Source organism: Bradyrhizobium sp. BR13661 (assembly GCF_029892425.1).
GTDB lineage: Bacteria > Pseudomonadota > Alphaproteobacteria > Rhizobiales > Xanthobacteraceae > Bradyrhizobium.
In genome coordinates this window covers 1-57,038 of the sequence record NZ_JARXWB010000012.1, presented here as the reverse complement: position 1 = coordinate 57,038, position 57,038 = coordinate 1, and the positions used below count along the sequence as shown (strand labels likewise).

Annotated in this window: 48 protein-coding genes, 1 tRNA gene and 2 pseudogenes (1 of these 51 running past the window's edge); 25 read left to right on the top strand and 26 right to left on the bottom strand. The window is 64.1% G+C overall.

The features are described from left to right. Positions 1-1,524, top strand: the 3' portion of a protein-coding gene (locus M2427_RS20330) for a hypothetical protein (protein ID WP_280708366.1). 360 nt of this gene lie to the left of the window's left edge; 1,524 of the gene's 1,884 nt are visible here — the last part of the coding sequence; its start codon lies off the left edge, out of view; it ends in the stop codon at positions 1,522-1,524. On the opposite strand, the gene M2427_RS20325 is transcribed toward M2427_RS20330, so the two are convergent. Beyond that, complete coding sequence (locus tag M2427_RS20325) at positions 1,521-4,190, bottom strand: patatin-like phospholipase family protein (protein WP_280708365.1); 2,670 nt, start codon at positions 4,188-4,190, stop codon at positions 1,521-1,523. The genes M2427_RS20330 and M2427_RS20325 overlap by 4 nt on opposite strands. A gap of 38 nt (positions 4,191-4,228) precedes the next feature. Beyond that, complete coding sequence (locus tag M2427_RS20320; protein WP_280708364.1) at positions 4,229-5,638, bottom strand: hypothetical protein; 1,410 nt, start codon at positions 5,636-5,638, stop codon at positions 4,229-4,231. 493 nt (positions 5,639-6,131) lie between these two features. Between M2427_RS20320 and M2427_RS20315 the strand changes: the two genes are divergently transcribed. Next, the gene (locus M2427_RS20315) at positions 6,132-7,076 is read left to right on the top strand and encodes an alpha/beta hydrolase (RefSeq protein WP_280708363.1); all 945 of its coding nucleotides are present in this window, start codon (positions 6,132-6,134) and stop codon (positions 7,074-7,076) included. Positions 7,077-7,187: 111 nt separating this feature from the next. Here the strand turns inward: M2427_RS20315 and M2427_RS20310 are convergent, their stop codons facing one another. Both M2427_RS20310 and M2427_RS20305 read right to left on the bottom strand, forming a co-directional pair. Then, on the bottom strand, positions 7,188-7,439 hold the full coding sequence (locus tag M2427_RS20310) for a hypothetical protein (protein WP_280708361.1): 252 nt from the start codon (positions 7,437-7,439) through the stop codon (positions 7,188-7,190). Positions 7,440-7,459: 20 nt separating this feature from the next. Further along, positions 7,460-7,702 (bottom strand): hypothetical protein, encoded by a 243-nt coding sequence (locus M2427_RS20305; RefSeq protein ID WP_280708360.1) that lies wholly within the window; start codon positions 7,700-7,702, stop codon positions 7,460-7,462. A 302-nt stretch (positions 7,703-8,004) separates the two neighbouring features. Here M2427_RS20305 and M2427_RS20300 point away from each other — a divergent pair, with 302 nt between their 5' ends. After that, on the top strand, positions 8,005-8,964 hold the full coding sequence (locus M2427_RS20300; protein WP_280708359.1) for an AraC family transcriptional regulator: 960 nt from the start codon (positions 8,005-8,007) through the stop codon (positions 8,962-8,964). Positions 8,965-8,972: 8 nt separating this feature from the next. Here the strand turns inward: M2427_RS20300 and M2427_RS20295 are convergent, their stop codons facing one another. Next, positions 8,973-9,206 carry a hypothetical protein gene (locus tag M2427_RS20295; RefSeq protein ID WP_280708357.1) on the bottom strand — a complete coding sequence of 78 codons (234 nt, stop codon included), beginning with the start codon at positions 9,204-9,206 and terminating at the stop codon, positions 8,973-8,975. A 102-nt stretch (positions 9,207-9,308) separates the two neighbouring features. Between M2427_RS20295 and M2427_RS20290 the strand changes: the two genes are divergently transcribed. Beyond that, entirely contained in the window at positions 9,309-9,770 is a 462-nt protein-coding gene (locus M2427_RS20290; RefSeq protein WP_280708356.1) for a DUF6314 family protein, read from the top strand. A 10-nt stretch (positions 9,771-9,780) separates the two neighbouring features. Here the strand turns inward: M2427_RS20290 and M2427_RS20285 are convergent, their stop codons facing one another. Together M2427_RS20285 and M2427_RS20280 are read right to left on the bottom strand one after the other, a co-directional pair. Then, entirely contained in the window at positions 9,781-11,265 is a 1,485-nt protein-coding gene (locus M2427_RS20285) for an HlyD family type I secretion periplasmic adaptor subunit (RefSeq protein ID WP_280708355.1), read from the bottom strand. Next, complete coding sequence (locus tag M2427_RS20280) at positions 11,262-13,424, bottom strand: type I secretion system permease/ATPase (protein ID WP_280708353.1); 2,163 nt, start codon at positions 13,422-13,424, stop codon at positions 11,262-11,264. The genes M2427_RS20285 and M2427_RS20280 overlap by 4 nt, the downstream gene beginning before the upstream one ends. Positions 13,425-13,811: 387 nt before the next feature. Here M2427_RS20280 and M2427_RS20275 point away from each other — a divergent pair, with 387 nt between their 5' ends. Further along, a complete protein-coding gene (locus tag M2427_RS20275; protein ID WP_280708351.1) occupies positions 13,812-15,560 on the top strand; it encodes a C2 family cysteine protease in 1,749 nt (582 codons plus the stop codon). Between the two features lie 214 nt (positions 15,561-15,774). Here M2427_RS20275 and M2427_RS20270 read toward each other — a convergent pair. After that, positions 15,775-15,859 (bottom strand) — tRNA-Leu (locus M2427_RS20270). A 217-nt stretch (positions 15,860-16,076) separates the two neighbouring features. On the opposite strand from M2427_RS20270, the gene M2427_RS20265 reads away from it, so the two are divergent. Then, on the top strand, positions 16,077-16,619 hold the full coding sequence (locus M2427_RS20265) for a disulfide bond formation protein B (protein WP_280708349.1): 543 nt from the start codon (positions 16,077-16,079) through the stop codon (positions 16,617-16,619). Here M2427_RS20265 and M2427_RS20260 read toward each other — a convergent pair whose 3' ends face one another. From M2427_RS20260 to M2427_RS20250, 3 genes are read right to left on the bottom strand one after another with little or no spacing between them, the layout of a single operon-like run. Beyond that, positions 16,620-17,351 (bottom strand): ABC transporter ATP-binding protein, encoded by a 732-nt coding sequence (locus tag M2427_RS20260; RefSeq protein ID WP_280708348.1) that lies wholly within the window; start codon positions 17,349-17,351, stop codon positions 16,620-16,622. Beyond that, entirely contained in the window at positions 17,348-19,117 is a 1,770-nt protein-coding gene (locus M2427_RS20255) for a branched-chain amino acid ABC transporter ATP-binding protein/permease (protein ID WP_280708347.1), read from the bottom strand. Before M2427_RS20255 ends, M2427_RS20260 begins: the two co-directional genes overlap by 4 nt. Before the next feature lie 5 nt (positions 19,118-19,122). Beyond that, complete coding sequence (locus M2427_RS20250; RefSeq protein ID WP_280708346.1) at positions 19,123-20,163, bottom strand: branched-chain amino acid ABC transporter permease; 1,041 nt, start codon at positions 20,161-20,163, stop codon at positions 19,123-19,125. 178 nt (positions 20,164-20,341) lie between these two features. Here M2427_RS20250 and M2427_RS20245 point away from each other — a divergent pair, with 178 nt between their 5' ends. From M2427_RS20245 to nuoB, 8 genes are all read left to right on the top strand, one after another. Then, the gene (locus M2427_RS20245; protein WP_280708345.1) at positions 20,342-20,863 is read left to right on the top strand and encodes a MarR family transcriptional regulator; all 522 of its coding nucleotides are present in this window, start codon (positions 20,342-20,344) and stop codon (positions 20,861-20,863) included. 242 nt (positions 20,864-21,105) lie between these two features. After that, positions 21,106-21,375 carry a helix-turn-helix domain-containing protein gene (locus tag M2427_RS20240; protein ID WP_280708343.1) on the top strand — a complete coding sequence of 90 codons (270 nt, stop codon included), beginning with the start codon at positions 21,106-21,108 and terminating at the stop codon, positions 21,373-21,375. Positions 21,376-21,415: 40 nt separating this feature from the next. Next, a complete protein-coding gene (gene hyfB, locus M2427_RS20235) occupies positions 21,416-23,416 on the top strand; it encodes a hydrogenase 4 subunit B (protein WP_280708342.1) in 2,001 nt (666 codons plus the stop codon). Next, positions 23,413-24,369 carry an NADH-quinone oxidoreductase subunit H gene (locus tag M2427_RS20230; RefSeq protein ID WP_280708341.1) on the top strand — a complete coding sequence of 319 codons (957 nt, stop codon included), beginning with the start codon at positions 23,413-23,415 and terminating at the stop codon, positions 24,367-24,369. The genes hyfB and M2427_RS20230 overlap by 4 nt, the downstream gene beginning before the upstream one ends. 3 nt (positions 24,370-24,372) lie before the next feature. Then, positions 24,373-25,035: a hydrogenase-4 component E gene (locus tag M2427_RS20225; RefSeq protein WP_280708339.1), complete on the top strand. Its 663-nt coding sequence runs from the start codon at positions 24,373-24,375 to the stop codon at positions 25,033-25,035. Further along, complete coding sequence (locus M2427_RS20220; protein WP_280708338.1) at positions 25,032-26,471, top strand: hydrogenase 4 subunit F; 1,440 nt, start codon at positions 25,032-25,034, stop codon at positions 26,469-26,471. Before M2427_RS20225 ends, M2427_RS20220 begins: the two co-directional genes overlap by 4 nt. A gap of 2 nt (positions 26,472-26,473) precedes the next feature. Next, entirely contained in the window at positions 26,474-27,994 is a 1,521-nt protein-coding gene (locus M2427_RS20215) for a nickel-dependent hydrogenase large subunit (RefSeq protein WP_280708337.1), read from the top strand. Positions 27,995-27,997: 3 nt separating this feature from the next. Then, positions 27,998-28,522, top strand: coding sequence for an NADH-quinone oxidoreductase subunit NuoB (gene nuoB / locus M2427_RS20210; RefSeq protein ID WP_280708335.1), 525 nt, complete (start codon positions 27,998-28,000; stop codon positions 28,520-28,522). 74 nt (positions 28,523-28,596) lie between these two features. On the opposite strand, the gene M2427_RS20205 is transcribed toward nuoB, so the two are convergent. The 9 genes from M2427_RS20205 to M2427_RS20165 form a co-directional block, all read right to left on the bottom strand. Further along, positions 28,597-29,880, bottom strand: a complete 1,284-nt coding sequence (locus M2427_RS20205; RefSeq protein ID WP_280708334.1) for a glycerate kinase — start codon at positions 29,878-29,880, stop codon at positions 28,597-28,599. A 197-nt stretch (positions 29,881-30,077) separates the two neighbouring features. Next, a complete protein-coding gene (locus tag M2427_RS20200; RefSeq protein ID WP_280708333.1) occupies positions 30,078-31,307 on the bottom strand; it encodes an ABC transporter substrate-binding protein in 1,230 nt (409 codons plus the stop codon). Between the two features lie 227 nt (positions 31,308-31,534). Further along, entirely contained in the window at positions 31,535-32,761 is a 1,227-nt protein-coding gene (locus M2427_RS20195; RefSeq protein ID WP_280708332.1) for an ABC transporter substrate-binding protein, read from the bottom strand. A gap of 118 nt (positions 32,762-32,879) precedes the next feature. Beyond that, on the bottom strand, positions 32,880-34,106 hold the full coding sequence (locus tag M2427_RS20190) for an ABC transporter substrate-binding protein (RefSeq protein ID WP_280708331.1): 1,227 nt from the start codon (positions 34,104-34,106) through the stop codon (positions 32,880-32,882). Between the two features lie 28 nt (positions 34,107-34,134). Continuing rightward, positions 34,135-35,154 (bottom strand): branched-chain amino acid ABC transporter permease, encoded by a 1,020-nt coding sequence (locus M2427_RS20185; protein WP_280708330.1) that lies wholly within the window; start codon positions 35,152-35,154, stop codon positions 34,135-34,137. Positions 35,155-35,156: 2 nt separating this feature from the next. After that, entirely contained in the window at positions 35,157-36,035 is an 879-nt protein-coding gene (locus M2427_RS20180) for a branched-chain amino acid ABC transporter permease (RefSeq protein WP_280708329.1), read from the bottom strand. Positions 36,036-36,047: 12 nt separating this feature from the next. Continuing rightward, positions 36,048-36,761, bottom strand: a complete 714-nt coding sequence (locus M2427_RS20175; protein ID WP_280708328.1) for an ABC transporter ATP-binding protein — start codon at positions 36,759-36,761, stop codon at positions 36,048-36,050. After that, positions 36,758-37,555, bottom strand: a complete 798-nt coding sequence (locus M2427_RS20170) for an ABC transporter ATP-binding protein (RefSeq protein ID WP_280708326.1) — start codon at positions 37,553-37,555, stop codon at positions 36,758-36,760. Before M2427_RS20170 ends, M2427_RS20175 begins: the two co-directional genes overlap by 4 nt. 66 nt (positions 37,556-37,621) lie before the next feature. Next, a complete protein-coding gene (locus tag M2427_RS20165; protein ID WP_280708325.1) occupies positions 37,622-38,488 on the bottom strand; it encodes an IclR family transcriptional regulator in 867 nt (288 codons plus the stop codon). Between the two features lie 129 nt (positions 38,489-38,617). Between M2427_RS20165 and M2427_RS20160 the strand changes: the two genes are divergently transcribed. The 9 genes and pseudogenes from M2427_RS20160 (at position 38,618) to M2427_RS20125 (ending at position 48,983) form a co-directional block, all read left to right on the top strand. Beyond that, a complete protein-coding gene (locus M2427_RS20160; RefSeq protein WP_280708324.1) occupies positions 38,618-40,714 on the top strand; it encodes a 3-hydroxyacyl-CoA dehydrogenase NAD-binding domain-containing protein in 2,097 nt (698 codons plus the stop codon). 145 nt (positions 40,715-40,859) lie between these two features. Further along, positions 40,860-42,536: a dicarboxylate--CoA ligase PimA gene (gene pimA / locus M2427_RS20155; protein ID WP_280708322.1), complete on the top strand. Its 1,677-nt coding sequence runs from the start codon at positions 40,860-40,862 to the stop codon at positions 42,534-42,536. Then, positions 42,533-43,720, top strand: a complete 1,188-nt coding sequence (locus M2427_RS20150; RefSeq protein ID WP_280708321.1) for an acetyl-CoA C-acyltransferase — start codon at positions 42,533-42,535, stop codon at positions 43,718-43,720. Before pimA ends, M2427_RS20150 begins: the two co-directional genes overlap by 4 nt. A gap of 133 nt (positions 43,721-43,853) precedes the next feature. Continuing rightward, positions 43,854-45,044, top strand: a complete 1,191-nt coding sequence (gene pimC, locus M2427_RS20145; protein WP_280708320.1) for a pimeloyl-CoA dehydrogenase large subunit — start codon at positions 43,854-43,856, stop codon at positions 45,042-45,044. Positions 45,045-45,137: 93 nt separating this feature from the next. Further along, entirely contained in the window at positions 45,138-46,280 is a 1,143-nt protein-coding gene (gene pimD / locus M2427_RS20140) for a pimeloyl-CoA dehydrogenase small subunit (protein ID WP_280708319.1), read from the top strand. 132 nt (positions 46,281-46,412) lie between these two features. Further along, positions 46,413-46,493, top strand: a pseudogene (locus M2427_RS42120) (short-chain dehydrogenase); the annotation flags it as partial. Then, positions 46,481-46,594 (top strand): annotated as a pseudogene (locus tag M2427_RS20135) (SDR family oxidoreductase); the annotation flags it as partial. The pseudogenes M2427_RS42120 and M2427_RS20135, both read left to right, overlap by 13 nt. An 86-nt stretch (positions 46,595-46,680) precedes the next feature. Further along, positions 46,681-48,180, top strand: coding sequence for a glycerol kinase GlpK (gene glpK, locus M2427_RS20130; RefSeq protein ID WP_280708318.1), 1,500 nt, complete (start codon positions 46,681-46,683; stop codon positions 48,178-48,180). A gap of 209 nt (positions 48,181-48,389) precedes the next feature. Further along, positions 48,390-48,983 carry a GNAT family N-acetyltransferase gene (locus M2427_RS20125; RefSeq protein WP_280708316.1) on the top strand — a complete coding sequence of 198 codons (594 nt, stop codon included), beginning with the start codon at positions 48,390-48,392 and terminating at the stop codon, positions 48,981-48,983. Between the two features lie 59 nt (positions 48,984-49,042). Here M2427_RS20125 and M2427_RS20120 read toward each other — a convergent pair whose 3' ends face one another. The 5 genes from M2427_RS20120 to M2427_RS20100 all read right to left on the bottom strand — a co-directional run bounded on the left by M2427_RS20120 (position 49,043) and on the right by M2427_RS20100 (position 55,317). Next, complete coding sequence (locus M2427_RS20120) at positions 49,043-50,869, bottom strand: di-heme-cytochrome C peroxidase (RefSeq protein WP_280708315.1); 1,827 nt, start codon at positions 50,867-50,869, stop codon at positions 49,043-49,045. 44 nt (positions 50,870-50,913) lie between these two features. Beyond that, entirely contained in the window at positions 50,914-52,305 is a 1,392-nt protein-coding gene (locus tag M2427_RS20115; protein WP_280708314.1) for a Dyp-type peroxidase, read from the bottom strand. A gap of 5 nt (positions 52,306-52,310) precedes the next feature. After that, a complete protein-coding gene (locus tag M2427_RS20110; RefSeq protein ID WP_280708313.1) occupies positions 52,311-52,763 on the bottom strand; it encodes a hypothetical protein in 453 nt (150 codons plus the stop codon). A 287-nt stretch (positions 52,764-53,050) separates the two neighbouring features. Then, complete coding sequence (locus M2427_RS20105) at positions 53,051-54,211, bottom strand: BBP7 family outer membrane beta-barrel protein (RefSeq protein WP_280708312.1); 1,161 nt, start codon at positions 54,209-54,211, stop codon at positions 53,051-53,053. A 158-nt stretch (positions 54,212-54,369) separates the two neighbouring features. Next, on the bottom strand, positions 54,370-55,317 hold the full coding sequence (locus tag M2427_RS20100) for a threonine/serine dehydratase (RefSeq protein ID WP_280708311.1): 948 nt from the start codon (positions 55,315-55,317) through the stop codon (positions 54,370-54,372). Between the two features lie 61 nt (positions 55,318-55,378). Here M2427_RS20100 and M2427_RS20095 point away from each other — a divergent pair, with 61 nt between their 5' ends. Beyond that, entirely contained in the window at positions 55,379-55,681 is a 303-nt protein-coding gene (locus M2427_RS20095; protein ID WP_280708310.1) for a helix-turn-helix domain-containing protein, read from the top strand. 15 nt (positions 55,682-55,696) lie between these two features. Here M2427_RS20095 and M2427_RS20090 read toward each other — a convergent pair whose 3' ends face one another. Beyond that, complete coding sequence (locus M2427_RS20090) at positions 55,697-56,122, bottom strand: DUF6636 domain-containing protein (RefSeq protein ID WP_280708309.1); 426 nt, start codon at positions 56,120-56,122, stop codon at positions 55,697-55,699. A 151-nt stretch (positions 56,123-56,273) separates the two neighbouring features. On the opposite strand from M2427_RS20090, the gene M2427_RS20085 reads away from it, so the two are divergent. Then, the gene (locus M2427_RS20085) at positions 56,274-56,903 is read left to right on the top strand and encodes a glutathione S-transferase family protein (protein WP_280708308.1); all 630 of its coding nucleotides are present in this window, start codon (positions 56,274-56,276) and stop codon (positions 56,901-56,903) included. Positions 56,904-57,038 lie beyond the last annotated feature (135 nt).

Here is a 57,038-nt window from a genome sequence, read left to right as displayed (position 1 = left end):
ATCGACGAGGCCTCCGGTATTCTTTATGCCTGCGCCTGGATCAGTGACGACGGCAGTGTCGCCAGGGGGCAGCATTTTCTCGCAGGCTTGCGGATCAGCGATGGTTCGCTTGTGCACGGGCTGTTGAACCTCGAGGGTGCGGTCTACGCGCCGCCGGGCGGTCTGCCTGCGCAGAGATTCGTCTCGGCCGAGCGCAAGCAGCGCAGCGCGCTGACGCTGACGCGAGGCCATGTGCTGATTCCCTTTGGCACGATTGCCGAGACGTCGAAGACCGCGCGAGGTTGGCTCATTGCGGTCGATGTTCGCGCCTGGCGTCTTGCCGCCGCGTGGTGCTCGACCGTGACAGGTATTGGCGGCGGACTGTGGCAGAGCGGTGCGGGGCCGGCGGTCGGTCCAGACGGCGCGATCTATGTCATCACCGGCAACGGCGCATTCTCGCCGCAACATGGCGATTTCGGCGAGAGCATCGTGCGGCTCGCCCTGCACACGGGGCCACATGCGCATTTCGAGGTCGTGTCGTGGTGGTCGCCATGGACCGATGCTGTCAGGGTCGGCGCGACAGCTACAGCGCTTGTCGAGGACGATGACGAGCATGCGTTGCCGTCCAACGTCTCGCTGACCACCGTGATCGGCCATGCCAAGCGGATGGGAATGGCTTTGAAGCCGGTCCATGCCCGCGAGATGGCGCATGTTGCCGTCACGTCCGGACCGCATGCCCTCGACGCCCAGCTCGCGCCTGTCGTCGCGCAGCAGATGGACGCGATGAACGAGTCGATGTGGGGCGATCAGGATTTTGGATCGGGCGGCCCGGTCTATGTCGCCTCGGCTCACGTCGTGCTGGCGGCCGGCAAGGACGGCATTCTCTACACCGGCAATGCCGATGCGCTCGGCTCCACGCAACCGGGTGATCTCGCCGCTGGCCATTTTGCCGCGAACTACGCCAAGCTGCGCATGCCGCCGATTCTCTATACGTATTTCGACCCCGCCGTGCCGCCGGCACCGCCTTCGCCGACGCAATTGAACTTGTTTCCCGGCGGCGCAACGCGGCATCTCCACGGCTCGCCGCTGCTGTTCCCGTCCGCCATTCACGGCACGATGCATTTTGTCGGCGGCGAGAACAGTGCCTTGCGCGCCTGGTCGATCGCGGCCGACGGGACCACGGTCTATCTCGCGGGATCCAACGAGATCGCCTCGCCGCAATCGCCGCGGCCGCCGGGCGGCATGCCCGGTTGGAGCATCACACTCGCCGCCAACAACGGCGCTGACGGTATCATCGTGGCGATGGTGCCTTACCAGGACAGCAACATGCTGCTCAGCCCGGGCCGTTTCCTGGTCTATGACGCGCAGAATTTCGCGGCCAATCCGGATGGATCGCAGCGGCTGCAGGTGATCTGGGACAGCGAGAATTGGGGCCCCGAACACGCCTTCATGCATCCGAAGTTCAACCGCCCGATCGTCTGGAAAGGCCGGATCTATCGTCCGACCTATAACGGCCGGCTCGACGTCTATGGGCTGACCGATTAGCCGGTCTGAGCTTGCCCCGGCGTCGCCGGCGGGGGTGGCTGCGTCGGCGGCTGCGGTTGCTGTCTGCTTCTGAAGGCTGCGAGCACCGCGTCTGTATTGATGTGGCCGCGCCCGAGACTAAGGTCGTCGATGGCCTTGTCCATGTTTGCGAAGCCGACGATGCGGTAGGCCTCGACCTGTTCAGGCACGAAGAACTGATCCATGGTCGGCTGGTGCGGGAAATCTGCGTGCTGCGCGCGGTAGCCGAGGGCGTCGAATCCCAGGCCTTGGACCAGCGAAAGCTTCACGTAGATCAGGACGCCGCGGCTGCCGCCGTCATATTTGATTTCAGCGACGAAATACGGGCGGATGACAAAACTCACCCCCTTCGGATAGCCAATGCCCTCCTCCGGAATGAGACCATCCAAGACCTTGTCGAGGTTGATCTCGGCCTTGAAGTCTTCGCGGACGCGCTGCGCCACCGAGTAAAGCGCCGGCAGCGCCATCTTGGAATCCTCCTCGCCGTCGATCGCGAGGATGACCGAACATTTCCGGCGCGCGAGCTCATAGATCCCGGAATTGTCGAAGTGGCCGCCATCGGTGAGCTCGACGAAGTCGCTGTCGGATTTGTAGCCGGTGCGGGTCAGGCCGTAGCGGAAACCGGGCGACCAATGGTTGGGCTCATGCTTCAGCCGGCCGGGGGCATGATCATCAGGACACGTTGCCCACATGCCGAGCCGAAGATTGAGCAGCACCAGAACGATCGAGACCAGCCGATCGCGTGTGACGCCGGCACCGACATAGGCCGCGTTGGCATTGATTGCCGCGCCGGAGGCCGCCATCGCCGAGGGGACCGACACTGGACCGTTCTTGCTGATATAGGAGCGCGTCGGCTCCCATCCCGTCGCAGACGAGCCGACAAACAGCGGACTCACGATGAAATTGTCGCCGCCCCGCCATGACAGCAGGCGATCGGGATCGTTCATCAGGATCACATTGGTATTGACGATGGGGTAGGGAATGTCGCGCAGTTGCGCAAGCCTGTCTGGGTTTGGCGGCGGCGGCCACAGATCGGCCATCGACAGCCGATCGGCCGAAGGTGAGAGGTCGACGACGTTGCCAGCCACAGCTTCAGGCGTAGGCATGAAGGCTTCCATCAGACGGTCGCGATAGAAGCGATGCAGCCCGACATAGTTGATGTTCGTGAAGAATGCCATCGCCAGCGCGATGAAGATCGAAGCGGTGATGACGCCACGGATCAGATTGGATCCAAGCAGATTGTCGTCCGAGCTCAGCAGGAATTCCGGAGCGAACCAGAACTGCGCGATGCTGTAGGCGACGACCGCGATGGAGTAGATGAAGATCGCCGAGGCGACCATCAGGATCCATCTGCTGAGGTCGGTCGGTGCGCTCTGGGAGGCCTGGGCCTGGTGGCCGAAGACACCTGCATAGAGCCCGCTCGCCAGCGAGCCGACAGCGGCTGCTGCCTTCACGGCGAAGCCCGCTTTGTTGATCAGCAAGTAGGGAATGACGGGGACCGTGCCGAGCGCGATCAGGATTGTGATCCACGGCAGCCACAATCCGGCCGTAACCTCGAACTTTCGTCGCCAATCATAATTCGGAGAGGCCTGCTGGTTCGGTTTCTGAAGCCGATAGAGAACCGCCGCCAGATAAGAGAAGGTGAGAAACAGAACGGCGATCGCGAAGGAGACGGGATCCAGAACCGGCAACCCCATTATCTTGAATCCGACGGTCAGCCCAAGAAAGACCAGGCCGCAGAGCAGGGAAAACATGCCGCAAAGCTTGCGCAGCCGAGGGTCCGGGGTCACGTCCTGCTTCGGAGATATGCGTGTATCCAGCGAGAATCCGATCGCCCAAAGTGCAAAACGGAGGATGCACAGGAGACCGGCGACCAGGCAGATCTCGAAAAAGAGATCGAGCTTCCAGAAGCAATCGGGTTGCATTGCCTTGGCAGCAAGGCTGGTCGCTGCCGTGCAGATCTGGGCGCCACCTGGGATATGCGCTGCCGAAGCCGCAGCGGAAGCTGTCTCGGCCGCGCCCTTGCAAATTGCCAGCGCATCGCCCTCGCAGTCATTCCGCCAGCGCGAGGCCATCACGAATGCCAGCAGATTGGGAAGCTTGTCGATGTACGGAATCTTTTCAAGCAGCCGGAACAGCAGCATCATGATGATATAGGCCAGCGCGCCGATCGGCAGCCAGACGGACAGGTTCAAAAACAGGGTGCGGATGACCACGGCGGTCAGCGACCAGATCGACATCTGCTCGTCAGGGATGAGGTATTGTCCGTGCGAGCGCAGATAGGCGAGCCGACTGTCCTTGGTATCGTCGCCGCTGCGATAGCTCCGGGTCGCCCCGAATGGAAAGCCTTCTTCCGATGTTCCAGTCCCGGGATCGGTTCGCCACAGCCATTGCAGTGCGGCCGAGACATAGCCGCCGCCGGACACGCTCGACATGTAGTCGAAGCTCGGCATCACGTTCTTGGCCGCGAGCGCCTGAAGCGCGCCGAGACAAAAGATCGCCGATCGGATGCCGCCGCCGGAGAGCGCGAGCCCATACCAATCGTTTCGCCCATCCTTCGCACGGTGATCCGCGATGAAGGCTTTCTCCTCGTCGATCAGCGTTTGGGCATCGGTCTTGGTGTAGTAGTTCTGCGTGGTGTCGGTCATGCCTCCACCTCCGTGATGTCGTCTCGCCTCCGCGCCGGCTATTTCGGTTGCGATAAAGGGACGTTGCCCTGGTTCCACTTCTCCATCTTGCCGAGGATGCCCCAGAGCGTCATGGCAATGAAGATCGGCACGCCGATCTGCGGAACGAGCGCCAGTCCGCCTGCGCCGGCCGCAGCGCCGGCCCCCAGACCGGCTGCCACGCCGGAGCCACCGAAGAGAGAGCCGATGACCGGCGTAAGCCATGAGGCCAGCGTGCCGAAGATTCCGAGCGCGGTCTTCTTGCCGTTGAGGAGATCACCGATCGTCTGTCCCAGCGCGCCATTCACTTGGCCGAGCTGCGGAATCTGCTTGCTGATCGCCGGAACGATCAGCTTTGCGATCAGGTCAATGATCGCTGCGGTGGGATCGGCAGCAGGGTCCGGCGCCGGTGCAGGTGCCGGGGCCACCGGCCCGGGCGCTGGATTTTGACCGCCGAGAGTCTTGATCAGCTGCTGGAGAAGGGTACTGACGTCGTCGGCTGAAAGCGGCATCTTGATGGCTCCGTCCTTCGCGATTTTTTGCAGCAGTGTGACAATTGCCAGCACAGCGTCCGGGTTCGCTTGCGGGCCTTGCCCGGCGCCGACGAATTCCCAATCGACAACGCCCTTGCCTGGGACGCCGATCGCGCGCGCGGCGCCCGGCGTCAGGTCGATGCCGGCGCCGTTGGTCTTGCGTCCCGTCAGGTCGGTCCCGGACTCGGCCTGCGGCCTTGCGCCCTTCTCCCAATAGGGATCGCGGATGTTCCACGGTCCGACATCGACGATGTTGCAGACCACGGATTTGCCGTTCGCCCTGTTCGTGACCCGAACCTGAGGACGCGGCCCGGAGAAGCGAGCCGGCAGGGCGACGCCAAGCTCGACATCATCGATGCGATGGCCGTCATAGGCGCCCTTCTGGTCCTTGTCGGCGCTGCCGCCGAACACCGTCGCCGTGATGTTGGTGCAACGGCTGGTGCTGCCAGCTACGGCTTCGGGCACGATCTTCGCGCGCCGCATGAGGTTGGGATCGATCTGCCAGGCTGTCGTATCGTCATAGAGGCTCGGCGTGTCCATGACGGAGACATGAACATGATGCTCGTGAGCATTTGCGCCGTCGTAGGTACGCCATTGCCAGGGCGAGACGAGGCTCGAGGCGATCCGGCGGTTGGAGATGATGTACTTGATGCGCTTGTCCTGCGACTGGCGGAGCGTTTCCGCGAGATCGCCCGCATCGACGCCATGAGCCGGATCGTGGCTGATGTCGATCGCGGTCACCACGCCGTTGGCATCGGGGTTGTGATCGGATTTGCGCATTTGGTGGGACTGGTCGCCGAGCATTCCGTCGCTCGATTTGTCGCGACCGGGCGCCATCTCGTTGACCTGCCTCAGCAGGACTTCAAGGCTCCTGGCGGGCCTCCAATCGATGCTCATACGCGCGCTCCAAATATCTCAAGTGAGCACAGCTAGCCGTCGGCCAGGGTCGGCATGTCCGAGCGTGACCGGGTCGATCAAAAAATTCTGCGATTGCCACGAATAAAATGTCGGGTGGCAATGCCTATGCGTATCGCGTGATCAGACTGCCTCGCAATCTTTCGTTGTGCAAGATGGAATGTCACAAAATCTCGAATTTGCGCGCACGATTGCGACAACGGAGTGCACAGTCAATCGTGTCGTTGTTCCAAAAGCGGACAAGCGCCGGCTTGTGACCGGCGCGCCGCGGTGTAGCGAGCGCGGCAATGATGGGGGGCTTGCGAGGGGCGAGAGAGGGGCTCAATACACCTTTGGATTGACGGTGCCGGTGGTTGCATCTACGGTCCGAAAACAGATGTGGCGATCGTTTCGATCGCGCGATTTGCTCTCGCAGCGTCGGCATCCATTCTTTGAGCCGTAACGATTTCAGGCATAATCATTTTGGGGTATCGCGATGAAATACTGGATTAGTTTGCGGAAGATTGCGAGTGGCGCCTTTACCGACAACCTCGGCCCCGTTCGCTACCTCGCCGTTCCCGACGGCCAACCACCTGCGCCCGGGCATGAGATTCCGCAAATGCAATGGCTGCGGCAAATCATGGCGCTGTTTCAGCCCGACCCGAAATTTCCGAATGACGGGCCGAGTGGCGACATTCTCTTCTTCGTCCACGGCTACAACAGCACCGTCGACAACGTCGACGATCGTCACAGAAAAATCCAGGCTGGTCTTACGGCAAACGGATTTGCCTGCCCGGTGATCAGCTTCGACTGGCCTTCGGGGGATCTGCCGCTTGCCTACCTTCCGGATCGTGACAAAGCGCGCGCGGCATCCGTTCTCCTCGTCAGCTCCGGCATCAAGCTGTTCGTGCGAGCGCAGGCGGAGAAGTGCGACATCAACGTCCATGTCCTCGGTCATTCAACCGGGGCGTTTCTCATCCGCGAGGCGTTCGATCATGCCGACGACGGCCAGGCGACTGCCACGGCCTGGACGGCCGGCCAACTCGTGCTCATCGCAGGTGACGTATCCGCGGCATCATTCTCGGCCGACGATCCCGAGACGGAAAGCACCTATCGGCATTGCTATCGCCTGACCAATTTCTTCAACGGCTATGACGAGGTCTTGCAGATCTCCAACGTCAAGCGCGTCGGGCTTTCGCCGCGCGTCGGCCGTGTAGGGCTGCCCTCTGACGCGCCGTCAAAAGCCGTCAACGTCAATTGCTCCGACCATTTCCATGCGACCTATCCGGCGGCGGACATGGCCACCTCGCACTCCTGGTATTTCGGCGACGCGAAGTTTCTGCGCGATCTCACGATCACGCTCAAGGGCTCGGTCGACTGGACGTTGATTCCGACGCGCACGACGCCGTCACTGACGGGCACGCAGTCCTTGGTAATCTAGCAGAGGCGCGGGAGCTGCGGCGACGCCGCGTCCGACATCCGCGGCGCGGCTGGCAAGCGAAATGCCCGGGCGAGCCCGGGCATCCCCGTGTTGCGCAGCAGCAGTGAACTCTTATTTGCCGTTGCCGCGGCAGGCGCCGCCGGGCCCGATATGGTAGCCGCGCGGGCAGGCATGCGCGGCGGGGTTGGCGTAGTTTCTCAGGCAGCCGCCGTAGGGACCGCGGTGCCAGCCGGCGCCGCAGCCGCCGGCGACAGCGATGACATCGCCACGGCCCTGCGCGCCGTACGGCGCCAGCGGCATGGCCTGGGCAGAGCTGACGATCGCGCCGAGCGCAAGCGCTGCGGCAAAGAGGGGTCGCATCATGATGTGTGGTCCGTGCCGTGTCAGTGGGTGGCTGCGAACGCGATGCCGGCGCGGACCTCGGCGATGGCCTGGTCGATCAGCCCGAGCGCCCGTTCGCGATGACCGCCCTTGTTGGGCTCGGCCTTGGCGAGCTCGGCGCGGGCCGATTGCAGGATCGCCACCGCCTCGTCCATGTGCGGTTGCGCGCCGAGCGAGTAGCCGATGCAAAGGCTGGTTGCGATGGCGCCACCGAGCACGAGGCTGCGGGTGAGAGAGGTTCGCATGTCGTTGTCTCCTCCAGCGGGCGTCAGGCCGGGGCCGCCCGGTTGCCCGGACGCGATTCGCATTTGGCGGGATCTCGCATCCACCGATTGAATAGGATGAGGGCGTCCGGCCCGTCTTGGACTGTCCGGCGCCGGTTGGCCTGCCGCTTGGACTGACCGGCGCGACTTGATTCATGTCAGCGTGCTGATAGCTTGGCGCGCCGGTTTCGGTGGGCGTTCATTTCCGGCCCGCAAGGCTTGGCGTGTGCTCAGTTTCTTTTTTGAAGAAACTTGGAAAAGTCATTCTCGAAAAGCCGTTCGCGATGTCTGTCATCAGGAAGTCGCTGTCGACCGAGATGCTGCCGTCGGACCTGTCGGACCGGCAGCGCTTCATCCGCTTCGCCGAGCTGTTCGAGCATTTTTCCAACACCGGCGAGCTCGATCCGGCCTCCGACGTGCCGTTTCGCGCGACGATGAACTCGATCCATATCGGCACCACCATGCTCGGCCGCTGCAACGGCAGCTTCGTCACGGTGCGGCGCGAAAAGCGCCAGGTGATCGAGACCGGCGACGACCGCTATTGCCTCGCGCGCAATACCGGCGATCGTCCCTCACAGGTGATCCATCGTGGCCGCGAATTCACCATGCGGCCGGGATCGATCGTGCTGCTCAAGCTCGACGAGCCGTTTTTCGCCGCCGACGGCGCGAGCCAGAAGCGCTTCACCAACGTGCATCTGCCGGTCGACTCGCTGCGTGCGATGGTTGCTGATCTGGACGACCTCGTCGGACGCGAGCTCGAGCCCGGCGGCGCGCTGTCGCTGGCGATGGATTACAGCGATCTCTTGCTGCGCCATCCCGCCGCCGCTGACGAGGCCGGCATGGCGATCGCATCTCATTTGATCGATCTCGCCGCGATCGGCTTGGGGGCCCGCAGCGACGTGGCCGTTGCGGCGCGGCGCCGGGGCCTGCGCGCGGTGCGGCTGAAAGCCGTGCTGTCGGTGCTGGAGGCGCGCTTCCACGAGCCGGACTTTTCTGCGCAGAAGCTCGCCATCGCGGCCGGTCTTTCCGAACGTTACGTCAACGAGCTGTTGTTCGAGGCCGGCGCCGGCTTCACCACGCGCCTGACCGAATTGCGGCTGCGCAAGGCCGCCGATTTGCTCGTCCATCGCGATGGACGCATCAGCGACATTGCCTTTGCCTGCGGCTTCAATGATCTCTCTTATTTCAACCGCTGCTTTCGCCGCAGGTTCGGCCTGACGCCGACGGCGGCGCGGGGCAGGTGAGGCCGCGCCTACAACGACTCCACCCGCGGCGGCGGATAGCGCCGCGCCAGCATCGACAGCGGCAGGCGCCGCTCGTCCGCGGGCAGTTCCAGCCAGGCGAGCACGAGCGGACGCTTCCAGTCGCCGATACCGAACTCCATGTCGACCCATTTCTGCGGCTCGGGCCCCTCGAGGCCCCGGACCCAGACGAAATAGCGGGGCAGGTCGTTGGCGTCCGTCTCGGTCGCGGGTCTCCTGGCCATCACTTGCTCGCTGCATCGACACGCATTCGTCCACGATATAGGTACTGGCCCGGCAAAGTCGAACGCGCAGTCCCGGCGCAGCGCTGTTGGGTTGAGAAGGACATGAACGAAGCGGCGATCGATGGTTGGGGCGAGGCCTCCGAGGTGATGGCGCGGCTGGCCGGCTCGTGGTCGTTCGCGCGGGGCATCGAAGGCCAGGGGTGCATGCAGGGCCTTGCGACCTTCACGCCGTTGGACGCCAAGAGCCTGGCCTATCGCGAACAGGGACTCCTCAGGCTCCAGAACGGCACAGAGCTGGAGGCGTCTCGCGAGTACGTCTTCCGCAGAACCGACCGGGGATTCGAGGTTCTCTTCAAGGAGACCCCGTTGCGGCAGTTCCACGCCATCTCGCTGTCGGCATCCGAAGCCGGCGCGTTGAGCGGCAGCGCGAGCCATCTGTGCAATCTCGACCATTATCGGTCGACCTACACGTTCCGCTCAAACGGCAGCTTTGTCATTCGCCACGTCGTGTCGGGCCCGCGCAAGGACTACACGATGGTCACAGCCTACACGCGGATCATGTGAAGGCACGGAGCTATCTTTCCCTGAAGGATTCCGAGGCCGTCTCGACGAGAGGCGAGAACAGGTATTCGAGAATGCGCCTGCTTCCCGTCGCGATTTCGATGTTGATCGTCATGCCCGGTATCAGCGGCACGGTCTGGCCATCGATCGCCATCGTCGTCTTGTCCGGCGTGAGCTTCACCGGAAAAACCAGGTTTTGAACACGCTGGGCGCCGGCGAAAGTCTTCACCGAGCGGTTGGCCTTGGTTGAATCGCTTTCCGCCGCCTGGGCGTCGGGTTCGGGAATGGCATTGAGCGCCACGTGGTCGACCGTCGCCGAAATCGTGCCGTAGCGGAGGAAGGGGAACGATTCGAGCTTGATGACGGCCTTCTGCCCCTGCTTGACGAAGCCGACATCCTTGTTGGCGAGATAGGCTTCGATTTCGAGCTTGGCGTCTCGCGGCACGATGCGCATGACGTTCTCGCCGCCGCCGACGACCTGTCCGATCGTGGTGACCGAAAGCTCCATGACGACACCGTCGATCGGGCTGATCAACGCCAGGCGCCCCGATTTCAGGCGTGTCTTGACGAGACGCTGCTCGTAATCGTCGACCTGGCGCTTGGCGTCGGCCAATTTCTGGCTGTTCTCGGCGATGAAGGCGGAAATCGCTTTCTGCTTCTCCTGGTCCAGCACCGAGAGGTTGGCATCTGCCTGGTCGCGCTGGCCGATCTGGGTGCTCAGCGTCGTCTTCTCGGTCTGAACCCGCTCGAGCGCGTCGATCAGCGCCACCTTCGATCCTGCGCCCTTTTCAACCAAGGTCCCACGAATTTCGACCCGCAGCTGCAGCGTATCGATCAATTCGCGTTGCGCCGCGATCGTCGAATCGAGCCGGTCACGTTCAATCTTCTTCTGGCTGGTTTGCGCGTCGATGCCGGCGAGTGTCGCCAGCAAATGGCTGACATCGTCGAACAGGACCTGTTCTTCACGAACGCGGTTGCTCGCGGGAACATCGTCCGGCCAGGTGATCCTTGGGAGTGTCAGAGGTGCTGGCGTTCGCGCAACGTCGATGGCCGTTCGCCGCCGGACCGTCTCCGCCTTCCAGGCCGCGAGTGTACCGGCCATGTCGAGTTCGTCCGCCCTGGCATCGCCGGTGTCCATCTCGATCAGGACATCGCCCGCTTTGACCTTCTGCCCGTTCTCGACATGAATGGCTGCGACCTTGCCGGTCTCGAGCGGCTGGATGACTTTGACATCCCCCTTCGGCTTGATCTTGCCTTGGGCGACGGCGACGATGTCGACGCGTCCGACCCAGGACCAGACGAGCGCGGTGCTGACGAAGGCGCAGATCGTCAGGATCAATCGTCTGCGAATCGGGGATGGCGGCGTCTCGATGATTTCGAGGTCAGCCGCCAGAAACTCCATGTCGTCAGGATGGGTCGGATATTGCCGAACCGACGATGTCGCGACCGGCTTGGACGAAGAACCAAGAGACTTTGCGAGAGACACGAACGCGTTCATGCCGGCGTCCTTTCGCCCTGCATGGCCCAAAGATGCGCATAAAGGCCCTTTGGTCTTGCCAGCAATTCGTCGTGCGTCCCGGCTTCGACGATCTGTCCCTCATACATGCCGATGATCGTGTCGCAATCGCGAACGGCGGCCAGCCGATGAGCGATGATGAAGACGGTGCGGCCCTTGACGATGTGGCGCATGTTGCGCTGGATCACCCGCTCGCTGTCGTAATCGAGCGCCGAGGTCGCCTCGTCGAAGATCAGGATCGGCGGATTGGTCGCGAGCGCCCGGGCGATGGCAATCCGCTGGCGCTGGCCGCCTGACAAATTGGCCCCGCGCTCCTCCAGCATGGTGTCATAACCCTGCGGCAGCTTGCCGATGAACTCTTCTGCTCCCGCAAGACGGGCGACGTCGATCACCTGCGCCCGCGTCATGGCGGGATTGGCGAAGGCGATGTTGTCGTGAACCGAGCGGTTGAACAACAGATTGTCCTGCAGGACGACGCCGATGTGGCGGCGCAGCCAGGCAGGATCGAGATGACTGAGATCCGCGCCATCGAGCAGGATCTGTCCCTGTTCGGGAACATAGAAGCGTTGGATCAGTTTGGTCAGCGTGGATTTTCCGGATCCGGATGGACCGACGATTCCCACGACCTTTCCCGGTGATATTCCAAACGAGATGTCCTTGAGAATGCTGGGCGCACCGGGCTTGTAGCGGAACGTGACGTTCTTGAACTCGATCTGTCCGCGAGGCGGCGCCAGCGACGTATTGCCGGTCGGCGTGTGCTCGGGCGGCGTGTTCAGGATGTCGCCGATCCGTTCGACCGAGATCTGCACCTGCTGAAAGTCCTGCCAGAGCTGGGACAGGCGCAGGATCGGCTGGGCGACCTGCCCGGCGATCATGTTGAAGGCGACCAGTTCGCCGACGGTCAGTTCGCCGTCGATGACCGCCTTGGCGCCGAACAGCAGCAATGCGGCGCTCGATATCTTGCTGACGAATTGAACGGCGTTCTGCGCCTTGGCGCCAAGCATCGTCGCCGAGAAGGCCGAGCGGACATAGGCCGCGAGCCGCTCTTCCCATTGGGTCGCGACAACAGGCTCGACGGCCGCCGCCTTGATCGTCTGCATGCCGACGACGGCTTCGACGAGAAGCTGCTGGCTCTCGGCGCCGCGATTGAATTTCTCGTTGAGGCGGTCGCTCAGGAACGGCCGCGCCAGCGCCGCGATGACGAGATAGAGCGGGATCGTCGCGAGAACGATCAGCGTCAGCTTCCAGGAATAGGCGAACAGGACTGCGATGAAGACGAAGACGAAGAGGAAATCCAGTGCGGAGAAAAGCCCCTGGCCGGTCAGGAAGGAGCGAATGCTCTCGAGCTCACGCACGCGCGCTACGGTCTGTCCGGTCGCACGCGTCTCGAAATAGGAAACCGGCAAACGCGTCAGGTGACGGAACAGGCGCTTTCCGAGCTCGACATCGATACGGTTCGTCGTGTGAGCCAGCGCGTAGGTGCGCAAATATTGCAGGGTGATGTCGAACAGTCCGATCAGCACCAGGCCCGCGACCAGCACGAACAGGGTGGAATAGCCGCGATGGCTGAGAACCTTGTCGACCACGACCTGGAAGAACAGCGGCGAGACCAGCGCGAAGATCTGGACGAAGAACGTCGCCAGCAGCACATGGCCGATCGGCTTGCGATAGCGCCAGATCGAGGGGAGAAACCAGCGGAAGCCGAACGTCTTGGGATCAATGCCGTTGCCGAGCCGGCGCGTGACCAGAAGCACTTCAGGCTCGATGGCCGCGACCAGCTCGTCCAGGCCCCATTCGCGCGCCACATGAGAGATGGGGTCGACCGTCCGCCAGGTTTCGGCACCGGCGCGGCCGGCCAGAATGGCGAAGCCGGCGCCTTTCAGGCGCACGATCGCGGGCACTGGCATTCCGGCGAGCCGTTCCGGCTTGCCGAAGGCAACAAGACGGGCCTTCAGGCCGACGAGCTTGGCGGCCAGCACCAGATCCCTGGCTGTGGCCGGGCGGTCGTGCAGCGCGAGCTCCCGCAGCAGCTGTGCAGGGTCGGCGGCGATGCGGTAGTACCCGGCCAGTGCTGCAATGGCATAAAGGCCCGAGGCTTCCGGTGCGTCGACCAATTGTTCAGGGGAAATACGCGAGGTCATACAAACGCAACATCTCGGGAGCGGAGCCGCCGCAGAATTTAGGTCAATTGGGTATGCCCGTGGTTAATAGACACGAGGAAGGATGGTGACAGACATCAGGCTCGCGGCCGTGCCTACGGCGCACTTGGCCAGCGCTCGACACCTTCCAACTGCACGGTAGTACCGCTGCGCTGAGTGCGTCTGCGACGCCTTGGACGCGAATGATGCGAGTCTCGCAGCGACCCGGTCAGGCTCGAGCAAGAGCCGGTTCTTCGATGCCGCTTCCGGACGAACTCGTTAAGAAAGTCTTGCCGACCTCGTTCGACTCGTCATCTGGGTTTTCACGTGACGCGAAACGGCGTCTGCCATCGTAAGCGGGCAGAATTCACTTTGATAGGTTCATTTGAGATGTCGACGAACTACACGCCTGCCCAGCTCTCTGCCATGACGGTCGCGCAATTGAACGCGTTGGCAGCCTCTCAATTTGCCTCTTTCACGTCAGCCCAGATTCAGGCGCTGTCGCCTTTGCAATTGAACGGTCTGTCCAAGGCCAATTTCGCTGCCGTGAATGTCTCCTATTTCACGAAGGCCCAGGTGAACGGCCTGTCGACGACCGCCGTCAGCTATCTCACAACGACCCAGGTCGCGGAATTGACCGCGACGGAAATCTCGTACTTCACCTCGGCGCAGTTGAACGCCTTCACCACAGCCGAGCTGACGGCGCTGTCCAAGACCCAGGTCCAGGCCCTGTCGACGACCCAGCTCTCGGGCATGACGGCTGGCGCTTTCAGCGCGCTCGCGCTCGGCAGCCTGACGGCCGCCCAGCTCGGTGGCCTCAACGCCGCCGAGATGGCTTCGATCTCGACGGCCAATTTCGACAAGTATATCGCGCCGAGCCTCGCATCGCTTGGGACGCAAGGACTGTCCGGCATTTCGTTCGCCCAGGCTCAAAGCCTGACGGTGGCGCAGATCAACGGCATGTCGGCGGGATCGGTCGCATCGCTGTCCGGGACGGCCGCCTCCTACGTCAAGGATTTTCGCGGCGTCTTCGCGCAATTGTCGACGGTGACGGGCGGCGGCGCGCTGACCTTTGCCGGCGCCCAGGCGCTGCTTCAGGCGGAGGCCGTCGGCGGCATGACGGCAGGCAAGTTCGCGGCGCTGCAAGCCGTCGCAAACGAGCTGAACGTATCGGGCGGCGTCTCGACTTCGGCGGAAGTCCAGCAGCTGTTCGATGACGTCGTGCTCGGCAATTCGGCCAACAAGGGCTGGACCGGCGGCGGCACGTCGACGGTCGCGCTCGGCAATCTCTCGGTCACCTCGACCGCCACTCAAACGAATGAGCTGATCGGCAAGTGGTTCCTGGGCACTGACAATCCGACCATTGTCGGCTCCGGCATGGTTTCGGGCTCGACCTACAAGGCTACGAGCGGAAGCCTGTTCGGCGCGACCGGTGTGTTGTCCTACACGCAGGTCAGCCAGGGCGACGTCGGCGACTGCTATTTCGAGGCCGCGCTTGCCGGACTCGCGCAGCAGGACCCGTCGCTGATCAAGAACATGATCACGGTCAACTCCAACGGGACCTATACGGTCGATTTCGCGGGCGCCAACGGCACGCGCGATTATGTCACCGTGAATTCTGATCTCGCCTACATGAACGGCTACCGGTACGCCTCCGGCTCGACGCTCATGTTCGACAATGGCGGTTCGTCCGGCACGATGTGGTCGTCGATCGTCGAGAAGGCCTATGTCGAATTCCGCTCCCAGCAGAGCGGCGTGAATTCATATGCCTCGATTGCCGGCGGATGGGACAATGGTCTGGTCGATCTCACCGGGCAGACCGTGCAGGACTACGCTCCCCATGGCCAGACGACGACGCAGCTCAATTCGCTGCTGTCGACCATGCAGACGGCTCTCAACAATCACGAGGTCGTTCTGATGAACGATGCGAGTGCGAACTCCGCGCTCCACCTCGTCGGCGGCCACATGTACGACGTGCTTTCGGTCAACGTCTCGGCCGGAACGGTTACGCTCGACAACCCCTGGAATTCCAACGGCGGCGCGAACGGTGCCGGAATGGTGTTCACGGACTCGATCGCCTCGCTCGCCAGCGCCGGCGTCGACTTCCATGTCGCACAGGGCACCGCGCGCGCCGCCTGATTGATCGTCCGGCAGCACGGTTCATCGCCAAATGCAGGGCGAGTGGGTAACCCCACTCGCCCTGCAGGCGTTTTGGGGGGACGCCGTTTCCGCAGACTTGAAATCGGGGATGCGTTAGGGGCGACAGTCCGTCTTCGCCAGAGGCTTCGCCGGACACGCTTCGCCGTTTCGGCCTTTCACGGCCGCGCCACGCGAAGCCCGAACGGGCGAAGCGTGGTGCCCCTGGCCGGAATCGAACCAGCACTCCTTGCGGAACTCGATTTTGAGTCGAGCGCGTCTACCAGTTCCGCCACAGGGGCCCTCGGTCGGCCCCATCTAAGGCGTCGCGAAGCCGGCGGACTATAGCCATGGGAAGGGCGGGGTCAACCCGCGCCAAAGTGATCCCCGGCGTTCTCGACAGGGGCCTGGGGCGGGGTTAGAGGCTAATAGCGTTTTCGAGCGAAGTGGGTACCGGTTCGCGTAAAGAAAACGCGTCAAAAATAAGAATCCAACGAAGCCCTAGCCGGAGAGGCCGCCGTGACGACCCAGAGTGCCGCAATACTCGCGTTTCGCCCCGCCGCCGGCGGCTCTGCGCTGACCGCCTCGCTGGCCGTGACCCTGATCGCAGCGGCGACGATCGCGGGGGCCTGGTTCTTCCAGCTGGTCCTGGAAATCCTGCCCTGTCCGCTCTGTCTCGAGCAGCGCTATGCCTATTATCTTGCGATCCCGCTCGGTCTGCTCACCGTGCTCGCCGCGCGGAGCGGCGCGCCGAGGCCGCTGCTGCTGGCGGGGCTTGCGATCCTCGCGCTGGCCACACTCGCCAATGCGGGCCTCGGCACCTATCATTCCGGCGTCGAATGGGGTTTTTGGAAAGGGCCGACCGATTGCTCCGGTCCGGTCGTCAATCTCGGCAGCGCCGGTGATCTCCTGTCGCGGCTCGACACCGTCAAGGTGGTGCGCTGCGACGAGGTGCAGTGGCGCTTCCTCGGCCTCTCGCTCGCCGGCTACAACGTGCTGATCTCGCTGCTCATGTCCGCGATCGCGGCCTGGGGTTTTGTGCGGACGGCGCAGCGCGCCTGATTAGACCGCGCTCTCGCCTTCGTGCTGGAAGCCGAGATAGCTGGCCGCCACGCGTTCGTTGGCCGCGATATCGCTGGCCTTGCCGCTGAGCACGAACTCGCCGAGCTCCATCACGTAGGCCTGGTCGGCGATCTTCAGCGCGGCCTGCGCGTTCTGCTCGACCAGCAGGACCGAGACGCCGCTGGCTTTCAGCTCGGCGACGATGCGGAAAATGTCGGCGACGATGATCGGTGCGAGACCGAGGCTCGGCTCGTCCAGCATCAGCAGCTTCGGCTCGCCCATCAGCGCGCGCCCCATCGCCAGCATCTGCTGCTCACCGCCGGAGAGCGTACCGGCAAGCTGCTTGCGTCGCTCCTTGAGGCGCGGAAACAGCGTGTAGATCCGCTCGATCGAGGCTTTCGCCCTGCTCCGCTCGATGCGGAAGGCGCCCAGCTCGAGATTGTCCTCGACATTCATGGTCACGAACAACTCGCGATGTTCCGGCACGAGGCCGAGCCCCATCGCGACGCGATCCTCGATGTCGAGCCGGGCAAGGTCCTGCCCTGCAAAGACAACACGGCCCTTCAGCGGCAGGATGCCCATGATGGCCGAGAGCAGCGTGGTCTTGCCGGCACCGTTGGCGCCGACGATGGTGACGATCTCGTTCTCGCCGACCTCGAGCCCAACCGAGCGCACCGCCTCGACCTTGCCATAGGCGACATGCGCGTCGGTCACTGACAACAGCGCGCTCATGCCGCCACTCCGAGATAGGCCTTGATCACTTCGGGATTGGTCTTGATCGTGGCGGGCGTGCCCTCCGCAATCTTGGTGCCGAAATCCAGCACCACGATGCGGTCGGCAAGGTTCATCACGAAGCCCATGTCATGCTCGACCAACAGGACGGACATGCCGCCGTCGCGTAAGTCCCGGAGCAGTTTTGCAAGCTGCTGCTTCTCCATGTGACGCAAGCCTGCGGCCGGCTCGTCGAGCAGCAGCAGCATCGGATCGACACACAGCGCGCGGGCGATCTCGACGATGCGCTGCTGGCCGAGCGACAGCGATCCTGCGAGCTGGTGCATCTGGTCGGCAAGGCCGACGCGCTCGATCTGGCGGGCGGCCTCGGCCAGCAGCCTGGCCTCGTCGGCGCGGTCGAGCCGCAGCATCGAGGCGAGCGGCCCGGAATGGCCGCGCAGATGCGCGCCGATCGCGACGTTCTCCAACACGGTCATATCGGGCACCAGCTTGACGTGCTGAAAAGTCCTGCTGATGCCGAGCTTGACGATCTCCTGCGGCGGGGCGCGATCGACCTTCTTGCCGAGCACCGAGATCGAGCCTGAAGTGGCCGACAGCACGCCGGTGATCAGGTTGAACGTGGTGCTCTTGCCGGCGCCGTTCGGTCCGATCAACGCGACGATCTCGCGGGCCTGGACGTCGAAGGAGACGTTGTTGACCGCGATCACGCCGCCGAATTGCTTTCGCGCCTTCTCGACGCGGAGAAGGATGCTGGACTCGCCGGGCGAACGTGGTCGCTGGTCGAGTTTCAGCGAGGTATCGGGCTTCTTGCCGCCTGACCGTTCGGGCAGGAACGACATCAACCAGGGCCAGACGCCGCCGGGTGCGAGCTGGAGCAGCGCCACCAGCATGATGCCGAACACGATGGTCTCGACCTGGCCGGCTCCGGGCAGGATCAACGGCAGATAGCTCTGCAGCACCTCTTTCAGGATCACCACGATCGCCGCGCCGAGCACGCCGCCCCAGACATAGCCGGCGCCGCCGACCACGGCGATGAAGAGATATTCGATGCCGGCCTGTGCCCCGAACGGCGTCGGGTTCACCGCGCGCTGGAGATGGGCGTAGAGCCAGCCGGCGAGGCCGGCGAGCACGGCGGCGTGGATGAACACCAGCAGCTTGGCGCGCGGCGTGTGCACGCCGAACGCCTCGGCCGCGACGTGTCCGCGCCGCAGCGCGCGGATGGCGCGCCCGGTGCGGGAGTCCAGCAGGTTCATCGTCAGCAGCGCCGAGAGGATCACCGCGACCCAGATCGCGAAATAGATCGAGCCGGGTGAGAGCATCCTGAACGTGCCGATCGACAGCGGCGGGATCGCCGAGATGCCGTCGTTACGCCCGAGGAATTCCAGCTTGCTGAAGAGGTAGAACAGGCCGAGCCCCCAGGCGAGCGTGCCGAGCGGCAGATAGTGGCCGGAGAGGCGCACCGTGACCAGGCCGAGCAGCACCGCCAGCAGGCCGCTCACCAGCAGCGACAGCGGCAAGGTCAGCCACGGTGACAGGCCGTAGGCCGTCGTCAGCAGCGCCGTGGTGTAGGCACCGAAGCCGACGAATGCTGCTTGACCAAAAGAGGTCAGGCCGCCCACACCGGTGAGCAGCACGAGGCCCATCGCAACCAGCGCGGCGAGGCCGATATTGTCGAGCAGCACGATCCAGAACGGCGGCATGCCCGGGATGAAAGGGATTGCCGCCATGACAAGGGCGAAGACGAGGATGGGAAGCCGGCTCTGCATCGCGCTCAGTCCTTCTCTTCCTCGACGGCGGGGGCCGCGAGCGAGCGCAGCAGCAGCACGGGGATCAGGAGCATGAACACGATCACCTCCTTGTAGTTGGAGGCATAGAATGACGAGAACGCCTCGACGATGCCGACGAACAGGGCCGCGACCGCGGTGAGGGGATAGCTGACGAGACCGCCGATGATCGCGGCGACGAAGCCCTTCAGGCCGATCAGGAAGCCACTGTCATAGTAGAGCGTCGTGATCGGCACGATCATGATGCCCGACAGCGCGCCGATGACGGAGGCCAGCAGGAAGGCAATCTGTCCCGACAGCGTGGTGCGGATGCCGGCGAGCCGGGCGCCGAGCCGGTTGACGGCGGTGGCGCGCAGCGCCTTGCCGTAAAGTGTCAGGCCGAAGAACAGCCAGAGACCGACAATGAAGGCGATGGTGATGCCGTAGACCGTGAGGCTCTGGCCGGTGAAGCGCAGCGAGCCCGCGGTGAAGGCGCCGGAGAGCACGGCAGGTCCGCGCTGACCCTCGGCGCCGAAGAACAGCAGACCCAGCCCCTGCAGCGCGAGATGGCAGCCGACTGAGGCGATCAGCAGCACCAGCACCGAGGTGTGCGCCAGCGGTTGGAACGCGACGCGGTAGAGATAGAGCCCGATCATCGCCACGATCATCAGCGACAGCGCGATGCAGACCGCGACGGGCGGCTTCTGGCCGGCGAAGGTAATGGTCAGCGCCAGCACGATGGCCGGCAGCACGACGTTGGCGAGGACGCTGCGCAGGACCAGCCTGCCATGCAGCGCCTTGCGGGCCACGACCAGGTCGAACGCGAAGGCGACGATGCCCATCGCCAGTGCCAGCTTGGCCGTGCCCGGCATCTGGCCCGAGGCCAGCGAGGCATAGGTCAGCGCGCCATAGGTGACGAATTCGCCCTGGGGGATGAGGATGACGCGGGTGACGGCGAACACCAGCACGAGCGCCAGGCCGAGCAGCGCATAGATGGCGCCATTGGTGATGCCGTCCTGCAGCAGGAACAGCATGATGGTGGTGTTCAAGACCGGACGCTCCCCCTTGAAGATTAGAGACCGGTCTCCGCAATTGCGGTGGACGGTCCCCTCACAGCCATTGAAATACGCTGACGATATTTGATATGGTCCATAACAATTATCAAATATAATCTCAAGGGCAGTAGACGACCCGTCCCGAATTTAGCGGGATTGAGAGCACGAGGCGATGACCGTTTCAAAAACCGCTGAAAAGTCTGCCGAAAAGGCCGGTGACGCGACCAGGGGCCGCAAGGATACGCCCGAAGGCCTGCCCGAGGCGCTCCAGCTCGGCGAGCTCTCCGAGCAGCTCGGTTACGTGCTGAAGCGGGCGCAGCTCAAGGTGTTCGAGAATTTCCTGCGCTGCATGGCCTCGCTCCAGCTGACGCCGGCGCAGTTCTCGGTACTGCTGCTGGTCGAGAAGAACCCCGGCCGTAACCAGACCGAGATCGCTTCTACCCTCGGCATCCTCCGGCCGAATTTCGTCGCCATGCTCGACAATCTCGAGAGCCGCGACCTCTGCGCCCGGATCCGTTCCACCAACGACCGCCGCTCGCACATTTTGGTGCTGACCGACAAGGGCAAGGCGGTGCTGGCGCGGGCGAAGAAGCTGGTCGCGTCCAAGCACGAGTCGCGGCTCAACGAGCTTTTGGGACAGGCGAATCGCGAAGCATTGCTGGAAATGCTGTCGAAGATCGCGAACGAGTTTTGAGGCGGACCGCTCACTCCTTTATTCCGAAATGACCGCAGGACCAGGCGTCAGATGCACAATTGTGCATTGGGGGCACGAACAACGACGGGCCTGACGAGCCTGATGGCGGAATGCGAGGGTGTGAGCTCCGGGGTGTCGATCGCAATGATGCATTGCAAATAGAAAATGATGCTTGAAACATCATTTTGTACACCTTAAGCTTGGTAAATCAATCACCGTAACTGTCACGGAGGTCCTGCCCTGTGATCACAGCCGCGCAGCTTCGAGCCGCTCGAGCATTGCTCGGGATCGACCAGCGCGAACTTGCGCAGCGCAGTTCGCTGTCGCTGCCGACGATCCAGCGCATGGAGGCCTCCGAAGGGGTGATCCGCGGCAACGTCGACTCCCTGATGAAGCTGGTTGAGGCGCTCTCGCTTGCGGGCATCGAGCTGATCGCCGAGGGTGCGGCGTCGGGCGCCGGGGGCCGTGGCGTCCGGCTGAAGTCCGCACCCCCGAGCGCTGGCAGCCAATAGCGATGACGACGCGCGCGCAGATCAAGATCCGGGAGCGGCCATGATCGCTGTGGCGCTATGGTCAGTGGCGGCTCTGCTGGCGCTGGCGCCGGCTGGAATCGCGCTGTCGATGCGTCCGCGCGGCTCGGTCGTGCTCTATGGCGCCTGCCTCGTCATCACTGCGGCGCTCTGCGCCACCGCGCTGCTTCACTTGCTCGATCCCGCGCATCCCGTGCTGAGCGCGACACTGCCGATCGGCCTGCCCTGGCTCGGTGCCCATGTCCGGCTCGATGCGTTGTCCGCCTTCTTCCTCGTCGTCGTCAATCTCGGCGGCGCCGCCGCGAGCCTGTTCGCGCTCGGTTACGGCCAGCACGAGGACTCCCCTGGCCGCGTGCTGCCGTTCTATCCCGCCTATCTTGCAGCGATGAACGTCGTCGTACTGGCGAACGACGCCTTCAGCTTCCTGGTCGCCTGGGAATTCATGTCGCTGACCTCCTGGGCGCTGGTGGTGTCGCATCACCGGGAGGCCGAGAATGTTCGCGCCGGCTACGTCTATCTTCTGATGGCGAGTTTCGGCACGCTGGCGCTGCTGCTCGCCTTTGGCCTGCTCGCGAGCGGCGCCGGTTACGATTTCGATGCGATCCGAGCCTCGCATCCTTCCGCTGCGCTGACCGGCGTGGTGGTGATCCTCGTGCTGCTGGGCGCCGGCTCCAAGGCCGGCCTGGTGCCGCTGCACGCGTGGCTGCCGCTCGCCCATCCAGCCGCACCCAGCCATGTCTCCGGTCTCATGAGCGGCGTCATGACCAAGGTCGCCGTCTACGGCTTCGTGCGCATCGTGTTCGATCTTCTGCCCGAACCGGTGTGGTGGTGGAGCATGGTGGTGCTGCTGGTCGGCGGTCCGACGGCGACCCTGGGCGTGCTCTATGCGCTGATGCAGCGCGACATCAAGCGCGTGCTCGCCTATTCGACGATCGAGAACATCGGCATCATCTTCACCGGCCTCGGGCTGGCACTGGCTTTCAAGGCGGAAGGGCTCGACTGGGTGGCGGCGCTCGCTTTCACAGCGGCGATGCTGCACGTCTTCAATCATGCGCTGTTCAAGAGCCTGTTGTTCTTTGGCGCCGGTGCGGTGCTGGGGGCAACCGGCGAGCGCGACATGGAGAAGCTCGGCGGGCTGATCCATCGCATGCCGAAGACGGCGTTCGCGGTGCTTGTCGGCTGCGTCGCGATCTCGGCACTGCCGCCGTTCAACGGCTTCGTTTCGGAATGGCTGACCTTCCAGGCGATCTTGCTCTCACCGCAACTGCCCTCCTGGGGCCTCAAGCTGGTGATCCCGGCGGTGGGCGGTCTGCTGGCGCTCGCGGCCGCTTTTGCCGCGGCCTGCTTCGTCAAGCTCTATGGCATCAGCTTCCTCGGCCGGCCGCGTTCGGATGTCGCGGCGTCAGCGCATGAGACCGACCGCTTCTCGCTGACTGCGATGCTGCTGCTCGCCGCCCTCTGCCTCATTGCCGGCATCCTGCCCGGGCTGCTCATCGATGCGCTGGCGCCGGTGAGCAAGGACATGGTCGGCAACGTCATGCCGCATCAGGTCGGATTGCAGTGGCTCACCATCGTGCCGATCGCGCAAAGCCGCAGCTCCTATAACGGCCTTCTGGTGTTCGTGTTCGCAGCACTTTGCGGCACGGCGGCGGCGACGGCCATTCACCGTCTCGCCTCCGACCGCTTGCGCCGCGCACCGGCCTGGGATTGCGGCTATCCCGATCCGAACCCGGCGATCCAGTACTCGGCCTCGAGCTTCTCGCAGCCGATCCGCCGCGTGTTCGGCAGCGTCATCTTTGCCGCGCGCGAGATCGGCGAGATGCCGCCGCCGTCCTCGCCGCGCCCTGCGCGGCTCCAGGTCGAGCTGCGCGATCTGATCTGGGATGCGCTGTACGCGCCGATCGCGAAGGTCGTCGGCTTTGCGGCGGACCGCATCAATATCCTCCAGTTTCTCACCATCCGCCGCTACCTGACGCTGGTCTTCGTGGCGCTGATCGTGCTGCTGCTGGTGGTGGCCCTATGAATGCGCTGCGCGACATCCTCTCCCAGGGCGCCCAGATGTTGCTGGTACTGGGACTCGCGCCGCTGCTGACGGGATTCGTGCGCAAGGTGAAGGCGCGGCTGCTGCGCCGGCGCGGGCCGCCGCTGCTCCAGCCCTATCGCGACCTCATTCGCCTGATGCGCAAGGACGTCGTGCTCGCGGACAATGCCTCCTGGCTGTTCCGCGTCATTCCCTATCTGATGTTCGCAGGAACCTGGGTCGCGGCCTCGTTGGTGCCGACGTTCGGCAACGGGCTCCTGTTCTCCTGGACCGCCGACCTCATCGCCATCATCGCACTGCTCGGCAGCGCCCGTTTCTTCCAGGCGCTCGCCGGCATGGATGTCGGCACCGCCTTCGGCGGCATCGGCTCCAGCCGCGAGGTCATGATCGCCTCCCTCGCCGAGCCCGCGATGCTGATCACGGTGTTCTCGGTTGCGATGATCGCCGGCTCGACACAGCTCGCCTACGTGGCCGAGTTCATGGGCTCGGACGCTGTCGGCCTGCGCGTGTCGCTGGGCATGGCGTTCGTGGCACTGACCATCGTGGCGCTGGCGGAAAATGCCCGTATCCCCGTCGACAACCCCGCCACTCATCTCGAGCTCACCATGGTGCACGAGGCCATGGTGCTGGAATATTCGGGGCGACATCTCGCGCTGATCGATCTGTCGTCACAGCTCAAGCTTCTTCTCTATGTATCGCTGATCGCCTGCGTGTTCCTGCCATGGGGGATGGCGACTGCGGACGCGAGCGTTGCCAGATTCGTTTTCGGCGCGCTGCTCTATCTCGGCAAGCTGACGGTCCTTGGCTTCCTGCTCGCCGTGTTCGAAACCGCAATCGCCAAGATGCGCGTGTTCCGGATTCCCGAATTCCTGGGCGCGGCGCTGATGCTGGCATTGCTCGCCACCCTGTTGCGCTTCGTGTCGGGGAGCCTCTGACAAATGAGCAGCCTGCAATTCGACATCGCCCACCTGTTGGCCGGCTCCCTCGTGCTGGCGAGCTTCATGATGCTTTACCAGGACCGGCTCTATGCGCTGCTCAACGTCTACGCGCTGCATGCCGGCGTGCTGGCGCTGTCGGTGGCCTGGCAGGCCTATGTGCAGCAAGCGCCACATCTCTATGTCACGGCGCTGATCGCGCTGGTGTTCAAGGCCATCATTATTCCGGTGGCGTTGCACCGGATCATCAAGCGGCTCGGCATCCACCGCGAGATCGAGAACGTGATCGGGATCGGGCTGACCATGATGGCCGGCATCGGCCTCGTCGCGCTGTCGATGGTGGTGATGCTGCGGGTGACGCCGGGCGCCGATGCGCTCGCGCGCGAGGACCTTGCCTTCGCGCTGTCGGTGGTGCTGCTGGGGCTCCTGATCATGGTAACGCGGCGCAACGCCGTGAGTCAGGTCGTCGGCTTCATGTCGCTGGAGAACGGGCTGGTGCTGGCGGCAACCGGCGCCAAGGGCATGCCGCTGGTGGTCGAGATCAGCGTCGCCTTCTCGGTGCTGATCGCCTTCATCGTGATCGGCATCTTCCTGTTCCGCATCCGCGAGCGCTTTGACAGCGTGGACATACAGGCGCTCGATCGTTTTCGTGGAGAGCGACGATGAGCTTTGACGTCCTCAGCGCCATCCTCGTGATCCCCGCCGTCTCGGCGGCGCTGCTGGCGGTCTTGCCGGGCTATCGGCAAACGGCGAAGCTGAACGTGGTGGCGGCGCTGGCGACCTTCCTGACCTCGCTTTCGCTGTTCGTGGTCGAGCCGGTGTCGGGGCAGTATCTGCTGGAGGACGACCTCAACAAGGTCTTCATCGTTTTGACCACCTTCGTCAGCTTCACCACATCGGTGTTCAGCGCGAGCTATATCCAGCACGAGATCGAGATCGGGCGCCTGACGCCGGCGTTCCTGCGCTTCTATCACGCAATGTATCAGGCGCTGATGTTCGCGATGAACCTCGCGCTCGTCGCCAACAATATCGGCCTGATGTGGGTCGCAGTTGAAATGGCGACGCTGACGACCGTGCTGATGGTCGGCATCTACCGCACCCACGAGGCCCTGGAGGCAGCCTGGAAATATTTCATCCTCGGCAGCGTCGGCATCGCGCTGGCGCTGTTCGGGACCATCCTGGTCTATATGGCGGCGCGCCCCGTGGTCGGCGAGGGGCTCGACGGCATGGTGTGGACGGTGCTGGTGAAGCACGCCGCGCAGTTCGATCCCGCGCTGCTCAACGTCGCCTTCGTCTTCCTGCTGCTCGGCTACGGCACCAAGGTTGGCCTCGCGCCGCTGCACGCCTGGCTGCCCGACGCCCATGCGGAGGGCCCGACGCCGATCTCGGCGGTGCTCTCGGGCCTCCTGCTCAACGTCGCGCTCTACGCGCTGTTGCGCTTCAAGATGATGCTCGCGGCCAATCTCGCGGCCATCGCGCCGGGGCCGTTGATGGTGACGATGGGCCTGATCTCGGTGATCTTCGCGTCGCTGATGCTGTACCGGCGCCGCGACATCAAGCGCATGTTCGCCTACTCCTCGATCGAGCATATGGGCATCATCGTCTTCGCCTTCGGCATGGGCGGGCCGCTGGCCAATTTTGCCGGCCTGCTCCACATGACCATGCATTCGCTGACCAAGTCGGCGATCTTCTTCGCCGTCGGCCACATCGCGCAGGTCAAGGGCACGCAGAAGATCGCCGACATCGGTGGACTTACGGTGACCAATCCCGTGCTCGGCTGGGGACTGATGCTCGGCGTCGTCGCCATCGTCGGGTTGCCGCCGCTCGGCATCTTCATGAGCGAGTTCCTGGTGGTGAGCTCGACCTTCTCGCACGCGCCCTGGCTGACGGTCATCCTGGTGCTCGGTATCATCATCGCGCTCGGCGGCCTCCTGCTGCGCGTCGGCTCCGTGATGTTCGGCGAACCCAAGGGATCGACCGCGCCGGCGGAGGCGTCCTACGTGCCAATGTTCACGCATCTCGCGCTGGTGCTGATGGCCGGCATCTATCTGCCGCCGGGGCTGGTCGCCGGCTTCCAGAACGTCGCAAAGCTCCTGGGGTAGCGATGGGCATCCTCGACAGCATCCCCCATGTTCATGCGGTGCCGTCGCACCGACCCTGGCCGCGTGCGGTTGTGACGGAGGCGGGCTGGCAGGCGGCGATCGATCGACTGGTCGAGGGAGGTCTCACACTGCTCGGCTTCTGGGGCGAGCCGGCCGCAGTGCATATGGCAATGCTCGATGGCGGCTCGGCCGAGATCGCGGTCGTCACCTACGAGTGTACGGCCGGCGCATTTCCAAGCGTCGCCAGCCATCATCCGCCCGCGCTTCGGCTGGAACGGACCATCCATGATCTGTTCGGGCTTGTTGCAATTGCCGCCGACGATCTGCGGCCGGATCTGCGACCATGGCTCGATCACTATGTCTGGGGCCAATCCTATCCGCTCTCCGGCCGCAACGCATCGCGCGACGCGCGGCCATACCAATTCCTTCCGGCCGAGGGCGAGGGGTTGCACCAGGTTGCGGTCGGTCCGGTCCATGCCGGGATCATCGAGCCCGGCCATTTCCGCTTCACCGCCAATGGCGAGCATGTGGTGCGGCTGGAGCAGTGGCTCGGCTACACCCACAAGGGCATCGAGCAGCTGATGCAGGGCGCTGACCTCGAGGCCGCGGCAAAGCTCGCCAACCGCACCTCCGGCGACAGCGCGGTGGCCTACGCCTTCGCCTTTGCCCGCGCGGCGGAAGCGGCGCTCGACATCCAGGTGCCGCGGCGCGCGAATTATTTGCGGGCGCTGATGGCGGAACTGGAGCGGCTCGCCAATCATTTCGGCGACATTGGCGCGATCTGCAACGATGCGTCGTTCGCGCTGATGCATGCCCAGACGGGCATCTTGCGCGAGCGGACCCTGCGCGCTGCGGATATTGCGTTCGGTCATCGCCTGATGATGGACGTCGTCGTGCCCGGTGGCGTGGCGCGCGACATCGCGCCGGATGGTATCGCGGCGCTGCGAACGCTGCTTGCGGAAATCAACAAGGTCTTCCCGCGCCTGATCGAGCTTTACGACAACACCGCATCCTTGCAGGACCGCACCGTCACCACGGGCATCGTGAAGGCGGACTATGTGCGGCAGTTCGGCGCCGGCGGCTATGTCGGCCGCGCCTCGGGCCGCGATTTCGATGCACGCCGCACGCTTGCTTACGCGCCCTACGATCGTCTGTCGTTCGAGGTGCCGGTGCTGGATACGGGCGACGTCAACGCGCGGGTCTGGATCCGGATCCGCGAGGTCGAGCAGAGCCTCGAATTGATCGCGCAAATCCTCGACCTGATGGAGCCGGGCGAGATCAGGACCGCTCCGCCGGCAGGGCGCGGCGGATGCGAAGGCCTGGCGCTGACGGAAGCGTTCCGCGGCGACGTTCTGGCGTGGCTGCGACTCGATGGCGAGTTACGCGTCGAACGCTGCCACCTGCGCGATGCGTCATGGTTCCAGTGGCCGCTGCTGGAAACCGCGATCGAGGGCAATATCATCGCCGACTTCCCGCTCTGCAACAAGTCGTTCAACTGTTCCTATTCGGGCGCGGACCTCTAAGCCATGCGCAAAACCCTGCTCGAAAGCCTCACCCATGGTTCGCTGACGGAGCCCGCGCCGGCGCCGGACGATGCGGCGCTGGCCGAACTCGCTGCGAAAGTGGATCGCGCCGCCCAGGCCAGGCTTGGGCGTTCTCTTGCCATTCGCGAGGTCGATGCCGGGTCCTGCAACGGCTGCGAGCTGGAGATCCATGCGCTGTCCAACGCCTTCTACGATGTCGAACGTTTCGGCCTGCGCTTCGTCGCCTCGCCACGCCATGCCGACGTGTTGCTGGTCACCGGTCCGGTGACGAAGAACATGCGACAGGCGCTGGAGCGGACCTACAACGCGACGCCCGATCCGAAATGGGTCGTCGCGGTCGGCGGCTGCGCGATCGACGGCGGCATCTTCAGAGGCAGCTACGCCTGTGTCGGTGGCGTATCCGAGGCCGTTCCGGTGGATCTGCACATTAAGGGCTGCCCGCCGTCGCCGACGGACCTGTTGAAGGGCCTGCTCGCGCTGCTGGAGCATGTCAGCGGCGGGCGGTAGGCCGGGTCAGGCCAGGCCGCGGTGACGTCGAACAGGGCAAGGCTAATCCGCGGCAAGGCTAATCCACGGCAAGGCTAATCCACCAGGATCACCCGGATGTCGTTGACGTTTGTCAGCGTCGGGCCCGGCTGCAGCAGATCCCCCGTCGCCTCGAAGAACGTCGTCGCGTCGTTGTTGTCCAGATACGCCTGCGGCTGAAGCGCCAGCGCCTTCATCTTGGCGAACGTCGCTGCGTCGATCAGCGCGCCGGCGGGATCGGTGGGGTGGCCGGCGCCGCCGTCGGCGCCGTCGGTGTCGCCGGCGAGCGCCGAGATGTCGGGCGTGTCCTTCAATAGCGACGCCAGCGCCAGTGCGTATTCCTGGTTGGGGCCGCCGCGGCCATTGCCGCGCACTGTGACGGTGAGCTCGCCGCCCGAGAGGATGGCGACGCGCTTGCCTTGCGCGCGGGCCGCAAGTGCCAGCTTCGCATGAGCGGCCGCGACCTCGCGGGCCTCGCCTTCGAGATCGGCGCCAAGGTCGATGGTCTCGTAGCCGGCCTCCTTGGCAAGCTTCACCGCGGCATCGAGCGACTGTTTCGGCCGCGCGATCAGCTCGAACGAGGCGCGTGCGAAGGCCGAATCACCCGGCTTGCAGCTTTCATTGGCGGGATCGTCGAGCGCGCAGGTGACGGCCTCGTCGATGGCGAGCTTGTACTTCGCGACGATCGCGCGTGCATCGGCAAGCGTGGTCGGATCGGGCACAGTGGGACCCGAAGCGATCGCGGAAGCGTCGTCATGGGGCACGTCGGAGATCGCGAGCGTCACGATCTCGGCGGCGTTCCGGCCGGCGCGCGCGAGACGTCCGCCCTTGATGCGCGAGAGATGCTTGCGCACGATGTTCATCTCGCCGATCGGCGCGCCCGAGCGTAACAGCGCCTTGTTGACGGCCTGCTTCTGCGCAAAACTGATTCCGTCCACCGGCGCGATCCAGTTCGCCGATCCGCCGCCGGTGAGCAGCACCAGCAGCAGGTCGTCCGGCCCTGCCTCGCCTGCGAGCGCGAGCGTGTCGGCCGCGCCCCTCAGGCCGGCCTCGTCGGGCACGGGATGGCCGGCCTCGACGACGCGGATCCGGCGCGTCGGCACGCCATAGCCGTGGCGCGTGGTGGCGATGCCGAGGAGGCGCTCGGGCGCGAGCTTGAGCGTGTCGAGATAATGCCGCTCCGCGGCCGCGGCCATCGCGGCGGCGCCCTTGCCGGCGGCGAGGCAGATCACGCGCCCCTTCGGCGCGGGGCGCAGGTGAGGCGCCAGGATCGTGCTCGGATGGGCGGCGGCAACGGCGGCATCGTAGAGCGCGCGGAGCAGGGGACGTCGGTCGGTCATGACGATGGCCTTCGGCAAACTCTTGGCAGACTAAAGCTGTGGCGAGGACGTCGCCATTCCCTTGCCTAGCGCATCGGGCGCCAAAGGGTAAGCAGCCATTACCGTCATTCGATTGTGCAATCGCGTGATCATGATGGCGAAAGGCCCGCCGCGATAGTTTCGCGACGGGCCTTCTTGCTCTCGTCGTGTTCAGGCGGCTAGCCGCCGACGTCGGCGCTGATCACGTCGCCGAACAGATCCCACTTCTCGCCCTTGAACCGCTCGAGCTGGAGCTGGCTGATCGGGGCAAAGTCGGTCGGGGAGGTGTTGATCTGGATGCCCGGCAGCAGCACCTCGGTGCGGAAGTTCTTCAGATTCGCGGCCTGCTTCATGACGTTCTCGCGCGTGAGATCGTCGCCGCATTGCTTCAGGATCTGGACCAGCGTCTGCGCCACGCCGTAGCCGACGATGGTGCCGTGGTCGAGCTTGTCGCCTTCAGGGAAGTATTTGTCCATGAAAGCGATGAAGTCCTTCATGCCGGGGTCATTCTTCCACTGCGGGTCCGACACGTCCTTCAGATAGTCGGCGGAGATGATGTCCTGGCCGTTCTCATAGCCGGCAGGCTTCATCACGCTGCCGACGGAGGCCGAGACGTTGTTGAGGAAGTGCAGCGGCTTCCAGCCGACCTCGGCAACCTTCTTGATCGCTTGGGCTGCAAACTTCGGCGTCGTGATGTTCATGAACACGTCGGCGCCGGTCGACTTCAGCTTCACGATGTGGTTGTCGATGGTCGGCTCGGATGTCTCGTAGCTTTCCTCCGCAACGATCATCGAGCCCGCCTTGGCGCTGAGGCCGTCCTTGAGACCCTTCAGATAGTCCTTGCCGTAATCGTCGTTCTGGAACAGCACGGCGATCTTGGCGTCCGGCTTGTTCTTGAGCAGCCACTTTGCGTAGATCTGCGTCTCGCTCTGATAGTTGGGCTGCCAGCCCATCGTCCAGGGGAAGTCTTTCGGATCGTTCCACTTGGTGGCGCCGGTCGCGACCAGGATCTGCGGCACCTTCTTCGCGTTCATGTATTTCTGGATCGCCGAGTTGGACGGCGTGCCGAGTGAGTTGAAGATGAACAGCACCTCGTCGCTCTCGACCAGCTTGCGCGCCTGCTCGACCGCCTTCGGCGGCGAATAGGCGTCGTCGTAGGAGACGAAGTTGATCTTGCGGCCGTTGATGCCGCCTTCCTCGTTGATCTTCTTGAAAAAGGCGGCTTCGGTCCGCCCGATGATGCCGTAGGCGGAGGCCGGTCCGCTGTAGGGCATGATGTTGCCGACCTTGATCTCGGTATCGGTCGCGCCGGTATCGTATTTCTTCTGGGCCGATGCGATGGAGGTCGAGGCCGCAATGAGCGCGAGCGCCAGTGACGCGGCCGCAAGTTTGCCGGTGACAGCGGGCATTCCAATCTCCCTTTTTTCTTGGTGTGTGCGCGCTCCTTTTCTTGGCTTGATTGTTTTTGGGCCGCGCATCGGCAATTCAATACGATTTGCGGTTGGCCTTCAACACAAAGCCCCCGCGACAACGTCGCAGGGGCTGCTCCTTTAGTAGTCAGGCAGGCCTGTGCAACTGCGAGACGGCAGGACAGTCAAGGGTTGCTCGGTGCGGATTGGGCTATTCTCGGTTGATATCAACGAGCGAGGTCGCTCGAGATGATGTCGCCGAACAATTCCCAGGCCTTGCCCTTGAATCGCATCATCTGGAGCTGCTCGATCGGCGCGAAATTGTCGGGCGCGGTGTTGATCTTGATGCCGGGCAGCAGCGTATCGGGTGCGAAATCCCTCAGGTGTGCTGCCTGCATCATGACGTTGTCGCGGGTGAGGTTGTCGCCGCACATCTGCAGCACCTTCACCATGGTTTGCGCGGCGGCATAGCCGAACGCGACGCCGGCATCGAGCTTGTTGCCCTTCGGATCGTATTGCGCGAGGAAATCGTAGAACTTCTTCATGCCGTCATCGGCATTCCATTGCGGATCGGAGCCGTCCTTGAAGTAGCTCGCCGACAGGATGCCCTGCGAGATCTCGTAGCCCGCCGGCTCGATCACGCCGCCGACGGAGGCCGAGACGTTGGAGATGATGTGGATCGGGTGCCAGATGATCTCGGCCGCCTTCTTGATCGCTTGCGCCGCGAATTTCGGCGTGGTGATGCTGATGAAGACGTCGGCGCCCGCGGCTTTCAGCTTCACGACGTGCTCGTCGATCGCGGGCTCGGAGGTGTCATAGGGCTCTGCCAGCACGATCATCGAGGCTTTCTCACCGAGCCCGTCCTTCAGTCCCTTCAGATAATCCTTGCCGAAATCGTCGTTCTGGTAGAGCACGCCGATCTTCGCTTCGGGCTTCTCCTTCATGATGTACTTGGCGTAGACCTTGGCTTCGCTCGCGTAGCTCGGCTGCCAGCCCATGGTCCAGGGATATTGCTTCGGATCGTTCCACTTCGAGGCGCCGCTCGCCACGAACAATTGCGGCACCTTGTTCTCGTTCATGTATTTGCGGATGGCGCCGTTGGTGGAGGTGCCGAGCGAGCCGAAGATCAGAAGCACATTGTCGCTCTCGACCAGCTTGCGCGCCTGCTCCACCGTCTTCGGCGGCGAATAGCCGTCGTCATACGAGATGAACTTGATCTTGCGGCCGTTGATGCCGCCCTCGGCGTTGATCTTGTTGAAATAGGCTTCTTCGGCCTTGCCGATCGCGGCGTAGGCCGAGGCCGGCCCGCTGTACGGCATGATGTTGCCGATTTTGATCTCGGTATCGGAGGCGCCTTTGTCGTAGGCCTTCTGCGCCAGAGCGGGATTGCTCATCGCAGTGCACAACGCGAATGCGACAAAAAGCGCTACAACCGGACATCGAACGGCAGTCATTTCATTCCCACCTCACCTGGATTGGCGTCGCATTGAACAAGTTTGATATCTGACGTCAACAAAAAGCCCCCGCGATCGTTCGCGGGGGCTTGGCAGATTGGACTATCGCGACAGCGCGTTATTCGGGAGCCACGTCGCCGCTCAGGATATCGCCGAACTGTTCCCACTTTTCGCCCTTGAAGCGCTGCATCTGCAGTTGGCTGATCGGGGCGAAGTCGTTCGGACCGGTGTTGATGGTGACGCCGGGCAGCATGGTGTCCGGCGCGAAGTCCTTCAGGCTCGCCGCCTGCTTCATCAGGTTGGCGCGGGTGAGATCGTCGCCGCACTGTTCCAGCGCCTTGACCAGCGTCTGTGCGGCACCGTAGCCGTAGACGACGCTGGAGTCGGTCTTGTCGACGCCGGGCATGTACTTGTCCAGGAACTCGGCCCACTTCTTCATGCCGGCATCGTCAGCCCAGCGCGGATCAGCGCCGTCCTTGGCGTAAGCCGCCGACAGCACGCCTTGGGCAGCTTCGAAGCCGGCCGGCTTCATCACGCTGCCGACCGAGGCCGACACGTTGGTGATGATCTGCAACGGCTTCCAGCCGAGCTCGGCGGTTTTCTTGATGGTCTGGGCGCCGAACTTCGGCGTCGTGTAGATCAGCAGCACGTCGGGATTGGCGGCCTTGATCTTGACGATGTGGCCATCGATCGAGGGCTCGGAGACCTCATAGCTTTCTTCCAAGATGATGGACGACGCCTTGGCGCCGAAACCATCCTTGGTGCCCTTGAGGTAGTCTTTGCCGAAATCGTCGTTCTGATAGAGGATCGCGACCTTGGCGTCGGGCCTCTCCTTCAACAGCCATTTCGCGTAGATCTGCGCTTCGCTCTGGTAGGAGGGCTGCCAGCCCATGGTCCAGGGGAAGTTCTTCGGGTCGTTCCACTTGGTCGCGCCGGTGGCGACGAACAGCTGCGGGATCTTCTTGGCGTTCAGATATTTCTGGATCGCGGTGTTCGAGGGCGTGCCGAGGGGGTTGAACACGGCGAGCACCTCGTCGCTCTCGACCAGCTTGCGGACCTGCTCGACCGCCTTCGGCGGTGAATAGCCGTCGTCATAGGTGACGTAGACGATCTTGCGGCCGTTGATGCCGCCCTTGTCGTTGATCATCTTGAAATAGGCTTCTTCGGTCTTGCCGATGATGCCGTAGGCCGATGCCGGACCGCTGTACGGCATGATGTTGCCGATCTTGATCTCGGTATCGGTCGCGCCGGTGTCGTATTTCTTCTGAGCGAGTGCTGCGCCGGAGGTGAGGGTCGCGACCGCCGTTACAAGTGCGGTGGTTCGCAGTGTTCTTCCGAAAGTCAATTTGGGTTCCTTCCTTGGTTTAGGCGTTTCAGTTTTTTCTGAGCCGTCCGGCGAGTTGCTGGCCCATGATCGCGACTTGCCTTGCGCCATGCGGCACGAGGTAGATGACGAGGAACAGGAGCACGCCGAACACGGCGCCGGAGAGGCCCTTGGAGATGCCCTCTGCGATATTGGGCACGAAGATGATGAAGGCCGCTCCGACGATCGAGCCGGGCAGCCAGCCGACGCCGCCGACGACCATGCCGAGGAACAGCTGGATCGCGAGCGTGATGGTGAAGCTGTCGGGCGCGACGAACTGCACCGCGATGGCGCTCAAGCCACCGGCGACGCCGGTGATGCCGGCGGAGACGCCGAAGGCGAGCGTCTTGTACAGCGCGACGTTGACGCCCATGGCGGAGGCCGCGATCTCGTTGTCGCGGATCGCCATGAAGGCGCGGCCAGAGCGGGAGCGCAGCAGGTTCACCGAGAAGACGTAGATCGCGAGCACGACGACGAGCGTGAAGTAATACAGCCACATGTCCTGCGACATCTTCAGGCCGAACGGCGCATCGGGCTTGGTGACAACGAGGCCCTGCACGCCGCCGGTCCAGGGCTCGAGGAAGTTCAGCTTGAGAAGCTGCGGCATGGCGGTGGCGAGTGCGAAGGTCGCCAGCGCCAGGTACACGCCGGAGAGCCGCAGCGCGGGCTGGCCGAACAGGAAGCCCACGCCGAAGCACAACACGCCCGCGACCGGCAGGCAGAGGAAGTAGGGGATGTTGAACTGCTCCATCATGACGGCGGTGATGTAGGCGCCGATGCCGTAGAACGCGCTCTGGCCGAGCGAGAACTGGCCCGAGCCGCCGGTCAGGATGTTCAGCGCCAGCACCGCAAGTCCCAGATAGAGCAGCTGGGTCAGCTGGAAGATCACAAAATTCTTCGCGAACAGCGGAACGGCGATGAGAAGCAGCAACACCACCACCGAGGTGCCTGTGCCCAGCGTCATGGCCCGCTTCGGAACGGCCTCGACCGGCTCGTTGCCTTCGGCGACGACTTCTTCTGCTGCGCTCATGATCAAACTCGCTTGACGATGTGCCGGCCGAACAGACCAGCGGGTTTGACGACCAGGACGGAGATGATCAGCGCGAGCGCGATCGGGAGTTTCAGCTCATTGCCGACGCCGGGGATATAGGTGCCGGCGAGGTTCTCGAAGACGCCGACCAGGAAGCCGCCGACCACGGCGCCGAACGGGCTGGTGAGGCCCCCGAGCACCGCTGCGGCAAAGCCGTAGATCAGCACGCCGCCCATCATGTTGGGCTCGAGGAACACGACCGGCGCGATCAGCATGCCGGCGATCGCACCGATCGCGGTCGCCATGCCCCAGCCGAGCGCAATCATCCAGCTCGTGTTGATGCCGACGAGGCGGGCCGATTCGGGCACGGAGGCGGCCGCGCGCATGGCAAGACCAATGCGGGTGTACTGGAAGAAGAAATAGAGGCCGAGCAGCAGCAGCACGGTGACGCCGATCATGCCGGCCTGGTGGGTCGAGATCAGCTGGCTGCCGAGGAACGGCGAAGAGCCGAACGGGGTCGGATATTGCTTGATGGTGAAGTCCCAGATTAGGCCGGCCGAGGAGTTGATGATCGCGTACAGCGCGATGAAGCCGGCGACATTGGTCAGCACCGGCGCCTTGGCCAGCGGCTTGAACAGGATCCGCTCGATCGCGATGCCGCCGACGAAGGAGAGCGCCAGCGCGATGATGAACGCGCCCCAATAGGGCACGCCCCATTGCATCAGCTGCCAGGAGATGAAGGTCGAGAACATCGCCATCTCGCCCTGCGCGAAGTTGAGATGGTCGATCGCCTGGTAGATCATGACCACCGCGAGCGCCATGCAGGCGTAGATGGCACCGGTGGCAATCCCGGCCAGCACCTGGTTGGTAAACAGCTCCATTGTGCCGGCTCCTCAGTAACCCAGATAGGATTTGCGGATTTCTTCGTTGTTCGCGATGTCCTTGGCGTTGCCGGACATCACGATACGGCCGGTCTCGATCACATAGGCCTGGTCGGCGAGCTCGAGCGCGAGCTGGGCGTTCTGCTCGACCACCAGGATCGACACCTTGTCCTCGCGGTTGATCTTGCCGAGGATGCCGAACAGGTCGCGCACCACGAGTGGCGCCAGGCCGAAGGACGGCTCGTCGAGCAGCATCAGCCGCGGCCGTAGCATCAGCGCACGCGCGACCGCGAGCATCTGCTGCTCGCCGCCGGAGAGCGTGCCGGCCTGCTGGGTATGCCGCTGCTTCAGCACCGGGAAATGCGCATACATGCGCTCGATGTCGGAGATGATGCCGGCATTGTCCTTGCGGGTGATGGCACCTAACTGGAGATTTTCCTCCACCGTCATGGTGGTGAAGGTGCCGCGGCCCTGCGGCACATGGGCGATGCCGAACCGCACGATGCTTTCGGTGGAGCGATTGTTCAGCGGCTTGCCGTCGAACTCGATGCCGCCGGTGGAGCGCACCATGTTGCAGATCGCGCGCAGCGTCGTGGTCTTGCCGGCGCCGTTGGCCCCGAGCAGCGTCACGAGCGAGCCCTCGTTGAGCGAGAAGGTGAGGCCGTGGAGCGCCTGGACTTGGCCGTAATAGGCGCGCAGGTCCTTGACGTTGAGCAGAACAGTCATTGGTCCTTGCTCCCCAGATAGGCCTTGATGACGTCGGGGTCGACCTGCACCTGGGCGGGCGTGCCTTCCGCGAGCTTCTTGCCGAAATTCAGCGCGACGACGTGGTCGGCGATCGACATCACGAGGCCCATGTGGTGCTCGACCAGCAGCACGGTCATGTGACGCTCGTCGCGGATTTTGCGGATGAGGTCGCCGAGGACGTAGACCTCTTCGTGGTTGAGGCCGCCGGCGGGTTCGTCGAGCAGGAGGATCTTCGGGTCTGCCGCCAGCGCCCGCGCCAATTCGACGCGCTTCTGCGTGCCGAAGGGCAGGCCGGAGACGGTGGTGTGGGCGACGTCCTCGAGGTCGAGATAGGCGAGGATTTCGTGCACCTTCTTGTTCACGCTGGTTTCGCTGCGGCGAATCCAGGCCAGCCGCAGCGAGTCGCTGACGATGTCGGACGAGGTGCGGGCATGCGTGCCGACGCGGACATTGTCCATCACCGAGAGATTCGGAAACAGCGCCACGTTCTGGAAGGTGCGGCCGATGCCGATCTCCGCGATCCGGTGCGGCGGACGCGTCAAAATGCTCGCGCCTTCCATCAGGATGTCGCCTGATGACGGCTGGTAGAGGCGGGAGAGGCAGTTGAAGAGCGTGGTCTTGCCGGCGCCGTTGGGGCCGATCAATCCGAGGATCTGCCCCTTGTGCATGTCGAAGGACACGCCGTTGAGCGCGACGATGCCGCCGAACACGACGCTGACGTCGCGAACCGCGAGCAGAGGCGATGTCCCCTGCGCGAGCTGTGCCTGCGTCATCTCGTCTCGCCCACACCGTTTTGGGGGCGAAGAAGCGATGCGAACCGCTCCCTGACATGACAAAGGCTATCTGATCCCCTCGGCCACACGCGCAACTTTCCCTCCTGATTTCAGCTTTTTGCTGTCGTCTTTTTTGGATGGCGGCATCAGTCCCCCGAGTGCCGCTTCGATGTTCCTTACCATCGCAAGCAGACGGGGTCCAATGTCGTTGATCAATCGCTCTTCCGTGAAGCGGAATGCGGGCGCGCCGCAATTGAATGCGTAAGGCCCGGTTCCGTCGTTGAGCCTGAGCGCGACGCCGGCGGCGCCGATGTCGTCGTGCCAGTCGCCGACCGAGATTGCGAAGCCGTGCTTCGCAACCGTCTCGCCGGAACGCTCCAGCCCGTCGCGCATCTTCGGCCAGCGGCTGCCGTAATGTTCGCGCAGGACACGCGACAGTTCGGCGCGGTCTTCTTCGCCGAGCGCCCAGAAATAGGCGCGGCCCATCGCACTGGTTGCAATCGGTACGCGCGAGCCGACGTCAAGTTGAACGCCGACGGTCTCGCTGCCGCGGCTCTGTCCGAAATAGATCATGCTGTGACGATCGCGGCCGCCGATCGCGACGGCGCCGCCGGTCGCGCGCATCATCTCTTCGCGGAACGGTTCGGACAAATGCCGAACGCCGAGATTGGCTAACGCCGCGTAACCGAGCGCCATCGCGGCCGGTGCCAGCTGGTATTTCTCGAAACGGGGAACCGGCGTCAGATAGCCAAGCTTCGTCAGCGTGTAGGTCAGCCGCGAAACGGTCGGCTTCGGCAGATTGGTGCGGGAGGCAATCTCCTGATTGCCGAGAAGTCCGTCGCTGGGCTGGAATGCGCGCAATACGTCAAGTCCGCGGGAAAGCGCCACGACGAAATTCCGATCGGTCGCAGTCTTCTTTCCTGTACGCTTCATCCCTGATCTGCTCTTGCGCGGAGTCGTTGACAAGCCACGTGCTTCAAAATAACCCTGCCGTCAAGATGCGGAATTAAATTCCGCACTGCGAAATTGAACAAAAGTATATCCCCACCAAGGAGGGACACCGTGAGCGAAGTGGTCAAGCTTGAGCGTCATGACGAAGTCGGGATCGTCACGGTCAATAGTCCTCCGGTCAATGCGCTGAGTGCCGCAGTTCGGGGCGGAATCCTGGAGTGCATCAAGGCCGCCATCGCCGATCCCGCGATCAAGGGCATCGTGCTGACCTGCGCCGGCCGCACCTTCATTGCCGGTGCCGACATCACCGAGTTCGGCAAGCCGCCGAAGCCGCCCGGCCTCAACGAAGTGCTCGCCGAGATGGAGAATTCGCCGAAGCCGATCGTGGCTGCGATCCACGGCACCGCACTCGGCGGCGGCCTCGAGGTCGCATTGGCCTGTCATTTCCGCGTGGCTGTGAAAGAGGCCAAGCTCGGCCTGCCCGAGGTGAAGCTCGGCCTGCTGCCGGGCGCCGGCGGCACTCAGCGCCTGCCGCGCGCGGTGGGTCCCGAGCTCGCCGTCAAGATGATCGTCGGTGGCGATCCCATCGGGGCGGCTGAAGCGCTCAAGAACGGCCTGATCGAGGAGATCGTCGAAGGCCCGGCGTCCGGCGGCGAAGCCTTCGTCCGCAAGCTGATCGCCGAGAAGCGTCCGCTGCGCCGCTTGCGCGATGACGATTCCAAGATCGCGGCCGCCAAGGCCGATCGCTCGATCTTCACCAATGCGGTTGCGGCGATGACCAAGAAGTCGCGCGGCCTGGAAGCGCCGTTCGCGGCAGCCGACGCGGTCGGCTACGCCATCGACCTGCCGTTCGACGAAGGCCTGAAGAAGGAGCGCGAGGGCTTCCTCAAGCTCGTCGCCAGCGACCAGTCCAAGGCGCAGCGTTATGCCTTTTTCGCCGAGCGCGAGGCCGCCAAGATCGCGGGCGTGCCCGAAGGTACCAAGTCGCGACCCGTCAACCGTGTTGCCATTCTTGGTGCCGGCACGATGGGCGGCGGCATCGCGATGTCATTCGCCAATGCCGGCATCCCCGTCACCCTGATCGAGACCGGCGAGGAGCAGCTCAAGCGCGGCATGGGCATCATGCAGAAGAACTGGGAAGCGACCGCCGCGCGCGGCGGCATCCCGGCGGATGCGCCCGCCAAGCGCATGGCGCTGATCAACGGTGTCGTCGGCATCGAGAATGTCGGCGACGCCGACCTCGTGATCGAGGCCGTGTTCGAGACCATGGCGGTGAAGCAGGAAGTGTTCGGCAAGCTCGATCAGTACGTCAAGCCGGGTGCTGTGCTTGCCTCCAACACCTCGTACCTCAACATCGACGAGATCGCGAAGGCGACCAAGCGTCCGCAGGACGTGCTCGGCATGCACTTCTTCTCGCCGGCCAACGTCATGAAGCTGTGCGAGATCGTGCGCGCGGAGAAGACCGCGCCGGACGCCCTCGTCACGGCTGTGACGATCGCGCGTAAAATTGCAAAAGTGCCGGCCGTCGTCGGCGTCTGCGACGGCTTCGTCGGCAACCGCATGCTGGCCCAGCGCGGCAAGCAGTCCGAGAAGCTCCTGTTCGAGGGCGCGCTGCCGCAGCAGGTCGACGCTGTCGTGACAAAATTCGGCATGCCGATGGGCCCGTTCGCGATGGGCGATCTCGCCGGCCTCGATATCGGCTGGCGCTCGCGCAAGGATCGCGGCATCAAGTCGGAGATCGCGGACGCGCTGTGCGAAGCCGGCCGCTTCGGCCAGAAGACCGGCAAGGGCTACTACAAGTATGAAGCCGGCTCCCGCTCGCCGCTGCCCGATCCTGAGGTCGAGAAGCTGATCGACGAGACGCTGCTGCGTCTCGGCCGCAAGAAGCGCATCGTCAGCGACGACGAGATCCTCGAGCGCATGATGTATCCGATGATCAACGAGGGCGCGAAGATCCTCGCAGAAGGCATCGCGGCGCGTCCCTCCGACATCGACGTGGTCTGGCTCTACGGCTATGGCTGGCCGATCTATCGCGGTGGCCCGATGTTCTGGGCCGACAGCGTCGGCCTCAAGCACATCGCCGATCGCCTGGCCTTCTACGCCAAGGAGACCAACGACCCGAACCTCGAGCCCGCGCCGCTGCTGAAGAAGCTGGCCGCCGAAGGCAAGACGTTCGCGTCGCTCGCGGCCGAGTCGAAGGCGGCGTGATGGGGGCTGGCACTCTCGGCGTCATTCCGGGATGGCCCGAAGGGCCAGGCCCGGAATCCATTTCGCCTTCGAGCGTGCTGCTTGATGGATTCCGGGTTCGCGACTTCGTCGCGCCCCGGAATGACCACTGATTGTGATGTAGAAAATGACCCATCCCGGCGAACAGTTTTACCCCGAGGGCGTGCATTGGGACGAAACCATCGTCCAGGGCACGCTGCCTGACCTGCTCGCGACGGCCGCAGCGAATTACGGCCCGCGCACCGCGCTCGAGTTTCGCGATCGTCCGATCACCTATACCGAGCTCGCGGGGATGGCCGAGCGCGCGGCCGCCGCGTTCCTGCGCGCAGGCTGCGGCAGGAACAGCTCCGTCGCGCTGTTCCTCGGCAATACGCCGGATCATCCGGTCAATTTCTTCGGCGCGCTGAAGGCAGGCAGCCGTGTCGCGCATCTGTCACCGCTCGATGGCGAGATCGCGCTGACGCACAAGGTCTCTGATTCCGGCTCGCGCCTGCTCATCACCTCGAACCTCCAGGCCCTGCTGCCGACCGCGCTGAAATTTCTGGAGAAGGGGCTGATCGACCGCCTCGTCGTCTGCGAGGACGACAGCTGGGGCAAGGTCGGCACGCCGCAGGCGCCAATTCCCGATGACCCGCGCGTCGTCACCTTCAAGGCCTTCGTCGAGGGCGCGCCGACCCCGGCGCAATGGCCCGCTGTTGCCGTCGATGACGTCGCGCTGCTGCAATATACCGGCGGCACCACCGGCCTGCCGAAGGGCGCCATGCTCACGCACGGTAATCTGACCTCGGCGGTGTCGATCTATGACGTCTGGGGCAAGCCGGCGCGTGCGACGCGCGGCGACGTCATCGAGCGCGTGATCTGCGTGCTGCCGCTGTTCCACATCTACGCGCTCACGGTGGTGCTGCTGTCCTCGCTCAGGCGCGGCAATCTGATCTCGATCCACCAGCGTTTCGATGTTGAAGCTGTGATGCGCGACATCGAGGTCAAGCGTGCGACTTATTTTCCGGGCGTGCCGACGATGTGGATCGCGATCGCCGCGCTCCCCAATCTCGACAAGCGCGATTTCTCCTCGCTCACCGCCATCGGCTCCGGCGGCGCGCCGCTGCCGGTCGAGGTCGCGAAGTTCTTCGAGAGCAAGGTCGGCAAGAAGCTGAGGAGCGGCTGGGGCATGACCGAGACCTGCTCGCCCGGCACCGGCCATCCGCCTGTTGGTCCCGACAAGCCCGGCTCGATCGGTCTGATGCTGCCCGGCATCGAGCTCGACGTCGTCTCGCTGGATGATCCCACCAAAGTGCTGCCGCCGGGCGAAGTTGGCGAGATCCGCATCAAGGGCCCGAACGTCACCAAGGGCTACTGGAACAAGCCGGTGGGATCGGCAGAGGCCTTCATCGACGGCCGCTTTCTCACCGGCGACATCGGCTATGTCGACACCGACGGCTATTTCTTCCTGGTCGACCGCAAGAAGGACATGATCATCTCCGGTGGCTTCAACGTCTATCCGCAGATGATCGAGCAGGCGATCTACACCGTTCCAGGCGTGCACGAGGTGATCGTGCTCGGCATTCCCGACCAATATCGGGGCGAGGCCGCGAAAGCCTTCATCAAGCTGAAGCCGGACGCAAAGCCGTTCTCGCTCGACGAGCTGCGTGCGCAGCTCGCCGGCAAGATCGGCAAGCACGAAATGCCGGCGGAGGTCGCGTTCGTCGACGATCTGCCGCGCACGCCGGTTGGAAAGCTGTCGCGGCACGAATTGCGCCAGCAGCAGAAACCATCACATCTAACGCAACCAGGAGGTCGCTCTTGACCGACGCCGTCATCGTTTCCACCGCCCGCACGCCGATCGGCAAGGCCTATCGCGGCATGCTCAACGCCACCGAGGGCGCCACGCTGCTCGGCCACGCCATCGGCGAAGCCGTCGCGCGCGCAAAAGTCGATCCGAAGGAGATCGAGGACGTCGTGATGGGCTCGGCGCTGCAGCAGGGCGCGACCGGCGGCAACATCGCTCGCAAGGCACTGCTCCGGGCCGGTCTGCCGGTCACCGTTGCCGGCACCACCATCGACCGTCAGTGCGCCTCGGGCCTGCAGGCGATCGCGCTCGCCGCCCGCTCTGTGATCTTCGACGGTGTCGAGGTCGCGGTCGGCGGCGGCGGCGAGTCGATCTCGCTGGTGCAGAACGACAAGATGAACGGCTTCCACGCCCAGGATCCGGCGCTGCTCAAGATCAAGGGCGAGGTCTACATGCCCATGATCGACACCGCCGAGATTGTCGCCAAGCGCTACGGCATCTCGCGCGAGAAGCAGGACGAATATTCGCTGGAGAGCCAGCGCCGCACCGCGGCCGCGCAGCAGGGCGGCAAGTTCAAGGACGAGATCGCGCCGATCACGACGCAGATGGCGGTCACCGACAAGGCGACCGGCGCCGTGTCGATGAAGGACGTCACGCTGTCGCAGGACGAGGGTCCGCGCCCGGAGACCACGATCGAAGGCCTCGCCGGCCTCAAGCCCGTGCGCGGCGAAGGTTTCGCCATTACCGCCGGCAATGCCAGCCAGCTCTCCGACGGCGCCAGCGCCTCGGTGATCATGAGCGACAAGGAAGCGGCGAAGCGCGGGCTCAGCCCGCTCGGCATTTTCCGCGGCTTCGTCTCCGCCGGCTGCGAGCCGGACGAGATGGGCATCGGCCCGGTGTTTGCCGTGCCGCGCCTGCTCAAGCGCCATGGCCTCAAGGTCGACGACATCGGCCTCTGGGAGCTGAACGAAGCCTTTGCGGTGCAGGTGCTGTATTGCCGCGACAAGCTCGGCATCGATCCCGAGAAAATCAACGTCGATGGCGGCGCAATCGCGGTCGGCCACCCCTACGGCATGTCGGGCGCGCGCCTGACCGGCCACGCTTTGATCGAAGGCCGCCGCCGCAAGGCCAAGTACGCGGTCGTCACCATGTGCGTCGGCGGCGGCATGGGCGCTGCCGGTCTGTTTGAGGTGTTGCAGTAACCGGCGCCGTCGTTCCGGGGCATTCGCGCTAGCGAATGAACCCGGAACCTCGAGCCACAATCTCTGGATTCCGGGTTCGCGCTTCGCGCGCCCCGGAATGACGAATAGGGAATACGTTTCACAGGAGGATCCGATGGATCTCGCATTCACGAAAGAAGAGCAGGCGTTTCGCGAGGAAGTGCGGTCGTTCTTCCGCGACAACGTGCCGCCGGATACGCGGCGCAAGCTGGTCGAGGGCCGTCACCTCTCGAAGGACGAGATGGTGACGTGGTGGCGCATCCTCAACAAGAAGGGCTGGGGCGTCAGCCACTGGCCGACGCAGTATGGTGGCACCGGCTGGACCTCTGTGCAGCACTACATCTTCAACGAGGAGCTGCAGTCCTACCCGGCGCCGCAGCCGCTCGCCTTCGGCGTCAGCATGGTCGGCCCCGTCATCTACACCTTCGGCAACGAAGAGCAGAAGAAGAAGTACCTGCCGCGCATCGCCAATGTCGACGATTGGTGGTGCCAGGGCTTTTCGGAGCCGGGTTCGGGCTCTGACCTTGCGTCGCTGAAGACAAAAGCCGAGCGCAAGGGCGACAAATGGATCATCAACGGCCAGAAGACCTGGACGACGCTCGCCCAGCACGCCGACATGATCTTCTGCCTCTGTCGCACCGACGCGTCAGCGAAGAAGCAGATGGGCATCTCCTTCATCGTGTTCCCGATGAAGTCGAAGGGCGTCACCGTGCGCCCGATTCAGACCATCGATGGTGGCCATGAGGTCAACGAAGTGTTCTTCGACGACGTGGAAGTTCCTTACGAGAACCTGATCGGCGAGGAGAACAAGGGCTGGGATTACGCGAAATTCCTGCTCGGCAATGAGCGTACCGGCATCGCGCGCGTCGGCGTTTCCAAGGAAAGGCTGCGCCGCATCCGTGATCTGGCCGGCAAGGTCGAGGCCGGCGGCAAGCCGATCATCCAGGATTCGGCTTTCCGCGAGAAGCTCGCGGCCTGCGAGATCGAGCTGAAGGCGCTTGAGCTGACGCAGCTGCGCGTCGTCGCGGATGAAGGCAAGCACGGCAAGGGCAAGCCCAATCCGGCCTCTTCGGTGCTGAAGATCAAGGGCTCCGAGATCCAGCAGACCACCACTGAATTGCTGATGGAAGTGATCGGCCCGCTCGCGGCTCCTTACGACGTGCACGGCGACGACGGTTCCAACGAAGCCATGGACTGGACCGCCCAGATCGCGCCGAGCTACTTCAACAACCGCAAGGTCTCGATCTACGGCGGCTCCAACGAGATCCAGCGCAACATCATCGCCAAGGCGGTGCTGGGATTGTGATGCTCTCTCCCTCCCTCTCCCCGTTCTTACGGGGAGAGGGTTGGGGTGAGGGGCTCTCTCCGAGCAGACACTTGTTAGTTTGAGGAAACAGAGATGGATTTTGATTTGACCGAGGAGCAGCGGCTCCTGAAGGACAGCATCGACGGCCTGCTGACCGATTCCTACGATTTCGAGAGCCGCAAGAAATACATGAAGGAGAAGGGCGGCTGGAGCAAAGCCGTCTGGGGCAAGCTCGCCGAGCAGGGGCTGCTCGGCCTGCCCTTCAGCGAGGCCGATGGCGGCTTCGGCGGCGGCGGCGTCGAGACCATGATCGTGATGGAAGCGCTCGGCAAGGCGCTGGTGCTCGAGCCGTATCTGGCGACCGTCGTGATCGGTGGCGGCTTCCTCCGTCATGCCGGCACCGATGCGCAGAAGGCCGCGCATGTGCCTGGGATCGTCGACGGCAGCAAGACGCTGGCGTTCGCCCAGCTCGAGAAGAACTCGCGCTATGATCTCTTCGACGTCGCCACCACGGCGAAGAAGAAGGGTGACGGCTGGGTCATCGATGGTGAAAAATTCGTCGTGCTCAACGGCGAGAACGCCGACACCCTCATCGTCACCGCGCGTACCAAGGGTGGGCGCCGCGACACGACCGGCATCGGCGTGTTCCTGGTTCCGGCTGATGCCAAGGGCGTCACCAAAAAATCCTACCCGACCCAGGACGGCCTGCACGCCGCCGACATCACTTTTACGGGTGTCGAGGTTGGCGCGGACGCCGCGATCGGAAATCCTGATGACTCACTGGCGCTGATCGAGCGCGTGGTGGACGAAGCCCGCGTCGCGCTCTGTGCGGAAGCGGTCGGCCTGATGGACGAGTCGCTCAAGACCACGGTCGAGTACATCAAGACGCGCAAGCAATTCGGCGTCGCGATCGGCTCGTTCCAGTCGCTGCAGCACCGCGCCTCCGACATGTTCGTCGCGGCCGAGCAGGCGCGCTCGATGTCGATGTTCGCGACCATGGCTGGTGATTTCGAGAACGCCAAAGAGCGCGCCAACGCCATCGCCGCGGCCAAGGTGCAGATCGGCAAGTCGCTGAAGTTCGTCGGCCAGCAGGCGATCCAGCTTCACGGCGGCATCGGCATGACCATGGAGGCGAAGATCGGCCACTACTTCAAGCGCCTCACCATGATCGAGAACACCTTCGGCGACACCGACTATCACCAGCGCCGCGTCGCCGATGCGGGTGGGTTGATCTGAGTCTCTCCACCACCGTCATTGCGAGCGAAGCGAAGCAATCCAGTCTGTCTCCGCGGCGACATCTCTGGATTGCTTCGTCGCTTCGCTCCTCGCAATGACGGAGTGAATGGCATCAGCGGAGCCCCTATAACAATGAAAAACACCCCGTTTGATCTCACCGGCAAGGTCGCAATCGTCACCGGCTCCAGCCGCGGCATCGGCCGCTCCGCCGCATCGGCGAGCCCGACGAAATCGCAGGCGCAGTGGCCTATCTCGCCTCGGATGCCTCGAGCTTCATGACCGGCCAGGGGCGCGCTCCGCTCATCCCACCTTGACCTCTCCGCGGCAATCCCGTTTCTTTGGCGCGACACAACGACCCCCTTCAGGGAAACGCCCAAAGAAAACGCCAAGGTAAGCTGCCATGTCTTTCGTCCTCGCCATCGACCAGGGCACCACCTCCTCGCGCGCGATCGTGTTTCGCAGCGATATTTCGATTGCCGCCCGCGCGCAGCAGGAGTTTCCGCAGCATTTCCCGGCCTCGGGCTGGGTCGAGCATGAGCCGGAGGACATCTGGACCTCGACCGTGATGGTCTGCCGCGACGCGATCGAGCGGGCCGGCATCACGGCCAAGGACATCGCCGCGATCGGCATCACCAACCAGCGCGAGACCACCGTGGTGTGGGACCGCGCCACGGGGCAGGCCGTGCACCGCGCCATCGTCTGGCAGGACCGCCGCACCGCGGACGTCTGCTCCAGGCTCAAGCACGACGGCCGCGAGCCGCTGATCTCGCAGAAGACGGGCCTGATCATCGATCCCTATTTCTCCGGCACCAAGGTCGCCTGGATCCTCGACCACGTCCCCGGCGCCCGCGCGGCCCGCGGCGAGCTGATGTTCGGCACGGTCGATTGCTACCTGCTCTGGCGCCTCACCGGCGGCAAGGTGCACGCCACCGACGCCACCAATGCCTCGCGCACGCTGCTGTTCAACATCCACACCGGCCAGTGGGACGACGAGCTCTTGGAGATCATCGGCGTGCCGCGCTCGATGCTCCCCGAAGTGAAGGACTCGTCGGCCCGCTTCGGCGACAGCACGCCTGATCTGTTCGGCGGCGCGATTCCGATTTGCGGCATCGCCGGCGACCAGCAGGCCGCGACCATCGGCCAGGCCTGCTTCCGCCCGGGCATGATGAAGTCGACCTACGGCACCGGCTGTTTCGCGCTGCTCAACACCGGCTCCACGCCGGTGGTATCGAAGAACAAGCTGCTCACCACCATCGCCTACCAGCTTGACGGCAAGCGCACCTACGCGCTCGAGGGTTCGATCTTCGTCGCGGGCTCGGCCGTGCAATGGCTGCGCGATGGCCTCGGCATCATCAAGCACGCGGCCGAGACCGGACCGCTCGCTGACCAGTCCGACTCCATGCAGAGCGTCTATCTCGTGCCGGCCTTCGTCGGCTTGGGCGCGCCCTACTGGAATCCGCGCGTGCGCGGCGCGCTGTTCGGCCTCACCCGCAACACCGGACCTGCCGAGCTTGCGCATGCTGCGCTGGAGAGCGTCTGCTACCAGACCTTCGATCTCTGGGCCGCGATGCGGGCGGACTGGCCGAGCTCGGAAACCGCGAGCGTCGTGCTCCGCGTCGACGGCGGCATGACCGCGTCGGACTGGACCATGCAGCGCCTCGCCGATCTCCTCGACGCGCCGGTCGATCGCCCGGTGATCCAGGAGACCACGGCGCTGGGTGCGGCCTATCTCGCCGGCCTCAACGCGGGCGTCTATCCCGAGCCGACCAAGTTCGCCGACAATTGGCGCCTCGAGCATCGCTTCAAGCCCAACATGAGCGATGCCACCCGCGAACGAAAGCTCGCCGGCTGGGCCCGCGCGGTCAAGGGCGTGCTGGCGAGCGACGAGGGCGAGGGGTAGGCGGCTTCTTGTAACCAACACCGCCGTCGTCCCGGCCTAGTGCGCAATTGCGCACGGGGGGCCGGGACCCATACTCCGCAGCACATGTTGCGAACGGGACTCGTCGTTCCAACACCGCAAAACAATTTAGACTCGTGGTTATGGGTCCCGGCCTTCGCCGGGACGACGTTGAATATCAGGCTCGCGCTGAGCCTCACTGAGAGAATCCCATGATCCTCCCCGACGGCTATTCCGACATCCCCACCGGCAAGATCGCCGCCGTCGTCACCCATCTGGAAATGACGGCACCGCCCCAGCGCCGCAACGATCCGCCCGGCGCGTGGACGCTCCGCGAGGTCGATGCGCCCACGCTTCCCTGGTACCGCGATCTCTTTCGTCGCGTCGGCGAAGAGTGGCTCTGGACATCGCGTGTGCGCTTGAACGATGCAGAACTCGCCGCGATCATCCAAGCCCCGGGCATTGAAATCTACGCTCTCGTCGTCGACGGCCGCGACGAAGGCCTGCTCGAGCTCGATTTCCGCGACCCCGGCCAATGCGAGCTGGTCTATTTCGGCGTCACCACGGGCCTGATCGGCACCGGCGCCGCCCGCTTCCTGATGAACCGCGCGCTGGAGCACGCATGGTCGCGTGACGTGCGTCGCGTCTGGGTCCACACCTGCACCCTCGATCATCCGTCAGCCGTTGCGTTCTACCAGCGCTCCGGCTTCATCCCGTTCCGTCGCCAGATCGAGGTGGCGGACGATCCGCGGCTCGATGGCACGTTGTCGCGAACGGCGGCGAAGCACGTGCCTGTTATCGAATAGGACACGGCTCCCTCCACTCGTCATTGCAATGACGGAGTGTGGGGCGCGGCCTCATCCCCTCACATCGTCTTCAAAAATTCCACCAGCGCCCGCCGCTCCTGCGGCGTCAGCAGGCGTCCGATCACGCCGGCCTTGCCATTATTGAACTCGTGCCCGGTGTTGTAATTGCCTCGGAGCCTGGTATCGAGCTCGAAGCCGCCCTCCAGTCGGTCGGTGCGATATCCGACATTGACAGGATCATATTCGCGGTTGCCGAGGTAGAATTTTGTCGGGCGCTCGCTGGCCGGCGACAGCAGGGCATAGAGGTTGGGCACCGAGCCATTGTGCAGGTACGGCGGCGTTGCCCATATCCCATTGAGCGGACGCGCCTTGTAGGCCAGCGGCGCCTGGATGCCGTTCTCCCGGTAGCCGTTCAGCTCCTCGCGCTGTTCCGGCCCGACCGGCGGTGTCTGGCCGTCATACCAATGCTTGATCGTCTTTTCGGTGACGGCACCGAGCGCCGGGCCAAAACTGTCGGTGGCGATATCGAGCTCGCGCGGTACGGTGACCTTGCGATTGAGCATATCCTGGGCCTGCGCCGGGTCGGTGCCGACTAGCGTGATGGGGACGACGTTGAGGCGGAGATAACGCTCACCGGGATAACGCTCCTGCGTCCTGTTGTCCGGAAGCGACCAGCGATCGGACGTCCAGAACTCGGCGCTGCTCACCGGCGGCAAATGGCATCCCTGGCAATGCTCCTTGTAGAGCGTCGCGCCTTGCGCGGCGAGCGCCTTGTCGACTGGTGGAAGCTCGGACGGCCATTGCGGTGACCTCAATCCGGTGAATCCCGTCTTTGCATTCGGTTGCTTCCCGGCCAGCGATTTCTCGATCCTGTCGAGGTTCATGATCTCGACGCCCGAGTTGAAAAGCCCGCCGCGCACGCTTGTCAGGTTGATCATCGCGGATACGCCCATGGCTTCACCCACGTTGCGCACCATGGGCTGCTCGATCGATGCGTTGTACTGGACCCAATCGAACCACGAGGCGTCCCAGATGCGCGGGAAATGCACGGGCGCCGAGGTGGCGGCGTAGTTGGCGGGAATCTTGAGGTCGACGGCAAAGACCTCGTTGCCGATGCGGTTCAACGCGTCGAGCCTGCCGAACCCTTCGACGACGCTCTGCGGGGCAACCATGGTGTCGAGATCGGAGAGGCCCTTGCCCTGCGCCAGGATCTTGTCGAGCTGCGCAAGCAACTCGGTCTTTTCCACCTCGTTCGGGTCTGGTCCGATCACCCTTTCGGCGAACCGATCGAAGCGGAACGGAACGAAGCGCGTGAATGCCAGCGAGAGCCCGAGCGCGGTCCGGAACTTGCCGAGATCGGTGAGCGCAGGGCCGCCGTCGACCAGGAACTCCGTTCCCTGATAGGTGAAGCGTCCGGTGTGGCACGCCGCACAGGTCAGTCCAACCCGCGTCATGTCGACGTAAGGGGCCCGTGGATTTTTCCAGGGTTGTGCGGTGGCGTCGACCATCGCCTTGCCGCGCGCCATGCCGATGGGCAATCCAAGCTTGGGATCGGCCGGATCGGGAATGAATCCGAAACGATCGAGATAAACAGGGTCGCTCAGGAGTCTCACCGACGTCAGCGATATCTCCGGCCGTTCAAGGGCCATGAACCATTCGTACGGGATGTGGAACGTCGCCGTTCCCTGATCGGCGTGGTGAACCCATGCGCGTTGATCCGTCCAGTTCTGGTCGAGCCAGCGGGTCTTCTGGGCTGCCGGATAGTCCGGCAGCTTCACCTTGATCCCGTCATAGACCTTGGCGACGTAAGGGTAGCCCACCCATCCCGCGATCACGATGACCGCGGCAATTGCGAACGAGAAGAGCAACGCCAGTGTTCTCGCCATTTCGCTCTCCTTGATAATCTCTTGAAGAACTCAGCCTGAAGCGATCATGAGGTCGTGCCCGCCGGGGGATCGGCAAAGGATCGCAATGCGGCGATGCCCGGCAGAAAGAAGTATTCGCCGCCTCGCGTGCTCACGAACGCCGGCAGTCCGGCCAATCGACGCCGCGGCGCGCCGGCGCGCGGGATCGTGAAAGTGCCGCTGCCGTCGTTGCCGCCGATCATCGGATCCTTGTCATTCCCGAGGCCGGCGAAGTCGCCGTCATTGATCCAGACCTTCTGGACGAATTCGAATTGACGGCCGATGTCGGCGTTCACCAGCAACATGATGGCGCCGCGCGCGGCGCCGTCATCGGCAGCCGCATCCGCAGGCAGGTGCGACCCATAGGGCAGACCCTGGCGCAGCAGCCGATGCCGATGGACGGATGCGCCATTCGGGCCCGTCAGCCCAGAGCGCGGATTGAGGCGCCGCACATGAGCTCCTATCGGGCAGTTCGTTCCCTTGAGATCGTCGAGATAGGTAAAGTCGTTGTTTCGCTTCTGGTCCGCAGCGAGGGCCGGGTCGTCGTGCTCTGCTGCCAGCGCCAGTGGTGCGCCACTTTGCCAGCGTCCCATCATCTTCGCCTTCAGCACCGCGACATCGTTCTCGTCGGCCGCAGAGCGCCGCAGAAAATCCCGGAAGGCAAACACATGTTGGTGCAGCTTGCGCAGCACCACGAAGCTGCCGTTGCGGCCGAAACATGCCGGGCTGGGCAGGTCAGGCACTGCCCCGGTCTCGTCGGGCTGCCCGAGCACGAACTCACCAGCCTTCAGGGCTCGCCAGCCGCCTGCATCAGGAATGCCCGCGCCGGGCAGAACCGGCTCCCCGCTGCCCTCGATGGCGGGCTGCGTAATTCCGTCGCGATAGCCGAAGTGCTCGACCGGGACCGGCCTGCCATCCGGCCCGGCCAATAATTTCGCATCGATGGTCGCTGTCGCGGCCAAGCCGTTATCGCTGATATCAGACAGCAATGCTGCCGAAGCGGCATCGCGATCCGCCAGCCTCATCGCGCTGACCACGACAAGCGCGTGCACATCGCTGCTGTTGAACGGTGCGTCCCAGCGCGCCGGAGCGCTGTCGCCGACATCGCCGAGCCGGTCGGCTCGCGCAGCCATTCCTTGCTGGAATTCCTGCGGGAAGCTCGACAAGCTCGGCTGCGGCGTGCCGATCGCCGACAGACCTTGCCAGGACAGTGCGACGTTGAAGCCCAGCGAAGGCGATGCGTCCAGGCCCGCTACGGTGGTGCATCGCCCGGCTACGCCACCGAACCATCGCCGGGCCCGAGCGGGGTCGCTCACGCTGAGCAGATGATAATGCGCAACCGGGAAACGATACGGCCGCATCGCCATGCCCTGGATATCGGTCCGATCCAGGTTGCTGGCATCGGATGGGGCAGGCATTTCCGTCAACCGATCTGGTCGAGGAATTTGTCGAACTTGCCCTTCCAGTCCAGTGCCTTGTTGATGTCGGCGACGGTCGAGTTCGGATAGGCGCAGTAATAGCCGGTGGTTTCGATCGCGCTTCCGAGAATGTAGTCGCGCAGCTTTGGGAAATCGCGCGCGCCCGGATACCCTTCGCAATGGCCCCAGATCGCGTCGATCCCTTCGGGGGCCCGCTCGGCGAAATCGCGCATATAGTCTTCGACGCCGCCGTCGAAATTCGTTGCAAACAGCAGGCGCGTGTCGTTGTCGAAAATGACCCAGCGCACGATATGGATGGTTCCGAGAGACGCGATCTTGCCGCCGTTTGCGGCGGTCAGTCCCTGAAGTGTCTTGCGCAGCGCGTCGGCGTGATCAGGAAGGATCTTGGTGATCGCGGTCAGGGCGCTGATCTTACCCATGGTCATTACAACGGACATGGCAATTCCTCCCGGTTGTCCGCCCGACCCGTTGCAAACGGATCAAATGCGGCGTGGCTGCATCGTGTCCCCCGATTGCTTCGCAAATGCATTTTACCAGCTTTGCAACTACAGTGTGTGAAGTGCTTCACGGATCGCCAGCGACTTTCGCCGTCGCGCAGGTGCGCGATGCCGACAGCCGTGTGCCGATCATCAAATGGTGCAGGGTTGCTTCCCCACCGTCATGGCGAGAGCTTGCGACAAAATTGCGAAGCAATTTGCGCCGACGCGACGAAGCTTCGTCGGCCTCAATAATTATACCGCACGCCGAAGCTGAATCCCTGCGCGACCAGGTTCGTCGTGTTGAACACCGGCGCGGGCCGGTTTGGGCCGCCGCCGGCGGCCGGCGGCGTGAGGTTCGGATTGACGGTGGTGTCGATCAGCCCGCCGGCACGTTGCACGCCGGTCCAGTACATCACGTCGTAGCCGGCCGTCAGGCGCCAGCCGGGTGCAATCTGGTAGCCGGCTTTCAGCGACAGTTCCGGTACCACCGCGAAGCGGGTCTGGTCGTAACGGCCGATATTGCTGGTCGCCGCAAGGAAGCCGCCCGGGGCCGTCCCGGTCACGGCGCCGAAGGCAAAAGCGCTCGAGCCCGAAATGTCGGCGCTGTTGATGACGGCGCCAAGCGCCACCTTGCCGCGCCACTCCAGCGACCACGGGCCGCCCCGCCAGTCGCCGGCGAGGCCGAGATCGAGGCCGTGAAAATTGCTTGCCGCCTTGAAACTATCGGAGGGCGTGAAAGTGCCGAGGCCGACAAGGGTTGCGGTATCAGAGATCGTCAGCCTGTCCGACGAGCGCAGATAGCGATAGCCGACCAGCGCGCTGACGCGCTGTCCGCTCCACATGCCGATGTCCTGGCGATAGAGTGCGCCGGCGCCGAGCAGGCGCGACGTTTCGCTCGCGCTGACGCTGCCGGTGGCGAGCCCGGGAAATCCAAGGATCAAGGAGTCGGGCAATCCGGTCAGCGCGTTGGTGAAGGGCCGCATCAGGATCGGATTGGCGTTGCTGTCGGTCGCAAAGCCGGTCGACAAATTCTCCAATCCGAAGAACGAGGCCTCAACGCCGCGACTGCGTTGCGGATCGAACCAGTAACCTGCACTGATACGGCCACCCGAGCGCCAGTCTTTGTTGACGCTGGAATTGCCAAACAGAACGGTGGTGGTCGGCGCTCCGAGCACGCCGGCGACGGCCAAGGGCGTGCCGACAGGTGCCGTGGTCACCAGCGCCGGCAGCTTGTCGCCGGTCACGCTCCAGGCGAGGTAATCGACCTCGGCCCAGAACGGATTGAAATGATCAAGCTTTGGCGGGGCCTTCAGCGGCAAATCAGCGGCGCGTGCGCTCGCTGCGCCAAGCGCCGTCGCCGCTAAGGCCATCCCAATCGTGACAGCACAAACTGCACGCCGATTCATGTCCAGTCCCCAAGTCCGAGGGGAGGGAACCATGCGGCATTTTGTTGGGCAAGGCGGAGTTGAGGGAGCTACGGAAGGAAACCGGCGGCTGTTGCCGCAAAGCCTCGCTGCCAAATGGGCCACGGCTGCCTCCACGACGTGTTAGCGTCGTCACGCCGCTACCCCTCGAAATTCACCGCCGTCGTATTCGCCCCGCAGACCAGCACAGCGATGCGCTCGCCGGGCCCGGGCCGATAGCGGCCCGAGAGCAGCGCGGCGAATGCGGCTGCGCCGCCGGGTTCAGTGACCAGCCGCAGGCGCGACCACAGCGCGTTCTGCGCCTGCCGGATCGCATCGTCGCTGACGAGGACGACGCGCTCGACATGGGCGCGGGCAATCGGAAACATCAGCTCTCCGACGCGCCGCGGCGCGAGGCTGTCGGCGGCGAGGCCCCCGGCCGGCGCGTCGACCGGGGCGCCTGCCGCGAACGCGCTGTGCAGCGTCGGCGACAGCTCCGGCTCGACGGCAATGATGCGCGTCCGGCCTGATGTCCACGCCGCGATGCCGCCGATCAGCCCGCCGCCGCCGACGGCGACCAGCAGCGTGTCGATATCGGGCGCGTCCTGCTCCAGCTCGAGCCCGACGCTGCCCTGGCCGAGCAGGGTCTCGGCCTGGTCGTAGGCGTGAACGGCAAGCGCGCCGGTCCGCGCGACATGCGCTTCGCTGGCCGCGAGCGCATCGGCGTAGCGGTTTCCGGCGATGACGAGCTCGGCGCCATAGCCCCTGATCCGTTCGGCCTTGGCGGGCGAGGTGATGTCGGGAACGAAGATCGTGGCGGGAATTTTGAGCCGCTGCGCGGCATAGGCAACGGCGGCACCGTGATTGCCGCCGGACGCCGCGACGACACCGGCTTGCGGCACCTGCCGCAGCAGGAGATTGGCAAACGCGCCCCGCGCCTTGAACGACCCGGAATGCTGCAGCAGCTCGAGCTTGAAGGTGACGGGCGCGGGTGCAAGCCCGAAATCGGCAAGGTCGGCCTGGAGCAGCGGCGTGCGCCTGATGTGCGGGCGGATGACGACCTCGGTCGCCGCGATCCGTTCGCGGGTGATGTCTGATGGTGCTGTCATAATGGCGAATACTAGCGCGTCCGGGTGTTGACATCAATTAGGTAATTAGCAAAATGGCTAAATGAGATACGCGACCGCCATGCGCGCGCTGGCCAATCAGCGCCGTCTGCAGATCCTGGAATGGCTACGCGACCCCAGGAAACATTTCCGCGCGCAGGTCGACGGCGATCTGGTCGAGGACGGTGTCTGCGGCCTCTTGATCGCCGAGAAGCTCGGCGTCAGCGCGCCGACGGTGAGCGAGCATATGCGGGTGCTGACATCAGCAAAGCTGGTGCGTGCCAAGCGCATCAAGCAGTGGACCATGTACAAGCGCGACGAGACCGCGATCGCGGCCTTCAAGCGCGCGATTCAGGATGGACTCTGAGGGCAGCTGTCACGCTCAAAACACCTCCTGCCTCCCCCGCGCCAGCGAAAACCCGTGCTGCATGGCGTTGAAGCACGTCAGCCCGGTCTGCTCCGAGCGGCAGGTGAATCCCGCGCGCTGCCAGATCTCGCCATAGGCGAGCACCGGAAGTGACGGGTCCATGACGGTGTCGCCGACGCAGATGCGCGCGGAGCCGCCTCTGGCGTCACCCCTGGCGGTCATCGCGAAGGCGTGGCCATAGTCGAGCTCGCAGTCCGGCGGCCGTCGCGGCGGCGTGTCGATTGTCATGATGTCGCAGCGAAGCATGTCCTGGCCGTTGTCGGCGAAGACCTGGCAAGCGATGTTCTTCGATGGCATCTGGAAGCCGATCGAACGGTCCTGCGCGCGCGCGAGGTTCGCCGCGGCGAGCAGGGCGAGTACGGTGAACGTACGTGACAGCATGACAAAACTCCCGGCTGGTCGGCGGCCCATTGATTCCTTGATGTTGCGCTGTACGCAATGCTCTCCTTCCAAGAAATTTGTTGCGGACGCCGCGCAATGACGATGAACTGGTCGGCCCTGCCTTGTCCAACGCCAGAGAAGAGCGAGAACCATGTTCCTGATCGGCCAATATGATTCCCCCTTCGTCCGCCGCGTCGCGATCGCGCTGCGGCTCTACGGCCTCGGCTTCGAGCACAAGCCGTGGTCGACTTTCGGCGATGCCGATAAAATTGCGCCGTACAATCCGCTGCGCCGGGTGCCGACGCTGGTGCTCGACGACGGCGAGGCGCTGATCGAGAGCACGATCATTCTGGACTATCTCGATGAGCTCGTCGGGCCCGAGAAGGCGATGCTGCCACGAAGTGGCGTCGAGCGTCGCAAGCATTTGCGCATTTGCGCGCTCGCGACCGGCCTCGGCGACAAGGCGGTGAGCCTGCTCTACGAGCGCGTGCTGCGGAAGGAGCAGCTCGCGCTATGGGTCGATCGCTGCCAGGCGCAGATCGGCGACGTGCTCGCGGTGCTGGAAGCCGAGCGAGCGAAGGTGACGACGCCGTACTGGCTCGGGACGCGCATCGGTCACGCCGATGTCGCCGTCGCCTGCGTCGTCAGATTCACCCGCGAGGCGCACCCGCAACTGTTCGATGTCGCGCGCTATCCCGCACTCGCAGCCCACGCCGATCGCTGCGAAGCGCTGGCACCGTTCAAGGAGATCGTCCAGCCACTGGCGCCGCCGAAGGGGTGAGGTCCTTGTCCCGGACGCGGTGCAGCGTGCAACGCTGCGCCGCAGAGCCGGCAACTGTTATGTCGATGGGGCGATCATATAAGGTTTTCGGTCGCGCATCATTGCGTTGAGCACGGTTAGAAGCTTCCTGGCGAC

What these genes read in the sequence shown, in the direction of transcription:
- M2427_RS20325 (WP_280708365.1), bottom strand. Translation starts at nt 4,190, where the DNA reads ATGACCGACACCACGCAGAACTACTACACCAAGACCGATGCCCAAACG.
- M2427_RS20320 (WP_280708364.1), bottom strand. Translation starts at nt 5,638, where the DNA reads ATGAGCATCGATTGGAGGCCCGCCAGGAGCCTTGAAGTCCTGCTGAGG.
- M2427_RS20315 (WP_280708363.1), top strand. Translation starts at nt 6,132, where the DNA reads ATGAAATACTGGATTAGTTTGCGGAAGATTGCGAGTGGCGCCTTTACC.
- M2427_RS20310 (WP_280708361.1), bottom strand. Translation starts at nt 7,439, where the DNA reads ATGATGCGACCCCTCTTTGCCGCAGCGCTTGCGCTCGGCGCGATCGTC.
- M2427_RS20305 (WP_280708360.1), bottom strand. Translation starts at nt 7,702, where the DNA reads ATGCGAACCTCTCTCACCCGCAGCCTCGTGCTCGGTGGCGCCATCGCA.
- M2427_RS20300 (WP_280708359.1), top strand. Translation starts at nt 8,005, where the DNA reads ATGTCTGTCATCAGGAAGTCGCTGTCGACCGAGATGCTGCCGTCGGAC.
- M2427_RS20295 (WP_280708357.1), bottom strand. Translation starts at nt 9,206, where the DNA reads ATGGCCAGGAGACCCGCGACCGAGACGGACGCCAACGACCTGCCCCGC.
- M2427_RS20290 (WP_280708356.1), top strand. Translation starts at nt 9,309, where the DNA reads ATGAACGAAGCGGCGATCGATGGTTGGGGCGAGGCCTCCGAGGTGATG.
- M2427_RS20285 (WP_280708355.1), bottom strand. Translation starts at nt 11,265, where the DNA reads ATGAACGCGTTCGTGTCTCTCGCAAAGTCTCTTGGTTCTTCGTCCAAG.
- M2427_RS20280 (WP_280708353.1), bottom strand. Translation starts at nt 13,424, where the DNA reads ATGACCTCGCGTATTTCCCCTGAACAATTGGTCGACGCACCGGAAGCC.
- M2427_RS20275 (WP_280708351.1), top strand. Translation starts at nt 13,812, where the DNA reads ATGTCGACGAACTACACGCCTGCCCAGCTCTCTGCCATGACGGTCGCG.
- M2427_RS20260 (WP_280708348.1), bottom strand. Translation starts at nt 17,351, where the DNA reads ATGAGCGCGCTGTTGTCAGTGACCGACGCGCATGTCGCCTATGGCAAG.
- M2427_RS20255 (WP_280708347.1), bottom strand. Translation starts at nt 19,117, where the DNA reads ATGCAGAGCCGGCTTCCCATCCTCGTCTTCGCCCTTGTCATGGCGGCA.
- M2427_RS20245 (WP_280708345.1), top strand. Translation starts at nt 20,342, where the DNA reads ATGACCGTTTCAAAAACCGCTGAAAAGTCTGCCGAAAAGGCCGGTGAC.
- hyfB (WP_280708342.1), top strand. Translation starts at nt 21,416, where the DNA reads ATGATCGCTGTGGCGCTATGGTCAGTGGCGGCTCTGCTGGCGCTGGCG.
- M2427_RS20230 (WP_280708341.1), top strand. Translation starts at nt 23,413, where the DNA reads ATGAATGCGCTGCGCGACATCCTCTCCCAGGGCGCCCAGATGTTGCTG.
- M2427_RS20225 (WP_280708339.1), top strand. Translation starts at nt 24,373, where the DNA reads ATGAGCAGCCTGCAATTCGACATCGCCCACCTGTTGGCCGGCTCCCTC.
- M2427_RS20220 (WP_280708338.1), top strand. Translation starts at nt 25,032, where the DNA reads ATGAGCTTTGACGTCCTCAGCGCCATCCTCGTGATCCCCGCCGTCTCG.
- M2427_RS20215 (WP_280708337.1), top strand. Translation starts at nt 26,474, where the DNA reads ATGGGCATCCTCGACAGCATCCCCCATGTTCATGCGGTGCCGTCGCAC.
- nuoB (WP_280708335.1), top strand. Translation starts at nt 27,998, where the DNA reads ATGCGCAAAACCCTGCTCGAAAGCCTCACCCATGGTTCGCTGACGGAG.
- M2427_RS20205 (WP_280708334.1), bottom strand. Translation starts at nt 29,880, where the DNA reads ATGACCGACCGACGTCCCCTGCTCCGCGCGCTCTACGATGCCGCCGTT.
- M2427_RS20200 (WP_280708333.1), bottom strand. Translation starts at nt 31,307, where the DNA reads ATGCCCGCTGTCACCGGCAAACTTGCGGCCGCGTCACTGGCGCTCGCG.
- M2427_RS20195 (WP_280708332.1), bottom strand. Translation starts at nt 32,761, where the DNA reads ATGACTGCCGTTCGATGTCCGGTTGTAGCGCTTTTTGTCGCATTCGCG.
- M2427_RS20185 (WP_280708330.1), bottom strand. Translation starts at nt 35,154, where the DNA reads ATGAGCGCAGCAGAAGAAGTCGTCGCCGAAGGCAACGAGCCGGTCGAG.
- M2427_RS20180 (WP_280708329.1), bottom strand. Translation starts at nt 36,035, where the DNA reads ATGGAGCTGTTTACCAACCAGGTGCTGGCCGGGATTGCCACCGGTGCC.
- M2427_RS20175 (WP_280708328.1), bottom strand. Translation starts at nt 36,761, where the DNA reads ATGACTGTTCTGCTCAACGTCAAGGACCTGCGCGCCTATTACGGCCAA.
- M2427_RS20170 (WP_280708326.1), bottom strand. Translation starts at nt 37,555, where the DNA reads ATGACGCAGGCACAGCTCGCGCAGGGGACATCGCCTCTGCTCGCGGTT.
- M2427_RS20165 (WP_280708325.1), bottom strand. Translation starts at nt 38,488, where the DNA reads ATGAAGCGTACAGGAAAGAAGACTGCGACCGATCGGAATTTCGTCGTG.
- pimA (WP_280708322.1), top strand. Translation starts at nt 40,860, where the DNA reads ATGACCCATCCCGGCGAACAGTTTTACCCCGAGGGCGTGCATTGGGAC.
- pimC (WP_280708320.1), top strand. Translation starts at nt 43,854, where the DNA reads ATGGATCTCGCATTCACGAAAGAAGAGCAGGCGTTTCGCGAGGAAGTG.
- pimD (WP_280708319.1), top strand. Translation starts at nt 45,138, where the DNA reads ATGGATTTTGATTTGACCGAGGAGCAGCGGCTCCTGAAGGACAGCATC.
- glpK (WP_280708318.1), top strand. Translation starts at nt 46,681, where the DNA reads ATGTCTTTCGTCCTCGCCATCGACCAGGGCACCACCTCCTCGCGCGCG.
- M2427_RS20125 (WP_280708316.1), top strand. Translation starts at nt 48,390, where the DNA reads ATGATCCTCCCCGACGGCTATTCCGACATCCCCACCGGCAAGATCGCC.
- M2427_RS20120 (WP_280708315.1), bottom strand. Translation starts at nt 50,869, where the DNA reads ATGGCGAGAACACTGGCGTTGCTCTTCTCGTTCGCAATTGCCGCGGTC.
- M2427_RS20115 (WP_280708314.1), bottom strand. Translation starts at nt 52,305, where the DNA reads ATGCCTGCCCCATCCGATGCCAGCAACCTGGATCGGACCGATATCCAG.
- M2427_RS20110 (WP_280708313.1), bottom strand. Translation starts at nt 52,763, where the DNA reads ATGTCCGTTGTAATGACCATGGGTAAGATCAGCGCCCTGACCGCGATC.
- M2427_RS20105 (WP_280708312.1), bottom strand. Translation starts at nt 54,211, where the DNA reads ATGAATCGGCGTGCAGTTTGTGCTGTCACGATTGGGATGGCCTTAGCG.
- M2427_RS20100 (WP_280708311.1), bottom strand. Translation starts at nt 55,317, where the DNA reads ATGACAGCACCATCAGACATCACCCGCGAACGGATCGCGGCGACCGAG.
- M2427_RS20095 (WP_280708310.1), top strand. Translation starts at nt 55,379, where the DNA reads ATGAGATACGCGACCGCCATGCGCGCGCTGGCCAATCAGCGCCGTCTG.
- M2427_RS20090 (WP_280708309.1), bottom strand. Translation starts at nt 56,122, where the DNA reads ATGCTGTCACGTACGTTCACCGTACTCGCCCTGCTCGCCGCGGCGAAC.
- M2427_RS20085 (WP_280708308.1), top strand. Translation starts at nt 56,274, where the DNA reads ATGTTCCTGATCGGCCAATATGATTCCCCCTTCGTCCGCCGCGTCGCG.